The organism is Bacteroidales bacterium, from assembly GCA_035299085.1.
Taxonomy (GTDB): Bacteria; Bacteroidota; Bacteroidia; order Bacteroidales; family UBA10428; genus UBA5072.
This window is the reverse complement of sequence record DATGXG010000058.1, coordinates 1-57671: the sequence shown is the minus strand read 5'-3', so window position 1 is coordinate 57671 and position 57671 is coordinate 1. Positions and strand designations below refer to the sequence as shown.

Annotated in this window: 45 protein-coding genes and 2 pseudogenes (1 of these 47 running past the window's edge); 32 read left to right on the top strand and 15 right to left on the bottom strand. The window is 44.4% G+C overall.

All coding sequences use genetic code 11. The features are described from left to right. Nucleotides 1–2226, top strand: partial view of a transcription-repair coupling factor gene (gene mfd, locus VK179_19880; protein ID HLO61019.1) — the 3' portion only. It extends 1137 nt beyond the left edge of the window; 2226 of the gene's 3363 nt are visible here — the last part of the coding sequence; its start codon lies off the left edge, out of view; its stop codon occupies nt 2224–2226. Between the two features lie 7 nt (nt 2227–2233). On the opposite strand, the gene VK179_19875 is transcribed toward mfd, so the two are convergent. After that, on the bottom strand, nt 2234–2482 hold the full coding sequence (locus VK179_19875; GenBank protein ID HLO61018.1) for a hypothetical protein: 249 nt from the start codon (nt 2480–2482) through the stop codon (nt 2234–2236). A 126-nt stretch (nt 2483–2608) separates the two neighbouring features. On the opposite strand from VK179_19875, the gene VK179_19870 reads away from it, so the two are divergent. Together VK179_19870 and VK179_19865 are read left to right on the top strand one after the other, a co-directional pair. Then, nucleotides 2609–4003 carry an inorganic phosphate transporter gene (locus tag VK179_19870; GenBank protein HLO61017.1) on the top strand — a complete coding sequence of 465 codons (1395 nt, stop codon included), beginning with the start codon at nt 2609–2611 and terminating at the stop codon, nt 4001–4003. 305 nt (nt 4004–4308) lie between these two features. Next, entirely contained in the window at nt 4309–5712 is a 1404-nt protein-coding gene (locus VK179_19865) for an inorganic phosphate transporter (protein ID HLO61016.1), read from the top strand. A 371-nt stretch (nt 5713–6083) separates the two neighbouring features. Here the strand turns inward: VK179_19865 and VK179_19860 are convergent, their stop codons facing one another. From VK179_19860 to VK179_19850, 3 genes are read right to left on the bottom strand one after another with little or no spacing between them, the layout of a single operon-like run. Continuing rightward, on the bottom strand, nt 6084–7406 hold the full coding sequence (locus VK179_19860; protein HLO61015.1) for a TolC family protein: 1323 nt from the start codon (nt 7404–7406) through the stop codon (nt 6084–6086). Beyond that, nucleotides 7396–10431 carry an efflux RND transporter permease subunit gene (locus tag VK179_19855; protein HLO61014.1) on the bottom strand — a complete coding sequence of 1012 codons (3036 nt, stop codon included), beginning with the start codon at nt 10429–10431 and terminating at the stop codon, nt 7396–7398. Before VK179_19855 ends, VK179_19860 begins: the two co-directional genes overlap by 11 nt. A 15-nt stretch (nt 10432–10446) precedes the next feature. Next, the gene (locus VK179_19850) at nt 10447–11553 is read right to left on the bottom strand and encodes an efflux RND transporter periplasmic adaptor subunit (GenBank protein HLO61013.1); all 1107 of its coding nucleotides are present in this window, start codon (nt 11551–11553) and stop codon (nt 10447–10449) included. A gap of 179 nt (nt 11554–11732) precedes the next feature. Between VK179_19850 and VK179_19845 the strand changes: the two genes are divergently transcribed. Further along, nucleotides 11733–12104 (top strand): hypothetical protein, encoded by a 372-nt coding sequence (locus VK179_19845; GenBank protein HLO61012.1) that lies wholly within the window; start codon nt 11733–11735, stop codon nt 12102–12104. 72 nt (nt 12105–12176) lie between these two features. Here VK179_19845 and VK179_19840 read toward each other — a convergent pair whose 3' ends face one another. The 4 genes from VK179_19840 to VK179_19825 all read right to left on the bottom strand — a co-directional run bounded on the left by VK179_19840 (nt 12177) and on the right by VK179_19825 (nt 14738). Further along, entirely contained in the window at nt 12177–12833 is a 657-nt protein-coding gene (locus tag VK179_19840) for a porin family protein (protein HLO61011.1), read from the bottom strand. Nucleotides 12834–12863: 30 nt separating this feature from the next. Beyond that, entirely contained in the window at nt 12864–13532 is a 669-nt protein-coding gene (locus tag VK179_19835; GenBank protein ID HLO61010.1) for an OmpA family protein, read from the bottom strand. Between the two features lie 183 nt (nt 13533–13715). After that, nucleotides 13716–14165 (bottom strand): hypothetical protein, encoded by a 450-nt coding sequence (locus VK179_19830; protein ID HLO61009.1) that lies wholly within the window; start codon nt 14163–14165, stop codon nt 13716–13718. 6 nt (nt 14166–14171) lie between these two features. After that, entirely contained in the window at nt 14172–14738 is a 567-nt protein-coding gene (locus VK179_19825) for an RNA polymerase sigma factor (protein HLO61008.1), read from the bottom strand. 222 nt (nt 14739–14960) lie between these two features. Between VK179_19825 and VK179_19820 the strand changes: the two genes are divergently transcribed. Then, nucleotides 14961–15689 carry an FKBP-type peptidyl-prolyl cis-trans isomerase gene (locus VK179_19820; GenBank protein ID HLO61007.1) on the top strand — a complete coding sequence of 243 codons (729 nt, stop codon included), beginning with the start codon at nt 14961–14963 and terminating at the stop codon, nt 15687–15689. 102 nt (nt 15690–15791) lie between these two features. Here the strand turns inward: VK179_19820 and VK179_19815 are convergent, their stop codons facing one another. Then, nucleotides 15792–16643 carry a 1-acyl-sn-glycerol-3-phosphate acyltransferase gene (locus tag VK179_19815; protein HLO61006.1) on the bottom strand — a complete coding sequence of 284 codons (852 nt, stop codon included), beginning with the start codon at nt 16641–16643 and terminating at the stop codon, nt 15792–15794. A 155-nt stretch (nt 16644–16798) separates the two neighbouring features. Here VK179_19815 and VK179_19810 point away from each other — a divergent pair, with 155 nt between their 5' ends. The 14 genes from VK179_19810 to VK179_19745 all read left to right on the top strand — a co-directional run bounded on the left by VK179_19810 (nt 16799) and on the right by VK179_19745 (nt 32763). Continuing rightward, entirely contained in the window at nt 16799–17287 is a 489-nt protein-coding gene (locus VK179_19810; GenBank protein ID HLO61005.1) for a hypothetical protein, read from the top strand. Continuing rightward, a complete protein-coding gene (rsmH, locus tag VK179_19805) occupies nt 17284–18183 on the top strand; it encodes a 16S rRNA (cytosine(1402)-N(4))-methyltransferase RsmH (protein ID HLO61004.1) in 900 nt (299 codons plus the stop codon). The genes VK179_19810 and rsmH overlap by 4 nt, the downstream gene beginning before the upstream one ends. 2 nt (nt 18184–18185) lie before the next feature. After that, entirely contained in the window at nt 18186–18644 is a 459-nt protein-coding gene (locus VK179_19800) for an FtsL-like putative cell division protein (GenBank protein HLO61003.1), read from the top strand. Nucleotide 18645: 1 nt separating this feature from the next. Then, complete coding sequence (locus tag VK179_19795) at nt 18646–20766, top strand: penicillin-binding protein (protein ID HLO61002.1); 2121 nt, start codon at nt 18646–18648, stop codon at nt 20764–20766. A gap of 3 nt (nt 20767–20769) precedes the next feature. Then, the gene (locus VK179_19790) at nt 20770–22242 is read left to right on the top strand and encodes a UDP-N-acetylmuramoyl-L-alanyl-D-glutamate--2,6-diaminopimelate ligase (protein HLO61001.1); all 1473 of its coding nucleotides are present in this window, start codon (nt 20770–20772) and stop codon (nt 22240–22242) included. A gap of 4 nt (nt 22243–22246) precedes the next feature. Further along, a complete protein-coding gene (gene mraY / locus VK179_19785; protein ID HLO61000.1) occupies nt 22247–23497 on the top strand; it encodes a phospho-N-acetylmuramoyl-pentapeptide-transferase in 1251 nt (416 codons plus the stop codon). A gap of 2 nt (nt 23498–23499) precedes the next feature. Then, nucleotides 23500–24837, top strand: coding sequence for a UDP-N-acetylmuramoyl-L-alanine--D-glutamate ligase (gene murD / locus VK179_19780; protein HLO60999.1), 1338 nt, complete (start codon nt 23500–23502; stop codon nt 24835–24837). Nucleotides 24838–24880: 43 nt separating this feature from the next. Further along, the gene (locus VK179_19775) at nt 24881–26098 is read left to right on the top strand and encodes a putative peptidoglycan glycosyltransferase FtsW (GenBank protein HLO60998.1); all 1218 of its coding nucleotides are present in this window, start codon (nt 24881–24883) and stop codon (nt 26096–26098) included. Further along, on the top strand, nt 26076–27179 hold the full coding sequence (gene murG, locus VK179_19770; GenBank protein HLO60997.1) for an undecaprenyldiphospho-muramoylpentapeptide beta-N-acetylglucosaminyltransferase: 1104 nt from the start codon (nt 26076–26078) through the stop codon (nt 27177–27179). Before VK179_19775 ends, murG begins: the two co-directional genes overlap by 23 nt. After that, nucleotides 27176–28561 (top strand): UDP-N-acetylmuramate--L-alanine ligase, encoded by a 1386-nt coding sequence (murC, locus tag VK179_19765; GenBank protein ID HLO60996.1) that lies wholly within the window; start codon nt 27176–27178, stop codon nt 28559–28561. The genes murG and murC overlap by 4 nt, the downstream gene beginning before the upstream one ends. After that, nucleotides 28558–29355, top strand: coding sequence for a hypothetical protein (locus VK179_19760; protein ID HLO60995.1), 798 nt, complete (start codon nt 28558–28560; stop codon nt 29353–29355). Before murC ends, VK179_19760 begins: the two co-directional genes overlap by 4 nt. 1 nt (nt 29356) lies before the next feature. Further along, nucleotides 29357–30673, top strand: coding sequence for a cell division protein FtsA (gene ftsA / locus VK179_19755; GenBank protein HLO60994.1), 1317 nt, complete (start codon nt 29357–29359; stop codon nt 30671–30673). A 24-nt stretch (nt 30674–30697) separates the two neighbouring features. Beyond that, on the top strand, nt 30698–32149 hold the full coding sequence (gene ftsZ / locus VK179_19750; protein HLO60993.1) for a cell division protein FtsZ: 1452 nt from the start codon (nt 30698–30700) through the stop codon (nt 32147–32149). Nucleotides 32150–32316: 167 nt separating this feature from the next. Further along, entirely contained in the window at nt 32317–32763 is a 447-nt protein-coding gene (locus tag VK179_19745) for a GatB/YqeY domain-containing protein (protein ID HLO60992.1), read from the top strand. Nucleotides 32764–32848: 85 nt separating this feature from the next. Here VK179_19745 and VK179_19740 read toward each other — a convergent pair whose 3' ends face one another. Then, nucleotides 32849–33589, bottom strand: a complete 741-nt coding sequence (locus tag VK179_19740) for a DUF1080 domain-containing protein (protein ID HLO60991.1) — start codon at nt 33587–33589, stop codon at nt 32849–32851. A 269-nt stretch (nt 33590–33858) separates the two neighbouring features. Between VK179_19740 and VK179_19735 the strand changes: the two genes are divergently transcribed. Next, on the top strand, nt 33859–36117 hold the full coding sequence (locus tag VK179_19735; GenBank protein ID HLO60990.1) for a sodium-translocating pyrophosphatase: 2259 nt from the start codon (nt 33859–33861) through the stop codon (nt 36115–36117). A gap of 205 nt (nt 36118–36322) precedes the next feature. Here the strand turns inward: VK179_19735 and nhaD are convergent, their stop codons facing one another. The 5 genes and pseudogenes from nhaD to VK179_19710 form a co-directional block, all read right to left on the bottom strand. Next, a complete protein-coding gene (gene nhaD, locus VK179_19730; GenBank protein ID HLO60989.1) occupies nt 36323–37594 on the bottom strand; it encodes a sodium:proton antiporter NhaD in 1272 nt (423 codons plus the stop codon). Between the two features lie 181 nt (nt 37595–37775). Beyond that, entirely contained in the window at nt 37776–38555 is a 780-nt protein-coding gene (locus VK179_19725; protein ID HLO60988.1) for a UDP-2,3-diacylglucosamine diphosphatase, read from the bottom strand. A gap of 11 nt (nt 38556–38566) precedes the next feature. Continuing rightward, a complete protein-coding gene (locus tag VK179_19720; protein HLO60987.1) occupies nt 38567–39706 on the bottom strand; it encodes a TlpA disulfide reductase family protein in 1140 nt (379 codons plus the stop codon). A gap of 55 nt (nt 39707–39761) precedes the next feature. Continuing rightward, nucleotides 39762–40148 (bottom strand): annotated as a pseudogene (locus VK179_19715) (TlpA disulfide reductase family protein). Between the two features lie 402 nt (nt 40149–40550). After that, nucleotides 40551–40883, bottom strand: a pseudogene (locus VK179_19710) (DUF4369 domain-containing protein). A 169-nt stretch (nt 40884–41052) separates the two neighbouring features. On the opposite strand from VK179_19710, the gene VK179_19705 reads away from it, so the two are divergent. From VK179_19705 to VK179_19650, 12 genes are all read left to right on the top strand, one after another. Beyond that, on the top strand, nt 41053–43008 hold the full coding sequence (locus tag VK179_19705; GenBank protein ID HLO60986.1) for an amylo-alpha-1,6-glucosidase: 1956 nt from the start codon (nt 41053–41055) through the stop codon (nt 43006–43008). Nucleotides 43009–43041: 33 nt separating this feature from the next. Next, nucleotides 43042–44328: a glycosyltransferase family 4 protein gene (locus tag VK179_19700; protein HLO60985.1), complete on the top strand. Its 1287-nt coding sequence runs from the start codon at nt 43042–43044 to the stop codon at nt 44326–44328. A gap of 21 nt (nt 44329–44349) precedes the next feature. Next, nucleotides 44350–45813, top strand: coding sequence for a glycoside hydrolase family 57 protein (locus VK179_19695; GenBank protein ID HLO60984.1), 1464 nt, complete (start codon nt 44350–44352; stop codon nt 45811–45813). A gap of 68 nt (nt 45814–45881) precedes the next feature. Then, the gene (gene glgP, locus VK179_19690) at nt 45882–50117 is read left to right on the top strand and encodes an alpha-glucan family phosphorylase (protein HLO60983.1); all 4236 of its coding nucleotides are present in this window, start codon (nt 45882–45884) and stop codon (nt 50115–50117) included. A gap of 31 nt (nt 50118–50148) precedes the next feature. Beyond that, the gene (gene recJ / locus VK179_19685; GenBank protein ID HLO60982.1) at nt 50149–51864 is read left to right on the top strand and encodes a single-stranded-DNA-specific exonuclease RecJ; all 1716 of its coding nucleotides are present in this window, start codon (nt 50149–50151) and stop codon (nt 51862–51864) included. 2 nt (nt 51865–51866) lie between these two features. Next, on the top strand, nt 51867–52991 hold the full coding sequence (locus tag VK179_19680) for a glycosyltransferase family 1 protein (GenBank protein HLO60981.1): 1125 nt from the start codon (nt 51867–51869) through the stop codon (nt 52989–52991). Then, the gene (locus VK179_19675) at nt 52984–53547 is read left to right on the top strand and encodes an L-threonylcarbamoyladenylate synthase (GenBank protein HLO60980.1); all 564 of its coding nucleotides are present in this window, start codon (nt 52984–52986) and stop codon (nt 53545–53547) included. Before VK179_19680 ends, VK179_19675 begins: the two co-directional genes overlap by 8 nt. 64 nt (nt 53548–53611) lie before the next feature. Beyond that, entirely contained in the window at nt 53612–54640 is a 1029-nt protein-coding gene (locus tag VK179_19670; protein HLO60979.1) for a glycosyltransferase family 9 protein, read from the top strand. Between the two features lie 11 nt (nt 54641–54651). Then, a complete protein-coding gene (locus VK179_19665; GenBank protein HLO60978.1) occupies nt 54652–55950 on the top strand; it encodes a glycosyltransferase N-terminal domain-containing protein in 1299 nt (432 codons plus the stop codon). Then, on the top strand, nt 55934–56779 hold the full coding sequence (locus VK179_19660; GenBank protein ID HLO60977.1) for a radical SAM protein: 846 nt from the start codon (nt 55934–55936) through the stop codon (nt 56777–56779). Before VK179_19665 ends, VK179_19660 begins: the two co-directional genes overlap by 17 nt. 207 nt (nt 56780–56986) lie before the next feature. Next, on the top strand, nt 56987–57424 hold the full coding sequence (locus tag VK179_19655) for an NADH-quinone oxidoreductase subunit A (GenBank protein ID HLO60976.1): 438 nt from the start codon (nt 56987–56989) through the stop codon (nt 57422–57424). Beyond that, nucleotides 57405–57671: hypothetical protein (locus VK179_19650; GenBank protein HLO60975.1), on the top strand; the 267-nt coding region annotated here is incomplete at its 3' end. The genes VK179_19655 and VK179_19650, both read left to right, overlap by 20 nt.

Sequence of the window (57671 nt, the reverse complement as noted above, 5' to 3'; positions counted from 1 at the left end):
ATAAAATTTCATCCACTTCTTAAAACGCTTCACGAAGGATTCATCGATCGCGATCTTAAAGTGAGCTGCTATACCGACCACCAGATTTTTGAGCGCTATCATAAATATACTCTCCATAATTATTTTTCAAACAGGGGCAGCCTGTCGCTTAAAGAGCTGAAAGGCCTTCAACCGGGCGATTATGTGGTGCACATTGACCATGGGATCGGAAAATTCGGAGGACTTGAGAAAATTGATATCAACGGCAAGATCCAGGAATCGATCAGGCTGGTTTACCAGGATAATGATGTGCTGTATGTCAGCATCCACTCGCTTCACCGTATTTCAAAATACAAAGGAAAGGACAATGAGCCTCCCAGGATGTACAAACTGGGAACTGGCGCATGGCAAAAGCTGAAACAGAGCACCAGTAAAAAGATCAAGGATATTGCCCGTGAACTCATTGATTTGTATGCCCGCCGTAAAATGCAGAAAGGATTTGCGTTTTCACCCGATACTTACATGCAGAATGAACTTGAGGCTTCCTTTATTTATGAAGACACACCCGACCAGGTTAAATCAACACTGGCCATAAAGGAGGATATGGAATCGGAAAATCCTATGGACCGGCTTGTCTGCGGTGACGTGGGTTTCGGGAAGACCGAGCTGGCCGTGAGGGCTGCATTTAAAGCTGTGGCTGACAGCAAGCAGGTTGCCATACTGGTACCTACTACGATTCTTGCCCTGCAACATTACAATACATTTAAAGAACGGCTTGCCAGCTTTCCCTGCAATCTTGAATACATTAACCGGTTTAAAAAGGGGACACAACAGACGGATATCATAAAAAGACTGGCCGAAGGAAAGATCGATATAATAATAGGTACACACCGGTTGCTTGGAGCCGATATTCGGTTTAAAGACCTCGGCCTGCTGATCATTGATGAAGAGCAGAAATTTGGTGTTTCGGCAAAAGAAAAGCTGAAAAACTTAAAGGTTAATGTCGACACCCTCACGCTTACAGCAACACCCATTCCGCGAACTCTCCAGTTTTCGCTTATGGGCGCCCGTGATCTTTCAGTTATCAACACACCTCCGCCTAACAGGCATCCGATTATCACCGAACTGCATGTTTTCAATGATGACATCATCCGTGAAGGCATTGAATATGAGTTGTCCCGTGGCGGCCAGGTATTCTTTATAAATAACAGGGTTCAGAACATTTATGAAGTGGAAACCCTGATACGGAAGATCTGCCCGGGTGTTAAAACCTGTGTGGCTCATGGTCAGATGGAAGGGCCGAAACTGGAACAGGTTATGACCGATTTCGTCCGTGCGGATTATGATGTGCTCATTGCCACGACGCTTATAGAATCGGGACTTGATATTCCGAATGCCAATACCATTTTTATCAATAATGCCCATCATTTCGGATTAAGCGATCTTCACCAGCTGAGAGGCCGCGTGGGCCGTTCAAATAAAAAAGCCTTCTGCTACCTGCTGGCACCACCACCCACGGTGCTTACTCCTGAAGCCCGACGCAGGCTTAAGGCAATTGAAGAATTATCTGAACTCGGCAGCGGATTCAACATTGCGTTGCACGATCTTGACATACGGGGTGCGGGGAACATGCTTGGCGGGGAACAGAGCGGATTTATTGCCGATATCGGGTTTGAAACGTACACAAGGATTCTTAATGAAGCCATTGCCGATCTGAAAGAAAATGAATACAAGGAACTTTTTGCACGGAAAGAAACAGCCGAGCAGAAAGAAAACAAAATTTATGTCGAGGATTGCCAGCTCGATACTGACATGGAACTACTATTTCCTGATGATTATGTTTCAAATGTTTCTGAAAGAATGAGCCTTTACAGGGAGCTCGACCAGGTTCAGACGGAGGAAGAACTTGTAGATTATGAATCCGCGCTGAATGACCGGTTTGGCCCATTACCCGATCCAAGTAAAGAATTGCTGCAGGTTGTAAGGTTAAGATGGCTGGCGAACCGGTTGGGTTTTGAAAAACTCGTTATGAAAAATGGAAAAATGATCGGGTATTTTATTTCGAATCAAAAATCGGATTACTATAAAACCAAAACGTTCAGTAATATTTTAAGCTTTGTGCAGAAACAACCATCGCGTTTCAGGATGAAGGAAGGGAATGACAAACTCACTCTCACCTGTGAACCGATACTCTCTGTTGAATCTGCCTGTAATCTTTTAAAATCGCTTTGTGTTAATGAAGCGTAAGACAGGTTTATTTTCTCGATTTCAACATCAGACTGATCAGAACGGCAGTTCCGCTGATGATCAGGGCAAAGGAGAAAAATCCGTAACGGATATTTTTCATGCCATCGCCGATGGCGTCATTCCTGTCGATTACAATAGTAAATGCAACTGTAATAAAAAACAAGCCGAGCAGGGCAAGTAAAAAATTCCTCACGTCACGCATTTTCTTGCGGAGTTTGGATTTGCCATACATCTTCTTTTCCAGTTCTGTATACATGTCGGGGTAATTTAGAATAGTTTAAGCCTTGTAATGCGGGAAAATTAAACCTTTTAACGTAAAATAAACAATTAGTTGCTAAAATAAAATTAACAATTTTAAATTTGTGAGTGAAATTTTCACTTTATGTCAGGTCTTGAACCGTCTGTTGCATTTCTTCTGATTTTTTGTATTGCATCCGCACTTGCCTTCGAGTTTATCAATGGATTTCATGATACAGCCAACGCAGTTGCCACAGTTATTTATACACATTCATTAAAACCTCTGCCTGCGGTTATCTGGTCAGGGATATGGAATTTCATAGGCGTAAATGTCGGAGGAATAGCTGTTGCCATTGGAATTGTGAACCTGCTGCCTGTTGAAGCACTCACTGATGGAAACCTGGCACACAATGTGGCGCTTGTGATGGCGCTTATCATAACAGCAATCATCTGGAATATCGGCACGTGGTACCTCGGAATCCCCTGTTCCAGCTCTCATACGTTAATCGGATCCATAACAGGTGTAAGCATCGGTTATATTCTTTTACCGAATAACCATGGCATAAGCCTCAACTGGCTTAAGGTCCAGGAAGCCGGACTGTCATTGCTCATATCGCCGGTGATCGGATTTTTGCTTGCCATACTGTTAATGATCCTCCTTAAGTTGATTATTAAGAACAAGGCCATTTTTAAAGAGCCTCCTGCCAAGAAAGCGCCTCCATTGTGGATCCGGTCAATACTTATACTTACAAGCACGTTTGTCAGCTTTTCACATGGCTCAAATGACGGTCAAAAAGGAGTGGGTTTACTTATGATCATCCTGATGGCCATTCTTCCCGTGCGCTTTGCACTGGATCACACAAAAAATCCGGTACAATTGGAAAAACAAACAATCAGTATGCAGTCGCTTATTGCTGAAGCCAATGATTCATTGTTTAATGCAAATCAAAAAGTCTGCTACACCGAAATAAAGGCCAATCTCGATTCTCTGAATCACAAGCTTCATGGAATAACACGCTTTGGTGAATTACCGGGTAACCAGGGAGCCGCTGTGAGGAGACACATTCTGATTGTAGCCCGCCGTTCAAACACCCTTTTGGCAGCTAATTCGCTATCTCCGGAATGGAAGAAAAAATATTCAGGACATTTAACTTTTATTAAAACCTACACGGAATACTCACCCTGGTGGGTAATCCTGATGATTTCACTGGCATTGGGACTCGGAACAATGATCGGGTGGAAAAGAATTGTAGTGACACTGGGTGAAAAAATCGGGAAAAGCCGTCTTACCTACGCACAGGGTGCTGCAGCAAACCTCGTTGCAGCCGCAACCATATCAACATCCAGTTTCCTGGGACTACCGGTAAGCACAACCCATGTATTGTCATCGGGGATTGCCGGAACAATGGTATCAGGCAACGGGTTAAAGAATCTGCAGGGTAAAACCCTTGCCTCCATAGGCATTGCCTGGCTTATTACCATCCCGGTGACCATGTTGTTTTCAGGGGTGCTGTTTCTGTTGTTCAGGATGATACTGTGACGGGCTGAACGTCATTGCGAGGAGCGTGATAAATCTTTGATTATAGAATAATTATATGTGACGAAGCAATCTGCCCGAACAGGAAGAGCCTGGCCAAGAGAAATCATTAATGGGATCAAGCTTTTGTCAGGGTGTGCCTGTGCAGGCAGATTGCTTCGTCGCATCAGAATATGGTATAATCAATTATTAGTCCGGCTCCTCGCAATGACGTCTCACCTAATAGTCTAGCAGACTAACAGACTAACAGACTATTTTCACCATTATTTCACGAAACCGATTAAATTTGTATCAGAAAATACCAATCTATGTTTGGACTGGATACCTCTTTGACTATTCTCCTTTTCTTTTGTATAGCTGCTGCACTTTCCTTTGAATTTATCAATGGTTTCCACGATACGGCCAACGCGGTAGCAACGGTAATTTATACGCATTCACTAAAGCCAAGAAATGCCGTGATCTGGTCGGGACTTTGGAATTTCATCGGGGTAAATGTCGGCGGCATTGCCGTAGCTGTGGGAATTATCAACCTTCTTCCTGTTGAAGCCCTTACCGATGCCAGTATTTATCACAATATGGCCATGATTCTGGCTCTTATTTTCACTGCCATATTATGGAACCTCGGAACCTGGTATCTCGGTATTCCGTGTTCCAGTTCTCATACTCTTCTTGGTTCCATTTTCGGTGTGGGCATTGCCTACATGCTTTTACCCGGAAGCCATGATATTCTGCTGAACTGGAAAAAAGTGAAAGATGTGGGGCTGTCCCTGCTTATATCCCCGTTCTTTGGTTTCTTCATGGCTATGGGGTTAATGTACATTCTTGAAAAGGTTGTCCGGAAAAAAGCATTATTCAAGGAACCTCCTGCAAAAAAGGCCCCGCCGATGTGGATACGCTCTATTCTGGTTCTTACATGCACATTTGTTAGTTTTTCGCATGGATCAAACGACGGGCAAAAAGGGGTCGGTCTCATTATGATTATCCTGATCGCAATACTTCCCATGAGGTTTGCCCTTGATCAGAAAAGAGATCCGCAACAGCTTCAAAGCTCGTTGATGTCGATGAAACAGGAATTGAAACAAATTGACCCAAACAAACTCGGTATTGATTCCAAAACTTATTACCATAATATTATTGCCGGCATTGATACAATATCCGGTACTGTTGCCGGAATCCGCAGTTTTTCAGATATGACAAGGGCCAACAGCCTGGAAGCGCGCCGTAATATTTTATTATTGTCGAAACAATCCGATGGTCTTATCAAATCAATGGCCGGTTCAAACAATGTCCAATGGGTGGCACAATACAACGCCCACCTCTCAAATGTAAGGGGATTTACAGAATATGCCCCGTTGTGGGTTATCCTGGCCATTGCCGTATCACTGGGCCTTGGAACCATGATTGGCTGGAAAAGGATAGTGGTTACTATAGGTGAGAAAATCGGGAAAACCCATCTCAACTATGCACAGGGCGCCAGTGCGGAACTGATTGCGGCAAGCACAATAACGGTTTCCAGTATGTTCGGGCTTCCTGTAAGCACCACACATGTGTTGTCATCAGGCATAGCCGGCACCATGGTAGCCGACAGCGGCTTTAAGAATCTTCAAAAGAAAACAGTGGCGGCCATTGGCATTGCATGGCTGATAACCCTTCCCGTCACCATCCTGTTCTCAGGCTTGTTGTTCTTGCTGTTCAGGATGTTGTTTGTGTGAGGCTGCACGTCATTGCGAGGAGCCCCTCATAAATTGATTATGCCGAAATCTCCTGCGACGAAGCAATCTGACGGCACAGGCAGGACTTACCCAAGTGTAAAAACTTCTTTAATAGGTGTCCGGTATTAAAACACAGGAACCTATGTGACCAATGGGACATATGAGTGACCACATCCAGAATCCGGTATCTATCCTTGCAACCGTTTGCCTGTGCGGGCAGATTGCTTCGTCTCTTTACATTCTGGTATAATCATCGATTTGTCTTGCTCCTCGCAATGACGTGGGCTGTGCTTTTTACAGCGGTGTGCCTGTGCGGGCAGATTGCTTCTGACCGTAGGAACCGGTCATCGCAATGACGTTCCTGTCGAATGCTAATTCACATACTCCATAACCCTCCCCGAAATCTGCTGCAGGGAAATTTCAGCAATTTTAGTCTGGTATTGAACGGATATCAGCCGTTCCTCAGCTTCAAGCAGGCTCTGTTGAACTTCGCGTAATTCGAGTCCTGACAAGCTACCCAGTTTATACCTTTCAAGAGCTATCTGAAGATTTTCCTGTGCTGTCGCCAGGTTTTGTTTTTCAAGCGACAACAGCAGCAGGTTATTCTGGTAAGCATAAAAAATGGTTATCAGATCACCTTTTACCTGCTGGTCAACCTGTTTGTAAGCGTATTCCTGGTTATCCATTTCAATGCGGGCATTGGTTTTCTGCCTGTGTTGATTAAAACCGTCAAATACAGTGAATCCCAGTGTAACACCATAGTTCAGACCATCTGTCTGCTGCCTGCGAAGATCACTGTTTTCAAACTGGTTGAATGCATAGGAATAACCTGTTCCCAGGCTGAGATAGGGATAGGTTCGTCCTGCAATGATCTTATAATCATACGAGGAAATCTTCTGTGTTTTCCTGGCAATGAGCAGGCTTGTATTGGATGCATCAGTCATTGCCAGCAGTGAATCATATTGCAATCCCGGGTTGATTTCAATTATTGAATCGGCTGGTATGATATCCTGGCCAAGGTTTTCCATTGCCATTAGCTTATTCAGCCTTACCTGAGATGTACGGAGAACCTCTCTTTGTTTTGAATGCCGTGAACTGTCAGAATTCAGGTAAACCATCGACTGCAACAGGTCAAGCTTTGAAGCTGCCCCAAGCAGGTATCTTTCCCTGTCAATCCGCACCCGTTCTCTTGAAAGAGATACGGCATGTTCGAGGTTTTTATAAAGCTGTATCTGCTGAATATAAAAATAGAATTCGGAAGCGATATCGGCTACCAGGTTTTCAACAGCCATCTGGGTGTTGAGTTCGCCCACCATTTTAAGCTCGTTCAGTTTTTTATAGGTTGTTAGAGCGGTAAAACCCCTGAAAATTGTCCAGTCGAGGTTCACCCCTGCATTGGCTGTAACATTATGAACACCGGATACCGATGTGACGATTCCTGATGTTAACTCCTGCCTTGTGTTATTGACTGTACCTCCATAGCGGCTGCTTATATCAAGAGTGGGAAGTAACCCGGCGTTTCCGGGAGCGTAATTATTCCGTGCAATCTGTTCACGGTTTTTTGCGATAAGGATTGAGAAGTTATTCTCCAATCCCGCGGAAATACAACGGTTCAGATCATACAATTCCTGAGCGTAACCCGAGAATCCATAGAAAACTGAAAACAGTGCAAACAGGATCGCTCTACTTTTCATTTTTTACTTTGTTCGTTTCAGTGGATACCAATAAATAAATCGACGGAACAACATAAAGTGTGAGAAAGGTTGACAGGGTCATACCACCCACAACAGCAATACCCATAGCAATACGGCTTTGTGCTCCTTCGCCAAGGCCCAGAGCAAGCGGAAGAATACCAAAAATGGTTGCCAGACTGGTCATCAGGATTGGCCTAAATCGGGCTGCAGCCGCATACCGGATGGCATCAAGCTTAGACATTCCGGCCTCCTGTCTCTGGTTGGCAAATTCAACGATGAGAATACCATTTTTTGAAACCAGCCCGATAAGCATAATAAGGCCGATCTGACTGAAGATATTCATCGTAATCCCGAAGTACCACATAAATATGAGTGCACCGACAAGAGCAAGCGGGACAGTCATCATGACGATGACAGGATCTTTGAAACTCTCGAATTGCGCGGCAAGTACTAGGAAGATCAGCACAAGCGCCAGCCCGAAAGCAAACAACAGGCTTGATGAACTCTCCTTGAAATCTTTTGATTCACCAGCCAATGCAGTTCTGAATGTATCATCTAGAACTTTATCGGCAATTTTGTCCATTTCTGCAATTCCTTCACTGATTGTCTTTCCTTTTGCAAGTCCCGAAGATATTGTAGCGGCAACAAAACGATTGTAGCGGAACAACTGCGGTGGTGCTGTGCTTTCTTTCAGCGTAACAAGGTTGTCGAACTGGATCATTTCGCCTGTATTGTTCCTCACATAAAGCGATTGCAGGTTCATCGGGGTGTTCCTGTCCTGGCGCGCCAGTTCGCCGAGTATCTGGTATTGTTTCCCGTTCATGAAAAAATATCCGAAACGTTGTCCGCTGAGCGCCAGCTGAAGGGTTTGCCCGATATTCTGGGTGGAGACACCAAGCATGTTGGCCTTATCGCGGTTGATATTGATCTTGATTTCAGGTTTGGTGAATTTCAGGTTGACGTCGGCCATCACAAAAGTAGGGTTGGAATTCACTTCCGCCATAAAGGCAGGCAGCACTTCACGAAGCTTGTCGATGTTCTGAGCCTGTATTACATATTGGATAGGCATTCCGGCACGCCTTCCGCCGAAAGTGGACTGCTGCATAACCATTGACCTTGCTTTTGTCTTTGATCGTACCTGTCCAGTAAGCTGGTCGGCTATCTGTTGCTGTGAGCGTTCTCTGTCTTTGGGTTTTTTGAGGACAATTCTCACAAAGCTGAAATTATTCCTGACCATCATCTGGATTTTATCGGCCTCCGGAACTGTTTTATTAACCATATCAGCAAGGTCTTCTCCGTATGCCAGTCGGTATTCATAAGTGGCACCTTCAGGCGCCACCGTATTTAGATTTATCTGGGAACGGTCCTCGAGCGGGGCCATTTCTGCCGGTATTTTAAACCAAAGGAGAACTATCAGTCCTATTCCGCCAACCACAATCGGAATGGCAATCCATTTCCTTTTAAAGAAACTGTCAAGCGAATTTTTATACCCATCGTTCAACCGGACAAAGAATCCTTCTGTTTTCCTGAACATCCAGCCATGTGTACTGTGCGGCCTGAGCATTTTGGTCGACAGCATAGGGGTAAGCGTAAGGGCCACAAATGCTGAGATGGCTACAGAACCTGCGAGTACAATACTGAATTCGCGAAATAGTCTGCCTGTAATTCCCTGGAGGAAAACAATCGGAAAGAATACGGCAATCAGCGTAATAGTAGTGGCTACAATGGCAAAGAAAATTTCATCCGATCCTTTTAAACCGGCCTCCATGGGATCCATGCCATTTTCAATTTTCACGTAAATATTCTCCATCATAACAATGGCATCGTCAACCACGATACCTATTGCAAGCACAATTGCAAGCAGGGTAAGAACATTGATCGTAAAGCCTGCCAGGTACATGATAAAGAAGGCGCCAATAAGGGATACCGGGATAACGATGATAGGAATCAGTGTTGTACGCCAGTTCCTGAGGAAGAAGAAAATAATAACAACAACAAGGATGAATGCGATCATGATTGTATCCTCAACCTCCTTGATGGAAGACCTTATATATTCTGTATTGTCGAATCCCACTTCAACATTGATATCATCCGGAAGATCCCTTTGCATAAAGGCAAGCCTCTGGTATACTTCATCCGTGATGTCGATATGATTTGCGCCGGGTTGGGGAATTATAACAGTTGCCACCATGGGAACGCCGTTCATTTTAAGGATACCGCGGATATCTTCAGGTCCCAGCTCGGCACGCCCGATATCACTGACCCTGACAACCTGGTCGCCCTGCTGCTTGATGATTAAATTATCAAATTGTGCAGGGGTTGTCATCAATCCCAGGGTTCGAATGGTGAGCTCCGTTGTATTGCCTTCAACACTACCGGACGGTAATTCAACATTCTCACGGCCAATTGCATTGCGAACATCAAGAGGGGTGAGTCCGTAACCGGCCAGTTTAGCAGGATCGAGCCACAACCGCATGGCATATCTTTTCTCACCCCAGATCATCACGGCACTAACGCCCGGTATTGTCTGAAGCTGTTCTTTGAAAGTGAGGTCCGCAATCTCTGAAAGCTCGAGCAGTGACCGCTTGTTGCTCTTGATGGCAAGCATCATAATCGGTTCTGCATCGGCGTCAGCCTTGGCCACTACAGGTGGGTCAACATCCCTCGGTAATAAGCGCTGGGCCTGCGAAACTTTATCCCTCACGTCATTTGCAGCGGTTTCAAGATCCACGCTGAGTTCAAATTCAACGGTTATACTGCTGGATCCCTGGCGGCTGACACTGGTAAGCGTACGGATACCGGGTATGCCGTTAATATTCTGTTCAAGCGGTTCGGTTATCTGGGTTTCAATTACATCGGAGTTTGCACCGGGATATGTAGTGTTAACAGTGATTACCGCCGGGTCAACGCTGGGAAATTCACGTACACCAAGGTAAGTAAGCCCGATAAATCCGAACAATATAATGACAAGCGAAAACACCGTTGTGAGAACGGGCCGCTTGATACTGGTTGACGAAAGACTCATAAACTCTTCTTTTTATTATTCCTTAACTACAACGGTATCCAACTGAACAGGAATACCTTCACGTAACTGCAATATACCGGATGTCAGCAGTGTGTCGCCAAATTTCAATCCGTCGGTTATCTGTATAAGCGCCTCGGTTCTCAGACCTGTTGTAACCTTACGGGTTGAAGCTTTTCCCCCATTAAAGACAAACACTTTTTCGCCCTCCATTTCAGGAATAAGTGCTTCAGTAGGGATTGCAATTGTATTGTCAATCTGGGCAAGCTGCATATTAATACTGGCAAACCGTCCGGGCTTCAGTTCATTTTTTGTATTTGGGTATAACGCCCTTACCACAATTGTCCTTGTGTTAATGTCGATCTTGGGATCAATGGCATATACAGATGCCCTGAAAACATTACTATTTCCTTCGATTGTGAATTCAACGGGGAAACCGGGCTTAATTTCATTTGCATATCTTTCGGGAATGGCAAATTCAATTTTAAGGGGACTGGTTTTAACAAGCCTGACAATCTTGGTTTGCGGAGACGCATAACTACCTTCGCTCAGCAGGCGTAAACCAATAATTCCGTCAAAGGGCGCACGTAATTCCGTTTCAGCTATGCGGGCCTGTATGAGCAGAATGTCAGCCTCAATCGATTGAAGTTCGGTGGCCACCTGATCATAGCTCTCACGACTTATTGCATCTTTTTCAAGAAGGCTTCTCTGACGGAATTCCTTTTCTTCAGCCAGTTTCTTCTGCGATACGAGTTTAAGAAGTTGAGCCTGTAAGGGCTTATCATTTATTTTAGCAAGGAGATCACCCTTTTTTACCCGGGTTCCTTCTTTAAAATTAATGCCCACAATTTTCCCGGATGTTTCAAATGTCAGGTCCACCTCTTCATCAGGCAATATCGTACCTGAACTGAGCTTCATTTCTTTCATCTCCACCGGTTTAATCAGGTAACCGCTGGCCATAAGTGTTTGCTGGCCTCCACCCATGCCACCCATACCCATCATTTTGCCGGGACCGCCTTTGCCCTGACCACTGAAAAGAGGCTTAATCTTGGGATAAAAAATAATAACAGCAATGAAAACAATGATTATTACCGTCAGGATAGTCCTGAATTTCTTATTTTTCATGGAATAGTTTTTAACGCATTTAATTTTATCTCGACCGAAATGAAGCTATCGTCCATCCAAACCAGGACAAAATTAGACAAAGATTTATCTAAATGCGTATAAAATATACAAACGCTTTTAATGTATAGACATATACCGGTTTAGGCAAAATTCACTACCTTTCCATAAAAATATACTCTATGGAAGAATCTCCCATGAAAAAACATGTAACGCTTGTGGCAGCGTTCCAGATTGGTTTCAGTACCATTGGCATAATAGGGGCCATCATCATGTTCTTTGCATTTTCATTCGCACAGGCTGTTGTCGGCGATGTGGATGTAGCCGGACCTGTTCTGCGATTCCTGGGAAGTTTTATTCCGGGAATGACTTTGCTTGTTTCAATCCTTGGATTGATAGGAGGAATAGGACTTCTGAGTTTTCAGAAATGGTCGAGAGTTTTTGTAATGATTATTGCGGCCGTCGGGTGTCTTGTAATTCCGGTAGGTACTATAATAGGAGTTTACTCCCTGTGGGTTTTACTGCAGGATGATACGATTAAATTGTTTAAATAAATGTTTGTAGTTTATTGTTTGAGGTTTGATGTTCGTTAACGTCAAACCTCAAACTTCAAACATCAAACAGTTTTACCTTTTCCCGCCCCCGCCAAAACGGTATCCCACTGAAACACCGAAACCCGTGTTCTTAATTATGGCATCGCTGTTGTCATTGTTAACTTTGGGCATAAGATCAAGCAATCCCAGCTGGGCATTGACCTGTACATAAAAGGGCACCGGGAATTCATATCCGAAAAAAACGTCAGCGCCGGCATCAAGGGGTTTAAGGGTGAAATTCACATCCCCTACAGTCCTGTTCTTTGTATATTCAACGTCTACATCATTACCGTCCAATACCGCACTACCGCCAATTCCATACGCAAGATAAGGCCCTAGGCCTAGTATAAGGCGGCCCGCTCCGAGTTCCGGTTTAAAAACAAAATGCAGAGGTACTTCTACATAAGACAGGTTTACCTTGTCACCGCTTGTACCAAAAATATTCTTCGCACCTTTTGTTGAATAGAGCACTCCCAACTGGAAGAAAAAAGGATCGGCAACAGCTATTTCTACATCGGCGCCGGCATGAAATCCAAGGGCGAGATCATTCTTTAATTTGTCACCTCTCTGATCCTGACCATTGATGTTCTGTAAATTTACACCTGCGCGGATACCTACTGTAACCTGTGAATATGAGATAGCTGTAAAGCATAATAATGCCATAGTGAATGCAAAAAGTTTTTGTTTCATACCAATAAGTGTTTAGTTGTATAATCGGTTCTACTTACCTTCAGATTTTGCGGCCTCAGCTTTCATTTTCTCATTGGCAGTGATGAGAAATTCTACGCGCCTGTTCTGCGCTCTGCCTTCTTCTGTATCATTGGTGTATTTTGGAGCTGTTTCTCCGTAGCCTTTTACATTCAGCCTTGAATTTGGAATGCCTTTGCTGTTCAGATAATCGGTAACGGTTACCGCCCTTCTGACTGAAAGATTCTGGTTATATTCTTCACTGCCCTTGTTATCGGTATGTCCCTGTACCTCGATGTCTGTGTCAGGGTATTTGTTGAAGACCTGAACTATCCTGTCGAGACTCTGACGTGAAGCGGCTGTGAGATCTGCCTTACCAAAGTCAAAAAGCACTTTATCGTTCAATTCAACTATGATCCCTTCCCCTACCCTTTCCACATTGGCATTTGGGACTTCTTTTTTAAGCTCTTCGGCCTGCTTATCCATTTGCCGACCAATAACCGCACCTGATACACCACCTACGGTGGCACCTATAATCGTTCCCAGTGCAGTGTTGCCTGAAGCTCTGCCGATTATCGCACCGGCAGCTGCCCCGCCTGCTGTGCCAATAGCGGCGCCTTTCTGAGTTTTATTCAATGAGGAACATCCCTGGAATATGACTACCGAAAGTACAACGATTGAGAATAAACGAGATTTTCTCATGGCTCCAGAAGTTTATAGTTTATGGTTTGAAGTTTGAGGTTCGAAACCCAAAACGTCAAACGTCAAACATCAAACGGATTTTCGAATCAGAAACACTCTGAAGCCCTTTTTTGTTTTTAAGGTACGTTAATTGTTTGCCTATATATTCTTAAACAGAGTGTTAGCCCACAATTTAAAGGAACATTACGGGAACCGGAGTGAACTGTCGGGCAACCGCAGGCGGAGAATTGAAGAATCGATCAGTGTATCGGCCAGGAATGCCGGTTGAATTGAACGGCTGGTGGAATGATTCATTATAGGGCCTATCCGCATAAACAGGATGAGAGCTATTGTTATGGCAGCCATTTTTATTTCAAAATTCCTAAAGGATACCCATGGCAGAAGAATGTCAGCCAGTGAGCTTCCATGCAGACCGTTAAGAGCCTTGCGGGCCACCCGTTGTTCAAGAACCTGCCTCAGGTCACTTTCAGCCAGGGGTAATGAATTGTCTTCCTTTATTGTTTTTCGTAATAACACGTCAAACGGATCATTCATTTCCCGGCTATTAACCATGCTGACAGATTTACTATCTCTTCCCTGCCTGATAATGATGATCCTGTAGAAGTTCGTTATGAAAAATTTAATTTTTTTCATATGCTGCTAATTTTCTTCAATATTCAATGTTTTCAACAATTTTTTGCGGGTATAGAATAATTTTGATTTCACCGTTCCGTCAGGAATAGAAAGAACTTTGCTGATTTCCTGCACTGAAAAATCCTCCCGGTAATATAGCAGGAACGCCGTCTTTTCAATTTCTCCTAATCCGTCAAGGGCGTTAAATATCTGTTCCGCCGTGATCGAATCATCCCTGAATTCAGGTTCACTGATTTCATGATAATGATGGCTCAGATCCTCTCTGATCGTATTACTCCGGATGCTCATCCGCCTGTATTCATTTTTACACATATTATGAGCAACCGAAAAGATCCAGGTGGAAAATCTCCTCGAAGGATCAAACAACTCGGACCGTTCAATGATTTTAATAAAAATGTCCTGTAAAAAATCCTGCGCTTTTTCGGTCGAATTTCCAAGCATCCGGTAGAAATAATAGAGCAGCCTCCGGTTATATCTTTCGTATAATTCATTGAAAGCAGAGGTGTCGCCCTGGTGAATTGAAATCATCAGTTGCTCATCTTTTAGTTTTATTTCCGCGGCTGTCTTTTGCATCAAATAAAATTATACAATTGTCCGCTTGTATTTCTGTCCAAACCTCCGGATTTTCATTCTTTTAATATTTTTTCACAATTCAGTACACCCCTGATGAACAACCGGTTCAACCAAAAATCGAAAAAATTGCGAAAGAATATACAATGAGGGCAGGTTGGATTTGTTAATGCATAATGGTACTTTTGGAAACCAAATATTCAAACATTTAATCAACAACATAATATGAAATCATTGCTAATCCTATTATTATCGGCGATTCTGGTAACTCCTGCATTTTCCCAGGATAATCCTAAAAAGTCAAAGAAACAGAAGAAAAAGGCAGAAGTGACCCAACCGGCGGTTCAGACAAATGCACTGACAAACCAGCTTGATACAATATCATACGGTCTTGGAATAGTGCTGGGAACCACTATTAAGAATGCCGGCATTAATGCTCTTCATGATGAGGTGTTTGTGAAGGCGGTTGAAGATGCTATTCATTCAAATACCCCTCTGATCAGTGTTGAAGAGGCCAATAGTTTTCTTGATGCATATGTTCAGCATCTCTCCGAATTACAGGCGCAGGAAACCCTAAAGAAAGGCGAAGAATTTCTGCTGAATAATTCAAAAAAAGACAGTATAATTACAACCCAGTCAGGACTACAGTATAAAATAATAAAGGAAGGTTCAGGCAATCCGCCGGCCGATACGAGTGTGGTAACCGTGCATTATACGGGAAAACTGATCGACGGAACGGTGTTTGACAGTTCAAGGGAACGCGGAGAACCTGCACAGTTTCCTGTGAACCGTGTAATTCCGGGCTGGACTGAGGCTTTGAAAATGATGAAACCTGGCGCCGTTTGGGTGTTGTACCTCCCTCCCACGCTAGCCTATGGTGATAAACCCATGCGCACAATCCCTGCAAACAGCGTGCTGATTTTTGATGTGGAGTTGCTGAAGGTGGGGGAATAGAAGACAACTTCGATATTCGTAAATCGGTGTTCCTTGTTCGATATTCATTTTACATGAATAACATCGAACATCGAACACCGATTTATGATTTAAGAAGATTTTCTAAACCGGCACATCCGTAATCCCCGCCAGTCCATACGCCTGTTCTTTTACATACTTCGCCCATTGTGCGGGAGTGCGTGAACGGTCAAAGATTGTATAAGGAATCGGCCTGCCAAACGTGACAACCACATGCTCACCGGTGTGCCTGAAGGTTTCGTCGACCAGGTAAAGCATTTCAATATTGGCCTTGATTCCCAGCTTTTTCCTGAGGTTAGCCAGGTTATAAAAGAAATTTGAATTTCTTCCGGTGCAGTGAACCGGCACAATGTCCCGTTGATATTGAACCGCTTTCGAAATAAAATTCTTCTTCCATTCAAGGTCCATCACCCTGCCGTGAATTTTCCTGGAAACCAGTCCGGCCGGAAAAGTAATGATTTGCATGTCAGAAAGGTACGACTGGTGCAACATATCGGCAGATTCAGTTGCCTGTTTTCCATGCTTATTGATGGGAATGAACAGCGGGATGAGATTCTTAATATTCATCAGGATGTCATTGGCAAGAATCCTTGCCTCTTTGTACCGGTTATTCAGAATATCCATCAGTAACACGCCGTCGAATCCGCCAAGCGGATGATTTGAAGCAAAAATATACCGTTTGTCATCGGCCAGGTTTTCCAATCCTTTTACTTCTACAGTTACCTTAAACGCGCTGATTATGGCTTTTGCAAATTCATGACCGTACTTATGCCCGCTTTCTGCCAGGAACCGGTTGATACCATCCTGGTGAATGACCCTTTCGAGGTAACTGTAAAGGAACCCGGGCAACATGCCGGCAAGCCTGGCATTTTTATCGTGAAAAACCTTCCTCACATTCACTGCATGGACTGGAGTAGTAGCCTTATCTGCTTCCATATCAAACTGAAATAATACAGTTTCAAAAATATAAAAAAGAGGCGCAATAAACATCAGAGCTAAAAAGTTATTAACAAAGTGGGAAAAAATGGGTTATAGTGGAATAAAGTGGGAATAAATATATTATTTTTACAATCCAAACACAAAAGCCAGTCATGGTAACCTTCATAGGCGATTACACCTGCAAACTCGACGATAAAGGCCGGGTATTGCTGCCATCTGCTTTTATAAAGCAGATGGCCGGCAGCATGCAGGAAAGATTCGTCGTTAAGAAGGATATTTTTGAATCCTGCCTTGTCCTGTTTCCCATGAATGAGTGGGAACGCCAGAATGAGATCTTACGCCAGAATACTAATCCCTACAACAGGGAACACAATACATTCCTTCGTGGTTTTTTCAAAGGTACAGCCGAAGTGGTTCTGGATGCCAGTAACCGCCTGCTGATCCCCAAACGCCTGCTGGATGAAATTGGAGCAGGCAAAGATATTGTGCTGGCCGGACAATTGGGAAAAATTGAAATATGGCCTGCTGACGGCTATGAATCGGTTCAGGGCGGAGATGAGGATTTTGCAAAACTGGCTGAAAAGATTATGGGAAACATCAGGAAGGACGAACCCTCTCCAAAAAACAACCCGGGTGAATGAATGGATATCACATACCGGTTCTGTTAAAAGAAAGTGTTGACGGTCTGAACATCAGCCCGTCGGGCACCTATGTAGACGTCACTTTTGGTGGCGGAGGACACTCGTCTGAAATACTAAAAAAACTCGATACAGGCAGATTATTTGCTTTTGACCAGGATGAAGATGCGGCCGGTAATATTCCAACGCATGCCGGATTCACTTTCATTCAGGGAAACTTCAGGTTCATCCGTAATTACATGAGGTATTACGGTGTGGAACATATCGACGGATTACTCGCTGATCTGGGTGTTTCGTCTCATCATTTCAATTCGGCTGAAAGAGGCTTTACTTATCGGAGTGATGCTTCGCTCGATATGAGGATGAACCGGAACAGCAGGCTTACGGCAGAAATTGTGATAAATGAGTATGAGGAATCTGCTCTTGTTTCGATTTTCCGTGAATTCGGAGAATTGTTCCAGGCACGGAAAATTGCATCCATGCTTGTGCATGCAAGAGCAAAGCAACGAATCATGTCTGTAAACCAGCTCATTGATGTGATTAGTCCTGTAATTCCCCGGCAAACCGAGAACCAGTTCCTGTCGAAACTTTTCCAGGCTATCCGTATTGAGGTAAACCAGGAGCTTCAAAGCCTTGAGGAAATGCTCAGCGGTGCTGCAGAATTACTAAACCCAAAAGGCCGGCTTGTTGTTATCAGTTATCATTCTCTTGAAGACCGGCTGGTAAAGAATTTCATGAGGTGGGGAAATACAAAAGAAGAGCCTGAAAAAGATTTATTCGGAAATAAGTCAGAGCCATTTACGGCTGTTACCCGGAAACCTGTTGTACCCACTGAAGCTGAGATACTAAGCAATTCAAGGGCAAGAAGCGCCCGGTTAAGGATTGCTGAAAAGAAATGAGTATGAAAAGGAACAATAACGATATTGAATTAACCTACGAATCGGATTTTCTGCCTGAGCCGAATGAAACAGAAGGTTCCCAGGATGAATTCACTTCGACGGCCCCGGCTGATAAAGCGGAAAAAGAAGCTCCGCCCGAACCGAAAAGAAAAAAGGTAAGGGTTAAAGAAATCATTGACGGGACATTCCTTGTGCGCGAAAACATGATCAGGCAATTGCCTTACGTGCTTTTCCTAACATTCCTGGGCATACTGTATATAGCCAACCGGTTTCATGCCGAACGGATGGTGAGACAGATTGATGAACTCAAAGTGGAAGTGGATAATTTGCGTTCGGAACAAATTACAACCACTTCTGAATTAATGAATATAAGCCGTCCTTCACAGGTGTCGGCACTGGTGCAGTCGAAGGGACTGGGTTTAAAAGAATCGATGGAACCTCCCAAAAAGCTGAAGAGATAATATGTCGGTTAAGAAAGAAATATTGTTGAGAGTGGCAATCGTGTATCTGCTTTTCCTGATCGCAGGCCTTGTTATAATAGGACGCGTTCTGTACCTGCAGTTCTTTCAAAAGGATATGTGGATGGGAAAGGCAAACGACTTTGCACTTAAAACAATGAATATTGAAGCTGACCGTGGAAGCATATATGCTTCCGACGGCCGGTTGCTGGCATGCTCTGTACCGTATTACGAAGTGCGCTTTGATGCGGGTTGTGAGAATCTGACTGACAGGTATTTCTATAAAAACGTGGATTCGCTGGCGCTTTGCCTTTCAAAACTATTCGGCGATAAGCCAAAGTCGGAATACAAAAGAGCGCTCATCAATGCCCGTCAGCAGAAAAAGCGCTATTACCTCATAAAAAGCAGTGTCAATTATATTCAGTTAAAACAGATAAAGAATTTTCCTGTTTTCAGGCTTGGAAGATATAAGGGAGGTCTTGTTTATATGCAGGAGAACCGGCGGATAAGACCTCATCAGAACCTGGCTGCACGACTGATCGGTTATACTTCAAAAGATATAAACGGCAATGTAGTGGGTATTGAAGGAGCTTACAACGATCAGTTAGCAGGCACACAGGGTGTGAGGCTGATGCAGCGGCTTGCGGGTAATGTGTGGATGCCGATGAACGACAGGAATGAGATTGAACCTAAGGATGGACGCGATATCATTACAACTATCGATGTGAACCTTCAGGATGTGGCCCAAAATGCCCTCCTTGAGCAGCTTATGGCACAGGGAGCCCGTTATGGAACTGCAGTTGTAATGGAGGTGAAAACCGGTGAAATTAAAGCCATGGTAAACCTGGGCCTCAATGAAGACGGTTACTATGGAGAAGTTCAGAATTATGCTATAAGCGAAAGTGTGGATCCGGGTTCCACTTTCAAACTGCCTGCCCTGATCGCAGCCCTTGAAGACGGCGTTGTAAGTCTTGAAGACACCATTGACACCGGTGATGGTACGTTCAAATATTATGATAAAATCATCCGTGACGATAATCACGAGAATGGCGGGTATGGCAAAATTTCAGTGGAACAGGTATTCGAGAAGAGCTCAAACGTGGGTATGGCTAAGATCATTACAGGAGCCTATAAGCAGAACCCGGGCAAATTTATTGACAGGCTCTATGCCATGCGACTGAATGAAAAGCTGGGAATTGAAATCAAAGGTGAAGGACAGCCGCAGATCCGTTACCCGGGCGACAAGCTCTGGTCGGGCATTTCACTTGCAATGATCGCTCACGGTTACGAACTCAGGATTACACCTCTGCAAACGCTTACATTCTATAATGCCATTGCCAATAACGGTAAAATGGTAAAACCGAAATTTGTGAAGGAAATCCGTTACCATGGCAAACTTGTAAGACGTTTCGACACAGAGGTACTTGAATCATCCGTTTGTTCGAGATCGACACTTAAGAAAGTCAAAAAAGTTCTCGAAGGTGTAGTGGAATCAGGTACGGCCAAAAACCTTAAAAACCCGCAGATAAAAATCGCAGGAAAAACTGGGACAAACCAGATTTATAATAAAAAATACGGTTATAAATCAAGTTCTGAGGTGAGTTACCAGGCTTCGTTTGTGGGCTATTTTCCGGCAGATGATCCGATGTACTCATGCATTGTTGTTGTGAATTCGCCCTCAAAAAACGTCTACTACGGCAATATGGTTGCCGGGCCGGTGTTTCTTGAAATCGCGAAGAAAGTGTATGCAACTTCTGTTGCGATGCATCCGATGGTTGCCAGCGCTGACTCCTTAGATGTTCCCTATACAAAAACAGGAAACAGGAAAGAATTGCGTTCGGTAGTTCGTGAACTTGACATTCCGGTTGAAAACGACAGGATAAAGACCGATTGGGTAAATACGGAGAAAAAGCCCGAGTCGGTCGTATTTACAAGACACAGCGTGATAGATGGATTGGTTCCCAATGTGGTTTCGATGGGAGCCAAAGATGCTGTTTACCTGCTTGAAAATGCAGGATTACATGTTCGTCTGCTTGGTCGCGGAAGCGTAAGAAGTCAGTCGATTTCCCCCGGAACACGCATCATCAAAGGGGAACAAATTGTATTGGAAATGACAAGAATCTGAACAATGAATAAGAACCTGGGCATCCTTTTGAATAACATTGATGTACTTCGCTTTTTTGGTGAAACGGATATCACTGTTTCCGGGATTACATTTGATTCCAGGAAAACAGAAAGGGATACCCTTTTTGTTGCTGTTAAGGGAAGCCAGACTGACGGTCATGATTACATAGAAAAGGCCATTGAATCAGGTGCCAGGGCGATCATCTGTGAGCAACTGCCCGCCAAACTTAATCCGGAGATCACCTTTATCCAGGTTCCGGATTCTGCAAAAGCTCTTTCGGTGGCAGCGTCTTCATTTTACGATAATCCCTCATGCAAGCTTAAGCTGGTGGGAATTACAGGTACCAACGGCAAAACTACCACCATCACATTGCTTCACAGGCTATTCACCTTGTTGGGTTATAAAACAGGATGCTTCACAACAATCCGGAATTACATAGGCGACAGAACGGTTGAAGCCACTCACACCACTCCGGATCCCGTGCAACTGAACCGCATAATGAACGACATGGTTGAAGAAGGCTGTCAATACGCATTTATGGAGGTAAGCTCACATTCGCTCCATCAGAAGCGGGTGGCCGGCCTTACATACACCGGAGGCATATTCTCAAACATAACACATGATCATCTCGATTATCATAAAACCTTTGATGAGTATATAAAGGCCAAAAAGATATTTTTCGATACCATGCCTGCCGGTAGTTTTTCGCTGATTAACGCCGACGATAAGAATGGCCGGGTTATGGTACAGAACACAAAATCGTCGGTGTACTATTATGCGCTGCGTTCAATGGCCGATTATAAAGCCAGGATCATTGAAAGTCATTTCAATGGTACGCTGCTGCAGATTGATAATACGGAACTCTGGACCAAATTCCTTGGCGAATTCAATGCTTATAATCTTCTGGCTGTGTATGCCTGCGCCATGTTACTTGGCCAGAACAAGGAAGAGGTACTCCGCTTACTGAGCAATATGGATACCGTGGAAGGCCGGTTTCAATATCTGCGGTCAGAAGAAGGCATCACCGCAGTGATTGATTATGCTCACACCCCCGACGCCATTGTGAATGTTTTGAGGACCATTTCACAGATCAGGAAGAAGGAAGAAAAGGTGATCACGGTTGTGGGTGCAGGCGGAAACCGCGACAAAACCAAACGACCGGTTATGGCAAAGGTTGCCGCTGAAATGAGTGATAAAGTGATTCTCACTTCTGATAATCCCAGGAACGAAGAACCGCTGGATATCCTCAATGATATGAAAGCAGGCCTCGACAAAGAGATGCTTTCAAAAACTGTTATCCAACCCGATCGCAGGGAAGCCATAAAAATGGCTGTAATGCTTGCGCATCCGGGCGACATAATACTTATTGCGGGCAAGGGCCATGAAACTTACCAGGAAATCAAAGGAGTGAAACATCATTTCAGCGATTTTGAGGAGGTAGAATCAATTTTCGGATTAAAAACAAAACAAGAGTAAGGCCATGTTATACTACCTGTTCAGCTATCTTGAAAGACTCGATGTGCCGGGTGCAGGACTGTTCAATTACATTTCCTTCAGGTCGGCCATGGCTATAATCACATCGCTGATCATATCGACAATCTATGGCAAAAAAATAATCGGAAAACTGCAGAAAGCCCAGATCGGAGAAACAATTCGTGATCTGGGCCTGGAAGGACAGATGCAGAAGAAAGGCACACCTACAATGGGAGGATTGATTATACTGCTTTCCACCGTTGTACCGGTTCTGCTGTTTGCAAATCTTAAAAATGTGTACATCCTTCTCATGCTTTTCATTACTATTTGGCTCGGATTTGTGGGATTTGTAGATGATTACATCAAAGTATTCAAGAAAAACAAGCAGGGTTTGCGTGGCTGGTTCAAAGTGTTTGCGCAGATAATCGCAGGTATCATTGTAGGACTTACCCTGCATTTCAGCGATGCCATTGTTGCCAGGGAAAGAGTGCTGGATACTGCAGGACATCCCATAACCCGCATTGAAAATGGCGCTGACTTCGAGAAAGGAGTGATCACTTACGAAACCAGGGAAGTAAAATCGACTAAAGTTAACGTTCCGTTTTTCAAGAATAATGAATTTGATTATGCCATGCTGATCTGGTTCATGAAGGATAAAGCACCAAAATATGCATGGATAGTGGTTATCCTGGCGGTCATCTTCATCATAACCTTTGTTTCAAACGGTACAAATCTTACCGACGGGCTTGACGGGCTTGCGGCGGGAACCTCGGCAATTATAGGCGTCACCCTGGGATTGCTGGCCTACGTGTCCGGCAACATCATCATGTCGGATTACCTGAATATTATGTATCTGCCCCGCACCGGCGAGCTGGTTGTGTATATCGCCGCCTTCATCGGGGCGCTTGTAGGCTTTCTTTGGTATAATTCATACCCGGCACAGGTATTCATGGGCGATACCGGAAGCCTTGCCATCGGGGGTATCATTGCTGTATACGCAATCCTTATCCGCAAGGAACTGCTTATTCCTGTTCTTTGCGGGGTTTTTGTTGCCGAAAGCCTTTCGGTTGTGATCCAGGTATCCTGGTTTAAGTTTACCCGGAAGCGTTTTGGCGAAGGAAGGCGCATCCTGAGAATGTCACCTCTGCATCATCATTTCCAGAAACTCAATTATCCAGAGCCCAAGATAGTCACCCGGTTCTGGATCATTGGAATTTTTCTGGCCATCATAACAGTTGTTACCCTTAAAATCCGATAAATATGGATCGACGCATTGTAATACTTGGAGCAGGAGAAAGTGGAACCGGAGCTGCCGTCCTTGCAAAAAAACAGGGATTTGACGTATTCGTTACCGATTCCGGAAAAATCAAAGATGTTTACAAGGAAATCCTTTACAATTATGAGATCGAGTGGGAAGAGGGGAAACATACCGAAAGGCATATCCTCAATGCCGATGAAGTGATCAAAAGCCCCGGGATCTCCGAAAAATCAGATATTGTTCTTGCCATCCGCAAAAAAAATATACGGATCATTTCTGAGATTGAATTCGCCGGACGGTACACACAGGCAAAAAAGATATGCATCACCGGCAGCAATGGCAAAACAACTACCACAACCCTTATTCATCACATGCTCAGGAAAGCAGGACTGAATGCGGGACTGGCAGGCAACGTGGGCAAAAGTTTTGCCATGCAGGTGGCCACAGAGAACTATGATTATTATGTGATTGAACTGAGCAGTTTTCAGCTCGACGGGATGTTTGATTTCAAGGCCGATATAGCCATCCTGCTCAATATTACCCCTGACCATCTCGACAGGTACGACTACAACCTGCAGAATTATGTGGATTCGAAATTCAGGATCAGCAGGAATCTTTCGGAAGACGATTTCTTTGTGTACTGTTCTGATGACGAAATCACAATCCGTGAGCTTGAGAGAATTGTTACAAAGGCAAGGCAGTTGGGATTCACACTTAAGGAAACCAGGCAGCAGGGTGCTTACATCGAAGGGGATACAATGAAAATCGAGGTGGAAGACGACGTATTTGAAATGTCGCTTGCAGAACTCGCCCTTAAAGGCAAGCATAACACCTATAATTCAATGGCGGCCGGGATAGCCGGAAGCGTGCTCAAGATCAGAAAGCCGATCATAAGGGAAAGCCTTATGGATTTTGCCGGCGTTGAACACAGGCTTGAGCGGTTCATCAAGGTGCATGGAATAGAATTCATCAATGATTCGAAAGCCACCAATGTGAATTCAACCTGGTATGCTCTTGAAAGCATGACAACCCCGGTTGTGTGGATTGCAGGCGGTACCGATAAAGGAAATGACTATTCGGAAATTCTTGATCTTGTAAAAGAAAAAGTAAAGGCTCTTGTTTGCCTGGGAGTGGATAATACAAAGCTGCACAAGGTATTCGACGGCATCATCCCTGAAATTACGGATACTGCTTCGATGAAAGATGCTGTGCAGGCTGCGTACAGGATGGGAAAGACCGGTGACACCGTACTGCTTTCACCCTGCTGCGCAAGTTTCGACCTGTTCGAAAATTATGAAGACAGGGGCAGGCAGTTTAAAAAGTATGTGAGGGAATTATGAAAAAGTAACTGGTGACTGGTGACTGGAAACAAATAAGTAAAAAATGGCTGTTGCTCTTAAGAAATATTTCAAAGGTGATCCCGTAATCTGGGCTGTAATCCTGCTGCTCTCGATTTTCTCACTGCTTGCAGTTTACAGTTCTACAGGATCGCTGGCTTATAAGTACCAGGGCGGGAATACAAGCTATTATATCCTGAAGCATGCCACCATTCTGCTCATGGGACTTGTCATCACTTATGTAACCCATCTTATACCTTACAAATATTTCTCGAGGATCTCGCAAATGCTGCTTTACATTTCCATCCCGCTGCTCCTCGTAACCTTATTATACGGTGTAACCCGGAACCAGGCAGCACGGTGGCTTCAGTTGCCGGGAATCGGTCTCACGGTTCAGACTTCGGATATAGCCAAGCTGGCGATAGTAATGTATACGGCACGGATCCTTTCAAAAAAGCAGGACAATATAAAAGATTTCAAAGGGGCGTTCAGGCCCGTAATAACCCCGCTGTTGCTGGTTTGTGCGCTTGTAATGCCTGCCAACCTTTCTACATCGATGCTCATTTTTGCCACTGTATTTATTCTTATGTTTATCGGCAGGGTAAGAATATCCTATCTTTTAGGAGTGGTCGGAATAATTGTATTGCTGGTGGGATCTTTAATCGCCGTTGCCCTGTCAAACGACTGGGGCGGACGTGTCGGCACCTGGAAGAACCGCATTGAAAACTACATAAATCCCGATCCTGAGGCAAGCGATAACTACCAGGTTACCCAGTCGAAGATTGCCCTTGTGAGCGGTGGACTGGTTAAGCTGCGCCCGGGGAAAAGCATACAGCGAAATTTTCTTCCTCATCCCTATTCCGATTTTATTTATGCCATTATCATTGAGGAATACGGGCTTCTGGGCGGACTATTCGTACTTATATTGTATTTATACCTCCTTTTCAGGGCGGCAGTGCTGGCCCGAAAGAGCCCAAGAACATTCCCGGCCTTTCTTGCCATAGGCCTGGCTGTAATGATTACATTCCAGGCCCTGATCAATATGGGGGTTGTGGTTAACCTGCTACCGGTAACGGGGCAGCCGCTGCCCATGATCAGCATGGGAGGGTCATCGCTGTTGTTCACCTGCATAGCGCTCGGTATCATCCAGAGTGTAAGCAGGGGAATTAAAAACCAGCAGGAAGAAGGAGAAAAACTGGCCCGGGAACAGGAAACTCAGAAGGAAACAAAACAGGAACAGTATGAACCGGAGATTTATAATTAGCGGCGGAGGCACAGGGGGCCATATATTCCCTGCCCTGGCTATTGCCGGTGAGATCAAAAAAAGAGATCCCGGTGCATCCATACTTTTCGTAGGCGCACTCGGAAGAATGGAAATGGAAAGAGTGCCTGCAGCCGGTTACCCGATTATCGGCCTTCCGGTTGAAGGGTTCAAAAGAAAAATCACCCTGAAGAATATTGCTGTTCTGTATAAAGCTGTTGTCAGCGTTTTTAAGGCATCGGGAATCATAAAATCATTTAAGCCGGATGCAGTGATCGGGGTAGGCGGATATGCAAGCGGACCTATGCTTAGGGCTGCCGCCCGCAAGGGAATACCCACAGTTATACAGGAGCAGAACTCATATGCCGGTGTTACCAACAGGCTGCTGGCTAAAAAAGCAAGAAAAATTTGTGTTGCCTATCTAGGAATGGAAAAATATTTTCCTGCCGAAAAAATCATCCTTACAGGGAATCCGATAAGAGAAGAAATTGTATCCGGAAAAGCAGACAGGAAAACATCCTGTGAAAGTTTCGGGATATCTGACTCTGCCCCTGTTGTGCTTATTCTTGGGGGAAGCCTGGGAGCCAGAACTATTAACGAAAGCATTCTGGAAGGAATTGATGCCCTTGAAAAGGAAAATGTACAGGTTCTCTGGCAAACCGGCAAACTGTATATCGAGGGAATCAGAAGTACCTTGAGAAATAAGGAAATGCAAAACATACAGTACTTTGATTTCATAAGCCGGATGGATTATGCCTATACGGCGGCTGACATTATCATTTCAAGAGCAGGCGCGGCAACCATTTCAGAATTATGCCTGCTTGGAAAACCAGCTATATTGGTGCCTTCGCCAAACGTTGCTGAAGATCACCAGACAAAAAATGCCATGGCCCTGGTAAGCAATAATGCGGCTTTGATGGTAAAGGACCAGGAATCAAAAGAAAAGCTTGTACCGGCTATTATCGATTTATTGCATAATCCGGGCATGCAGCAGCAACTGGGACAGAATTGCAAAAAGATGGGCCTTTCAGGCTCATCAGCAAGGATTGTGGATGAAATTTTCAAACAGATTGATAAGCAGTGAAAGACCTGACAACCATATCGAATATTTATTTCCTGGGAATCGGCGGAATTGGCATGAGTGCCCTGGCACGGTATTTCAGGCAAACCGGAAAAAATGTGGCAGGATATGACCGGACACCCACTCCTCTCACCCGCCAACTTTCGGATGAAGGGATTCTGATTCACTATGAAGATTCCGTTGAACTTATTCCAAAGGGTTTTGGTGATCCGAAGAATACTCTTGTCATACTTACACCTGCAATACCCCGGGATCATTCAGAATACAATTACCTGAAAGATCATGGGTTTGAAATTATCAAACGTTCACAGATGCTTGGCCTGATCACATCGGGTCACAAAACTGTGGCTGTTGCAGGAACCCACGGTAAAACGACGGTTTCCACCATGATTGCCTGGATCATGTCGAACAGCAAAGCCGGTTGCAGCGCGTTTCTGGGTGGAATTTCAAAAAACTTCAACGGGAACCTTGTCACCCGTGAAAAAAGCGAATGGATGGTAACCGAGGCCGATGAATTCGACAGGTCGTTTCTTCAGCTTCATCCGTATGCAGGTGTTATCACGGCGATGGATCCTGACCATCTTGATATTTACGGCAATGCCGAATCGATGTTTGAAGCATTTAACAGCTATGCCGGCCAGATCGACAGGAATGGAATCCTGCTGATGAAAGAAGGCCTGCCGCTTGATGAAAAGGTAAAGCCTGCCAAATCATATACCTATTCTCTTTCAGGAGAAAGTGACTTTCATGCAACAAATATCCGGCTTGAGAACCGCCGGTACACCTTTGATCTGAAGGGCCCATCGGCAAGCATTACGGATATTTCACTTGAACATCCGGGTGTAGTGAATGTGGAGAATGCAGTGGCTGCATCAGCAGTATGCACATTGCTCGGCGTGGATGACAATACAATCCGTGAATCGCTGGCCCGTTTTTCAGGCATACTCCGTCGTTTCGATTACCAGGTTAAAACGGAAGACGTTGTTTATATTGACGATTATGCCCATCATCCCCGCGAAATTGAAGCCACGCTGGTTTCACTGAAGGAACTTTATCCTGATAAAAAAATTACAGGAATCTTTCAGCCTCATCTTTACACGAGGACCCGCGATTTTGCCGAAGGATTTGCCGCAAGTCTCAGCCTGCTTGACCGGCTGATATTGCTTGACATTTATCCTGCACGCGAATTGCCGATTGAAGGAGTTCAGTCGGAAATGATCTTTAAGGATGTCACTATAAAGGATAAGGTATTGTGCAAAAAGGAGGATGTCATTTCCCTGCTGGAGCGCTCGGAGATTGAAGTGCTGATTACGCTTGGAGCAGGAGATATCGATAAACTTGTGGATCCGATCAGGCAGCTGCTCTTAAAAAGGATAAACGCATGAAGAAGGCAAAAAACATAGTGTTTCTTGCGTTACTGACTGCATATGTTGTGGTCGTCAGCGGCTTTATTACTGAAAAGGAAAGAGGCAGGCATATTAGTGCACTGAAAATTAATATTACTGACAGCACTGAAAACCAGTTCATTCACACGAAAGACATTTTGCATATTCTGGAAGCATCGAAGTTTTATCCCGTTGGAAAGGAATTAAAGGATGTCGATCTTGAAAAAGCGGAAAAAAGCCTGCAGGGAAGGCAGATCATCGGCAAAGCGGAAGTATTCATAACCGAACCGGGAATTGTGAATGTTGAAATCACTCAGAAAACGCCTTTTGTAAGGGTGTTCGACAGGTACGGCAACAGTTTTTACCTCGACAGGGAAGGAAATGTTATTCCACGTGGCAACGGGTTCAGTCCTTTTGTACTGGTGGCCAACGGCTTCATCGACGAACCTTTCGCCTTAAGCCGGACAATTAACATTATGGATGCAAAGCACGATTCAATCACCCGTTCCCTGCATACCATTTACGATGTATACAGGCTTGCCATGTACATAACAGAGGATGATTTCTGGAATGCCCAGATTGAACAGATCTATGTGACAAGCAACTATGAGTTTGAACTGATCCCAAGAGTGGGATCCCAGGTTATTGAGCTTGGAAGGGTCGAAAATCTGGATGAAAAGTTCGGAAACCTGAAAATCCTTTATGAAAAGGGATTCAATAATCTGGGCTGGAATCAGTATGAAAAAATATGCTTAAAATATAAAAACCAGGTAGTGTGTACTAAAACCCAATAAAATGAGTCAGACCAACAATATTTTAGCGGCCATCGATATCGGGACCACCAAAATTGTTACGATAGCAGGCCGGATGATCGATAATAAACTTGAAATCCTAGGCATGAGCAAAACTCCCTCAAAGGGAGTGAAGCGCGGTGTGGTGCTCAACATAGAAGAAGCTGTGAGTGCAATAAAATACACGGTGGATGAAGTTCAGAAACAGATGGGCTTCAAAATACGGGAAGCGTACGTGGGAATCGCCGGCCAGCACATCAACAGTCTCCAGAACCGCGGCTATATCCTTCGTGATTCTTACGAAGAAGAAATTAAAAAGGAAGACACTGACAAGCTGCTTTCGGAAATGTATAAAATCTCGATACAGCCCGGTGAAGAAATCATCCATGTGATTCCGCAAAGCTATGTGGTGGACAATGAAACAGGGGTAAAAAATCCTATAGGCATGTTTGGCAAGCGCCTTGAAGGCAATTACCACATTGTTATAGGCCAGACCACATCGGCCCGTACGATCGAAAGATGCGTGAACAGGGTGGGGATCAACGTGAAACAGATGATCCTTGAACCTTTGGCCTCGGCAGTTGCAGTGCTCACTGAAGATGAAATTGAAGCAGGCGTGGCACTGGTGGATATCGGTGGTGGTACAACGGATATTGCCGTTTATTACGATGATATAATAAAGCACACGGCGGTAATCCCGTTTGGCGGAAATGTAATCACAAGGGACATCACCGAAGGCTGCTCCATCCTGAACAAGCATGCCGAACTTCTTAAAATCCAGTATGGATCAGCCCTCGGAGACCTGGCTGAAGAGGCAAAGGTTGTTGCTGTTCCGGGTATCAGCGGAAGAGAGCCCAAGGAGGTTTCGATAAAAAGCCTTGCCTATATTATCCAGAGCCGTATGGAAGAAATTATTGATGCAATCGTCTTCCAGCTCGAAAGTTCAGACTGCATGGAGAAACTCACCGCAGGCATTGTGATTACAGGAGGAGGATCGCAGCTTCGTCACCTGCCACAGCTCATCAAATACAAGACCGGTCTGGATGTAAGGATCGGTATGCCCAATGTAAACGTGAATAACGCGGGACTGAAGGAAGTGAATCATCCGATGTATTCAACAAGCGTGGGTTTGCTTTATAAGGGTTTTGAAAACAAGGCACCCGTAACCGTTAAGGAACAGGTTGAAAAAGAACCCGAGCCTGAAGTTGCTGCCATCAAGGAAGAACCGGTAGTTGCAACCAGGCATACCAGCCGGCTCAGCAATATTATTGGCTCGTTTAAGAATACGATTGAGAACATATTCGATGATGACACTGAATAAGGACGTTAATTAAAAACCTAAGCCATGGACGAACTCATGCATTTTGAATTGCCCGTAAATAAATCCTCCATCATTAAGGTGCTGGGGGTAGGCGGCGGAGGCAGCAATGCGGTGAACCATATGTTTAAGCAGGGAATCAAGGATGTTGATTTTATTGTATGCAACACCGATGCGCAGGCACTGGCAAATACTCCTGTGCCGGTGAAAATTCAGCTTGGTGCCTCACTCACCGAGGGACGTGGTGCAGGGAATAAACCGGCCATCGGCAGGCAGGCGGCTATCGAAAGTATTGATAACCTGAATGAAATTCTTAGCATCAACACCCGCATGCTGTTTATAACGGCAGGGATGGGCGGCGGTACCGGAACAGGTGCTGCCCCGGTGATCGCTAAAGCGGCCAGGGAGCTGGGTATATTAACCGTTGCAATAGTAACGATACCGTTTAAAAATGAGGGACCCAGACGGGTGAACCAGGCTCTTGAGGGAATTGCCGAACTTGAAAAGCATGTGGATTCGCTGCTCGTCATCAATAATGAAAAAATCCGGCAGATATACGGCGATCTGAGGGTATCAGAAGCTTTTTCAAGGGCTGATGATGTGCTGGCCGTTGCAGCCAAAGGGATAGCAGAGATCATAACTGTTCATGGTTTTATAAACGTCGACTTCGCCGATGTTCAGACTGTAATGACAAACAGCGGTGTGTCGATACTGGGCACCGGTACGGCATCCGGTGAAGGAAGGGCAATTAATGCCATTAAACAGGCATTGAACTCTCCATTGCTTAATGATACGGATATCAAAGGGGCAAAAAATATCCTGCTCAACATCATTTCAGGCGATGAAGAAGTCACAATGGATGAAATCGGCCAGATCATTGATTATGTAAAAGATTGCTCAGGAATTAACTCCGACCTGATTTGGGGTAACGGAAATGATCCGGAGCTGGGCGACAGGATAAGCGTAACAGTGATTGCTACAGGGTTCAACGCAAACAGCATTCCCGAACTGTATATGCATAAAAAGGAAATCGACAGGATTCCCCTTTCCGACATTACAGTACATGACCATGAGGAAGAAAGTATTTTTGTTGTAAAGGATGCGCCCACGCAAAAAAGTGGGTTGGTTCAGCCTTCCCAGCGTACCATCGAGTTTGATATGAACACGGTAGACGATGAGATCCTCAGGAACCTGAGCAGGGTTCGGAGGCCAATCGACGCAAGGAAAGCGAGTGACAGGGTAAATACAATCAAAAGAGCCCATGAAGAGCTCAAGGAACTGAAGCATGGAAACAGGCAAAGCGACAGGGAAATTGAAGAACTTGAAAATACTCCGGCATTTAAAAGAAAACAGATCCAGATCAATCCCCAGAAGTATTCAGAGGAAAGCAAGCTTTCTAATTACAGTCTTTCCGATGATGAAAATTCCCAGGTAAAGCTCAGCAAGGAAAACCCGTTTCTGCACGGGGCGGTGGATTGAGAGATCACGTCATTGCGAGGAGCGTGATTGATCACTGATTATAGTGATTAATGATGCGACGAAGCAATCTGCCCGAACAGGCAATGCGTTGCAAAGGGAGAATGGCACTAACACCGAACACCGAACACTGATTTACGAATTAAGAAGTTTTTCTGACAAACTACCACATGAATCTTTTCGACAAAATCTCCGAAGACCTGAAAGCCGCCATGCTGGCGAAGCAAAAAGACAGGCTGGAATCACTGAGAGCAATAAAGACGGCTTTGTTGCTTGCAAAGACTGAATCAGGATCACACGAAGTGACACCGGACCAGGAAATGAAAATCCTTCAGAAAATGGTAAAACAGCGTCGTGAATCGGCTGAAATATTCAAAACTCAAAACCGGCCTGAACTGGCTGAGAATGAAATTAAAGAAGCCAATATCATCGAAGAATACCTGCCAAAACAGATGACCGAAGCAGAACTGATTCCTGTCTTAAAGGCAATTATTGCCCGGGTCGGAGCTACATCTGCAAAAGATCTTGGCAAGGTAATGGGTACTGCTACAAAAGAACTAGCCGGTAAAGCCGACGGTAAGATGATTGCGGATAAGGTGAGGGAGCTTTTGGGATAATGTGCTAATGTGCTAATGTGCTAATGTGCTAATGTGCCAATAGGATTTTATTAGCACATTAACACATTGGCAAATTAGCACATTATTAAAGTTCCCTTATCCAGATATTCCTGTACGAAACCGGGTTCCCGTGATCCTGCAGCTGAAGAGGTTCTTTCATACCATGAACCACAGGTCTGGGGGCGCCTATATATTCTGTTGTTCCCCTGATTTCAAAGTTGTTGAGAATTAATACACCATTCTGCAAAACAGTGATCCGGCCCGGTATGACTACCCTTCCATTTTCATTAAACCGGGGGGCCTGGAAAATAATATCATAAGCCTGCCATTCACCGGGTTTTCTGCATGCATTTACAAGCGGAATTGCCTGTTTGTAAATCGAACCGGCCTGTCCGTTAACATAGGTTTTATTATCATAACTGTCGAGAACCTGTAACTCATACAAACCCTGCAGGAAAATACCGCTATTTCCGCGTCCCTGTCCATCACCTTTTACTTCTGCAGGTGTTCTCCATTCGATATGCAATTGGCAGTCGCCAAAACCTCGTTTTGTTTTAATTATGCCGGCTCCTGCTTTAACGGTCATTGCACCGTCGCCCACTGTCCATCCGGCTGCCTGACCGCTCGCATTGGTCCATTCATCCAGGTTGGTACCGTCGAAAAGGACTATCGCATCTGACGGGGCGGAATTTCCTGTACCGGGAGTTACAACCGGCGGGACCGGTTCCCACAATTCTGTACTTTCAGGGGTCTTTTGTCCCTGGCCGAAAAGGTTAATTGAAGCCATAATGCTTAATAAACTTAAAAAACCAGTTAATTTCTTCATTTGTTCACGTTTTGATTACGTAAACAAATTTAAATAAACGGGTTGTATTTACGCCTGAAAAAAAGGGAATTCTGCGAACCTTAAACGCAAGGCCTGATTTGTCATACTAATGCCGTAATTGTTAACCGAATAACTCACAAATATTAGACATCAGGAATATCAACATGTATTTAAATCATTATCTTTATCATATTGATATTATAATTTGATAGACAAATTAGTATATCTCTTTTCTCACTAATCCATTATTAACCTTAAGTTCTTTGCCTATGTTAAATAATCTTTTCTGGCTAGTGCCGTGCGGATCTGCTTTGGCTCTTGGATTTGCTTATTATTTCTTTAAGCAGATGATGAAGGAGGATGAAGGGACCGACACTATGAAAAAAATTGCGCAGTATGTGCGCGAAGGGGCTATGGCCTATCTTAAACAGCAGTATAAGGTAGTGTCCCTGATTTTTGTAATTCTTACCCTGATTTTTGCTGTACTTGCCTATGTTCTGCATATTCAGAACCCCTGGGTGCCTTTTGCATTTCTGACCGGCGGCTTTTTCAGCGGTTTATCGGGTTTCATCGGAATGCGTACGGCTACTTATGCCTCAGCCCGCGCTGCCAATGCTGCCCAACATTCATTGAATCACGGTCTCAGGGTGGCATTCCGTTCAGGTGCAGTAATGGGTCTTGTAGTTGTAGGCCTTGGTCTGCTCGACATTTCAATCTGGTTTTATGCATTGAACTTCATTATCGGTGCACTTGACAACACTACCAACACACTAATTGCAAGTGATCCGTCGATGAAACTTATCATCATTACTACAACAACACTTACATTCGGTATGGGTGCTTCCACACAGGCATTGTTTGCCCGTGTTGGCGGTGGTATTTACACAAAGGCTGCCGATGTCGGCGCTGACCTTGTTGGTAAGGTTGAAGCAGGCATTCCTGAGGACGACCCCCGGAATCCCGCAACTATTGCAGATAACGTAGGTGACAATGTAGGTGACGTGGCCGGTATGGGCGCTGACCTTTATGAATCATATTGCGGTTCAATCCTTTCAACAGCTGCCCTTGGCGCATCTGGCTTCACCGCAGCAGGTCTGGCTGCAGCCGGTATTGCTGTAACCGATGCAACACAAATTCAGTTTAACGCAGTTATTGCTCCTATGCTTGTAGCTGCTGTTGGAATTGTGCTTTCAATCCTCGGTATTTTTGTTGTTCGTACAAAAGAAGGCGCATCTCAAAAAGAACTTCTGGCTTCACTGGGTCGCGGGGTGAATATAAGTTCGGTATTCATAGCAATATTTTCTCTTGGTATCCTTTACATTCTCGATATTCCCAATTATTTTGGCGTTTGGGGTGCCATGCTGGTTGGTCTTGTTTCAGGTATAGGAATTGGAAAAACTACAGAATACTATACCTCTGCAGGCTTTAAACCCACACAGGCAATTGCAGGTGCTTCAAAAACCGGACCCGCAACCGTTATAATCAATGGTATTGGTACAGGTATGATTTCAACCGCATTCCCGGTGTTAATCGTTTCTGTAGCCATTATCCTGGCTTATCTTTTTGCAGCAAACTTTACTTTCACCAATATAAGCTTCGGCTTGTATGGAATTGGTATTGCAGCTGTAGGTATGCTTTCAACCCTGGGTATCACCCTTGCAACCGATGCTTATGGACCTATCGCCGATAATGCCGGTGGAAATGCCGAAATGAGCCACCTGGGACCAGAAGTACGTAAACGTACTGATGCGCTTGATTCACTTGGAAACACTACCGCTGCAACAGGCAAAGGTTTTGCTATCGGCTCAGCCGCTCTTACTGCCCTTGCATTGCTTGCTTCCTATGTTGAGGAAATCAAAGTGGGAATTTCCAGGTTACCAGCCAAAGCTGAAGCGTTTACTGCTACCACCGGTCTTGATATTCACAAAGCCGGCATACACGATATCATGTCGTATTTCAATATCGATTTGATGAATCCGCGTGTTCTTGTAGGTGCATTTCTCGGTTCCATGGCTGCATTCCTCTTCTGTGGTCTTTCGATGACTGCTGTAGGACGTGCCGCTCAGGCCATGGTGGATGAAGTACGCCGCCAATTCCGTGAAATTCCGGGTATTCTTGAAGGAAAATCAACTCCTGATTATGCCCGTTGTGTGGCTATTTCAACCCGTGGTGCACAACGCGAAATGCTGTTGCCGTCACTTCTTGCCATCATTATACCTGTAGTCACCGGTATTGTTTTCGGAGTAGCCGGAGTTATGGGCCTTTTGATCGGCAGTACAGCCACAGGCTTTATTCTTGCTATTTTCATGGCTAATGCCGGCGGTGCCTGGGATAATGCCAAGAAATTCATCGAGGAAGGCAATTTCGGAGGTAAGGGAAGTGATTCCCACAAAGCCGCTGTTGTTGGTGACACGGTCGGAGATCCATTCAAAGACACCTCCGGTCCTTCGCTTAACATCCTCATCAAACTTATGAGCATGGTATCCATTGTTGTGGTGGGGGTAACACTGGCTACGTCGCTGATTTAGGAGACTATTAGGCTTTTAGACTAGTAGCAAAAGAAGAGAGGTTATGGTTGATCTTGTCAAACCATAGCCTCTCTTTTTTACCCCTGCACCAAAGCCTGACACGAATGTAGGTATAACAGTCACATTCGTCTCATTCGTCTCATTCGTCCCATAAAACCGAAGACTGAACACCGAACACCGATTTTTGATTTAAGAAATTTTCAGCTTAAAAAACCATCTGCTGAAGCATATAGGCTCCCAAACCAGCGAAGAAGCCAAGCAAAGCAAGCCAGCTGATATTTTTCAAATACCAGAAAAAATTAATTTTTTCAATTCCCATTACGGCAACTCCTGCTGCGGATCCGATTATAATGGCGCTGCCGCCCGTTCCGGCCGAAAGAGCCAGGAACTCCCAGAAAGCATGATCAGTTGGGAATACATCAAGGCTATACATGCCCTGGGCCGCGGCAACTAAAGGAACATTGTCGATAATTGCCGACATAAGTCCTAAAATGGTTCCAGTAGTATATATATTGCTCACATAGCGGTTAATATATTCTGCCAATCCAGTCAGCGCTCCTATAGCCTGTAATGCGGATACGGCAAGCAAAATGCCGAGAAAAAACAGAATGCTTGAAGTATCAATTTTATGCAACGCATTAGCCACTGAAAATTTATGCCTTAAATCCGGATTCTTGTTGATATGAACTAAACTACTTATAACCCAAATTATTCCCAGGGCGATCAGCATCCCCATAAAAGGAGGCATATGAGTTAAGGTTTTGAAAACCGGAACAAAGATCAGCAGGCCTATACCACTGAAGAGTATAATATTGCTATCTGAAACACTGTTCTTTTGACTGTCGGAATTAACCCGTTGAATTTTTTGCCCTCTGAACCTGAAAAGCATAATGGCAAGTGGAACCACAACTACCACAAGGCTTGGAATAAAGGTTTTGATAATAATATTGCCGGCTGTGATTTGTCCCTTTATCCAAAGCATGGTTGTTGTCACATCGCCTATCGGTGACCAGGCCCCGCCGGCATTGGCCGCAATGATTACCATGGATGCAAACCATAGCCTCTCTTCCTTTTCATGAATCAGCTTTTTGCATAAGGATGTCATTACGATCGAAGTGGTGAGATTATCAAGAATAGCTGATAGAAAGAAGGTAATAGCAGATATCAGGATAAGGATTGTAGTTTTTGAACGGGTACGCACAAGGTTGGTGATCAGGGAAAAACCATCATGGGAATCCACCACCTCAACTATTGTCATAGCCCCCATAAGGAAGAACAGTATGCCTGCAATTTCACCGAGGTGTTCGGTTAACCGGAGTTCGGTTTCGGATGAATGATGCTGATTCATATAATAAAGAAGCCAGCAAAGCACTCCGGTGATGAGGGCACTGGCAGCCTTATCAATTTTAATTTTGTGCTCAATTGCAATAAACACATATCCTGCAATGAATACAAGACTTATGAGCGTTAGTTCCATGGATTATTGTGTCATAGGTAGTTATAACACACTAACAATACCCTGCAGGAAAAAGTTGACTGGTGACTGGTGACTGGTGACTGGTAAATGGTGACTGGTGACTGGTGACTGGTAACTGGTAATTGGTGACTGGTGACTGCAAACTCAGGCCTAAAATCCTTATTACTTAATAGCTAAAGTGCTACTTCCTCAAAATCCTCTGCTCGTTCTCCGGAAAAACGGATTTAAGCGTAACATCGGTACCATCCCAAACTGCATAGGTGAAATTCGTGATCCAGTCGCCGAGATTGATCACACGGCTGTTTTCCGCGATCCTGATATCATAGGGAATATGGCGGTGGCCAAATACAAAATAATCATAATGGTCCCTGGCAATGGCAGACCGGGCGAACATAATCTGGTATTCCTTGTCCTCACCCTTAAAATCTTCAGCAATTATTCCCTTTGCATACCGGCTGCTTTTTGACCACCTTTTTCCGAACGCCATGGATGCATTGGGATGTATCCTTGCAAAAAACCACTGAAGCAACCGGTTTGTAAATGCCCATTTCATCAGTTTATAACCGGTTTCCCACGGGCCAACCCCATCACCATGAGAAAGGAAAAACCGCTTTCCGTTGATAGTACGTGTAATGCTTTCTCTGTATACTTTTAAACCCAATTCGGCAGGAAGGTAATCATAAACCCAGATATCGTGGTTTCCGGTAAAAAAATGAAGTTGGACTCCCGAATCGGAAAGCTCTGCCAGTTTACCAAGGAACCTTACAAATCCTCGTGGCACCACATGCCTGTATTCATGCCAAAAGTCGAAAATATCGCCGAGCATGTACAGTTCTGATGCATCGTTTTTAATGCTGTCGAGCCAGTCGACAAGAATTCGCTCCCGTTTGGTGCTTCTTTCCGGAGGATAAAGTCCAAGATGAAGATCAGAAATAAAATATATATTTTTCCCTGCTGCCACCCTGTAAAGAGTTAGTTCATCTGCTGCAGTTTTGCCTGCAGCTGGTCAGGCGTAAGATTTTTAGCCAGAATAGAAACATTATCCCTGTCGATCAGGTAATTGGCAGGCAAGGCGGTAACATTGTAGTTTCCTGCCAGTACTGAATTATTTCCTGATTCAATCACACTAACCCAGGGAAGTTCGTCAAACCTGACGGCTTTTTGCCATGCTTCAACTGAATTGTCGAATGAAACCTGGAATATCTCAAATCCGCGGCTCCTGAATTTTTGGTAAATTTTCTTCAGTTCAAGGTTATTGTTTACGCAATCGTTGCTACCCGAAACCCAAAACGTAAGCAACACCAGTTTGCCCTTCAGCGAGGCAAGAGAAACGGTGTCACCGGCAAAATCCGGTAACTCAATTTCAGGCAACTGATTTACTTTTACTCCGGGCATTCCCATTAGCATCTGGGTTTTAAGTTCATTCAGCCGCCTGTTTGAAAATGACTTCAGTGCAGCAACATGTGGTGATTTCGGATGATATTTGGTAAGCGAATCGGTCAATATCTTGAAATACTGAAGATCCGTGGTTTTGTAGAAAACATAATTGTTCGGGGCATACTGCTGGTAAATGGCGTACAGGCTCGACAACGAGTTGTAATGAGTAAGCAGGTAAGCGATGGATGCCCGCCTGTGCTTTTCAAGGATACTGTTATACTTCTTTTTCAGGACCTCTTTTGCCGTATCACCTTCAGTTTTATCATATATTACAGCAACTGAATCAAGCCTTACCCTGGTTTCATTCAGCATTTTTATAAGCTTCGATATTTGCTCGGTATCATGCGAACCACTAACTTCAACCGATGAAACCACATCTTTTGCGTCGGCAGTTATTTTAATCTTCTCGCCCGGGTTCGGAAAAAATACGATAATCTTATCCTTTGGTATTCGGAGCTGGTAAAAGCCTGACATCTTTTCATTGTAATGAAAGCTGAAACGGCCGTTTTTACTGAGCTTAACCGAGTCAACCTTTACAGTGTTATATACGCCGACCTCTTCGAGATACAACATACTGTCAGCAGCGTTTGTAATTTTACCTGAAACTGAAACACGTTCTTTTGAACAGGCTGTAAAAGCTGCCGCGCAGCATAGAAAGATTAGTAAATTTCTCATCTGTATTTATGTCAGTGTAAAAGTATTTTATGTTCTTTCTCTAGCAGAATAATTCTCACTTAATCAGTTCGGGCAGCAAATTGATGTCAAAATCCTTTGAGACTATTTTCCCATTCTCATCCAGGAGATACAATACAGGAAGTTTCTGTATATGATATGTATCAACTACGGGAGAATCCCAGTATTTAAGATCGGAAACATGAATGCCCGACGATTTTACAATGTTCACTCTGCTTAACCATGATTCCCTTGTTTTATCAAGAGAAACCTGGTATAATTCAACCTTGCCGGAAGATTTTTTTGTAAGCGTTGCCAGTTGCTGTAACAAATCCACACTCCGGCTTGACCAGGAAGCCCAGAATACAAGAAGTACTTTTTTGCCCCTGAGCGATGATAATTTTCTGGATGCTCCTGTTGAGTCAGGCAGTGAAAGATCAGGTGCCGGAGAACCGGGTTCAAATTTCACCACATCACGCAACTCATGAACCTTGCGATCAAGGTCAATTACAGCCTGTGAATTCGGGTATACCTTTGAAAGATTTGAATCAACGGTTTCATACCATGAGAGATCCTTTTTAAAATCGAATACGGGAGTATTACGCCCGAGTTGCTGATATAGGGCCATTAGAGTAGCCAGTGATTCCGGGTTTTCGCGGATTACCTGGATTGAAAATTGTTTATGTTCATTGAAAATCCTTTCATAGGTGCTGTCAACCTCAGTTCTTATCTTCTGGAAATCAGGCGAACCCTGTGCTTTTTCAAACTGGTCACTAATTTCGGTGATTTTCTCAAGAGTACGGCGCTGCATGTTCACCATTTTCTGAATGAGCCTTGAATCTTTAGAACCTTCGATCAGGTAATTCAAATCAAATTCTGCGGCGCTTGTAAGTACTTTGAAATCATCACCCGGGTGAATGATCAGGTTAATGTAATTTCGGGGGATGTGATACAGTACATAAAAATCAGGTTGTTGTGTATAACCTTTGACAACATATTTGCCTGATTTATCCGGTACGGCTGAATCAACAACAACCGTTCCTGTCAACGTGCGTTGTGCCAGGTAAATCATTTCGTTTCCTGCGCCGTCCACCCTGATTTCTACCGTAAAATTCTTTTTTTCACGTGAACAGGAAAACAGAACAATGGCAAGGATGCTGAGAAGGACAAGTTTCCGCATATGGCATGAAAATCACGTTTCAAATTTATATTATTCCCTGACATTATTGCAACTTCGATCAACAATTTAGACCTTCCCTTGTTTTGATAATGAAAAAATTAACTTTTCCGTCGTGTTTTACTATCTCAATAATTTTTAATACCTTTTCCTCCTTAAAATCCCTATTGTAATGGCTTACCTAAAGTTCGACAAGACGCAGCTTATCAACCTTGAATATTCGCTTACCAAGGAATTTATACGAAGCAATCGTGCAGGATCATACAGCTCCACTACAATAGTTTATTGCAATACAAGAAAGTATCACGGCCTGCTCGTAGCTCCGGTGGAAAATCTCGATGGCGACCGCCATGTGCTGCTCTCTTCTTTTGATGAAACCATAATTGAAAGAGAGAATGAATTCAACCTGGGGATACATAAGTACCAGGGTGATATTTACAGTCCGAGGGGACACAAGTATGTACGCGACTTTATGGCTGATCCCACTCCCACCATCGTTTACCGTGTGGGTGGCGTGGTAATGGTTAAGGAAAGTCTTCTTGTTGAAAAGGAAGAACAGGTGCTTATTCGTTACACGATCAAGGAATCGGATGTGCAGATCAAATTGCGGTTCAGGCCTTTTCTTGCTTTCAGAAACATGCATCAGCTTAGCAAAGCAAATTTATATGCCAACACAAAGGCTGTTCTCATTCCCAACGGGGCCAAAATAAGGCTTTACGACGGATATCCTTTCCTCCACATGCAGTTTTCAAAACATGCGGATTTTGTTCCGGTTCCCGACTGGTATTATGGAATCGAGTACAACAAGGAATTGAGGCGCGGGTATGATTTTAAGGAAGATCTGTTTGTCCCGGGTTATTTTGAACTTGATGCACGCAAAGGTGATGTGATCATATTCTCGGCGGGCACTGTAAAAGCCAACCCCGAGCAGCTGAAAAGAAAATATACCCTTGAACAGTCGAAAAGAACTCCACGCGACAGTTTCAAGCATTGCCTCATCAATTCGGCACAACAATTTTTTGTTAAGAAGAATAAATCCGCCGAAATAATCGCGGGTTTTCCATGGTTTGGTACCTGGGGTCGCGATACATTCATTTCGCTTCCCGGCCTGACCCTGGCTATAGGCGATACGGCTACCTGCAAGGATGTTATCGATACTCAGGTTGGCAAACTCCATAACGGGCTATTTCCCAATATCGGCAGTGAGGAAAATGCAGCCTTCAATTCGGTTGACGCACCGCTCTGGTTTTTCTGGGCTATTCAGCAATATACAAAGGTGGTTAAAACCTATACCACGATCTGGAGGAATTACGGGAAAGCCATGAAATCGGTTCTCGAAGCATTCCGTAACGGAACTTCGTTTAATATAAAAATGCATGACAACGGGCTCATCTTTGCCGGTGAACCGGGAAAGGCACTGACCTGGATGGATGCCATAGTGAACGGGAAACCGGTTACACCGCGCATAGGGTTTCCGGTAGAGATCAATGCATTGTGGTATAACGCCATCATGTTCAGTCTTGACCTTGCGAAGAGGGCAAAAGATGAGGAGTTTGTGAAAGAATGGGAAGTAATACCGCAGAAGGCACATGAATCGTTTCTTGCCATGTTCTGGGATCCGAAAAAAGGCTATCTCGCCGATGTGGTTGATTACAAGTCGAAGGACTGGTCGATCAGGCCCAACCAGGTGATTGCCGTTTCGATGGAACATTCCATGCTGACTCCTGAAATGAAGAAATCGGTTCTGGACCTGATAGAACGGGATCTGCTCACCCCGAGAGGATTAAGGACACTTTCCCCGACGAATGAAAATTATAAAGGCATATATAAAGGTACACAGGAACAGCGTGACCTGGCTTATCACCAGGGAACCGTTTGGCCCTGGCTGCTTGAGCATTTCTGCGAAGCGTATATGAACCTTCATAAGGAAAGCGGACTTGGATTCCTTGAAAACCTGATCAACGGCTTTGAACCGGTTATGACCGAACTGGGAATCGGAACCATTCCGGAGATTTTTGACGGCGATCCGCCTCACCGGGCTAGGGGTGCCATATCGCAGGCCTGGAGTGTGGCCGCGCTGTTAAGAATTATTGAAAGGTATGAATCGATGACTCAGAATAAAAAGTAAATTCAATTATAAATCCTAACCACTGATCTGACTATGCGCGTATTGATGTTTGGCTGGGAGTTCCCGCCCCATATTTCCGGGGGCCTTGGAACTGCATGCTATGGTTTGACGAAAGGATTATACAGTGTGGGTGTTGATGACATACTGTTCGTTGTTCCAAAAGCTTATGGTGATGAAGATACAAGTAAAGTCAGCATTATCAATGCCGGTGATGTGGTTGTAAGCGACAGGCTGATTGATTATTCCACCTTCTTCAAAAAGATGCGTTTCATTGAAGTTGGCTCATCGCTGCGTGCTTATTCAACTCCCGAAGAATATGAGAAGCTCACCGAAGAAGCCACGGCCGAATCGAGATACCTGATCAAGTCATCCTTCTCGGGGAAGCTGAGTTTCAGCGGGGGATACGGCAAGAATCTGTTCCAGGAAATTGCCAATTATGCCGTTGTAGCTTCAGTAATTGCGTACAAAAATAAATTCGACATCATCCACGCCCATGACTGGCTTACCTATCCGGCCGGTATCGCTGCCAAGGTTATATCGGGTAAGCCTCTTGTAGTTCATGTTCACGCCACCGATTTCGACAGGAGCGGGGGCAGTGTAAACCCCGGGGTGTATGATATTGAAAAGGCCGGCATGGAAATGGCCGACAGGGTAATAGCCGTAAGCAATCTTACAAGGAACATAATTATTGAAAAATACGGCATCAATCCCGATAAGGTTTTCACCGTTCACAATGCCGTTGAGCCCCTTGAAGACCGTGAGCTTCAGAAAATGAGAAGAAGCATTGACGATAAGATCGTGACCTTCCTGGGCCGTGTTACACTTCAGAAAGGTCCCGAGTATTTTATCGAAGCCGCACACCTGGTTCTCCAGAAAATGAAGAATGTGCGGTTTGTTATGGCAGGAAGCGGTGATATGCTCAATCGTATGATCTGGCGTGTAGCCACGCTAAAAATAGGCGACAGGTTCCACTTTACCGGGTTCCTTAAAGGCGATGATGTTCATAATATGTTTTCACTCAGCGATGTGTATGTCATGCCTTCCATCTCCGAGCCCTTCGGAATTTCGCCTCTTGAGGCCATGCAATCCAATGTACCTGTGATCATTTCAAGGCAATCAGGAGTGTCTGAAATCCTCCAGTATGCCATTAAAGTTGATTTCTGGGATATCCATGCAATGGCCGATGCTATCTACGGGATACTCAAATATGACGGTTTGCCCGATATGTTTAAGAAACATGCCCGCAACGAGGTGGATAACCTCAAATGGGAATATGCCGCTCAGAAGGTAAAGGATGTTTACCTGACAGTGCTGAATTAACCGAACTTTATAATATTGAGCATGAGAACGATTTGCCTGTACTTCCAGATCCATCAACCATTCAGGTTGAAAAGATACCGTTTTTTCAATATAGGAAATGACCATTACTACTACGATGATTACCTGAATGAATCGATCATTTCAAGGATAGCAGAAAGGAGCTTTTTGCAGGCCAATAAGGTAATCGGTCAAATCATTAAAGAATTCGGGTCACAATTCAAGGTAGCTTTTTCCATATCTGGAGTAGCCCTTGACCAGCTTGAACTTTATGCTCCTGAAGTGATCGAGAGCTTCGCAAAACTGGCGAAAACAGGCTCGGTTGAATTTCTTTCAGAAACTTACTCTCATTCGCTTGTTGCCCTTAAAAACAAGGAAGAATTCAAAAAGCAGGTAAATGAACACCGTGAAAAAATAAAAAATTTATTCGGCGTGGAACCCAAAGTGTTCCGCAACACCGAGCTTGTATATTCCGACCGTATAGGAGCCGATGTGGCCGAAATGGGTTTCAGTGCCATGCTCACCGAAGGTGCAAAGCATGTGCTGGGCTGGAAAAGCCCGAATTACCTGTATTGCAATTCAATCAATCCCCGGCTTAAAATACTCCTGCGCAATTTCAGGATGAGTGATGACATTGCCTTCCGTTTTTCAAACAAGGGATGGTCGGAATACCCGCTGACAGCGGAGAAATTTGCTGACTGGTTAAAGAAACTTGATAAAAAAGAGGAAACGGTAAACCTGTTCCTCGACTATGAAACCTTTGGAGAACACCAGTGGATGGAATCGGGAATTTTTGAGTTCCTGAAAGCACTTCCCAAGGTGGTTTATAAACTGACTAACTTTAGTTTCAGCACACCGTCGGAAATTGCTGAAAAACTGTTGCCAGTTTCAACAATCAGCGTTCCCTACCCGATCAGCTGGGCAGATGAAGAACGCGACCTTACTGCATGGCTCGGAAACGAACTACAGGTCGATGCGTTTAACCGTCTTTATTCAATAACGGATAAGGTAAATCGCTGCCAGGATGAGAAATTGAAAAAAGACTGGCGTTATCTCCAGTCGAGCGACCATTTCTACTTCATGTCGACCAAATTCTTCACCGCAGGTGCCACCCAGGCCTATTACAATCCTTATGAAACACCGTACGATGCCTATATCAACTATATGAACGTACTGAGTGATTTTATCCTTAGAGTGAACGCCGCAGCGCCTGAAAGCAGAACCGACCAGGATATCGCCAGTTTGACACAGGTGATCAACGAGAAAGATGAACTGATTCAGAAGTATGAATCGGAACTCAAGCGGCTGAAGTCGACTAAATCAAAAATTTCGGCAGTGGCAAAAGAGGCAGGTACACCTGCAAAAAATAAAAAACCCGCTGCAACAACTGTTAAAAAAACGACCAAAACAGCCGCAAAACCCGCGAAAGCGCCAAAAGCATCCGGTAAAAAGCCAAAAACAAAATCGGCGAAAACAGTGAAAAAGTAAATACTAATTGTATTTTAGCTCCCGATTTTTTGGTTCTAACCCTGACCCACGTTTCTTAAAATTAATGTATGAGTAAAGATTTATTGACTCCCGACTATCTGTTTGAAGTAAGCTGGGAAGTATGCAATAAAGTTGGAGGAATTCACACAGTTATTGCCACCAAAGCGCTTACAATGATCAACGAGCTTCAGAATAATCTTATTCTGATAGGTCCTGATCTGATAAAGGATGAATCAGACGCTAATCCTGAATTCATTGAAGATCCTCAACTTTTCAGTGCCTGGAAAAAACAGGCTGAATCAGAAGGCCTCTATGTAAAAATAGGAAGATGGAATATTAACCGGTATCCTATTGCCATAGTGCTGAATTTTTCGAATTACTTTGCTGAAAAGGATAAGATCTTTTTTGAATTATGGGAAAAATATAAACTTGATTCGCTTCCCGGACAATGGGATTATGTAGAGCCTGCGCTGTTTGGTTATGCAGCCGGCAAAGTAATTGAAAGCTTCATCAAGTTCAACCTGAATACCTATGACCGGATCATAGCCCAGTTCCATGAGTGGATGACCGGTACAGGGATACTCTATTTAAAAGACAGGCTTCCCCAGGTGGGAACCGTGTTTACCACCCACGCCACCGCTCTCGGAAGAGCACTTGCAGGCAATAACAGGCCTCTTTACAAAAACCTGCAAAGCTATAATGCCGAAGAAGTAGCCAGGGAATTCAACATCATATCCAAACAGTCGGCTGAAAAGCTGTCAGCGCAGAACGCCGATGCATTTACAACGGTAAGTGAAATTACGGCACAGGAATGTACACAGTTTCTTCAAAAAGAGGTAACGCTTGTAACTCCCAATGGTTTTGAGGACAGCTTTGTGCCGGTTGGCGCCGAATTCGATATCCTCAGGAAAAAAGGAAGGGAAAAACTGCTGAATACGGCAGAGATCATGCTCGAGAGAAAATTTGACGAGAACGTATTCATGATTGCCACAAGCGGTCGTTATGAGTTTAAAAACAAAGGGATTGACCTGTTCATTGATTCCCTGGGCGTACTCAACAAATCGGAAAAACTTAACCGTGATATCATAGCCTACCTGTTTATCCCGGCTAACCACTATGGAGCAAGGAAAGATTTGCTGAGTGGCAAACTCACGGATGACGGGGCCATTGGCTCGAAATACCTCACACATAACCTTCATGACGCTGAATGGGATCCGATTCTAAAAAGGATCAGGGAGGCCGGATTAACCAACGGACCAAATGATAAGGTAAAAGTCATATTTGTACCTTCATACCTGAATGGCTATGACGGTGTATTCAATATTCCCTATTACAGCCTGCTGATAGGTTTTGACCTCACAGTTTTCCCGTCATATTACGAGCCCTGGGGGTATACTCCTCTCGAAAGCATTGCCTTTTCGGTTCCCACCATCACTACCACCCTTGCAGGTTTTGGCAGCTGGATAAATGAAATGCTGCCCGATGCCAAAGAAAGCGTGGACGTAATCCCCCGAACCGACGATAACGATCATGAAGTGGTGACCAACATCGTTTCTGCAGTTCTCAAAAAATGCGGACTCGACGAAAACCTGATGAGTTCGGCCCGTGCCAATGCACTTGACACTTCAAAACAGGTTTTATGGAACAGCCTCATTCAGTATTATAAAAAGGCCTATAACCATGCCTTGCAGGAGGTAGCTAAGCGGATTGACCGTTTTGTAAAAATTGAAGAACGACCCAGTGAAATTCAGCCTGAGTTTGTTCCTCCGGCCGAAATCAAACCATCGTGGAAAAAAATAATCGTTAAATCGAAATTACCTGACGAACTGGTTAAACTCGGCAAGCTAACCGAAAACCTCTGGTGGTCGTGGGACGATGAAGCACAGGAATTGTTTGAATCCATTGATCCAGAGATCTGGCAGAAATGCGATCAGAATCCCGCGATACTTTTTGAACAGGTTAAATATGGTCAGCTTGTTGAAATGAGTAAAAACCCGGAATTCACCGAAAAACTTGACCGTGTTTACAACCGTTTCCAGGAATATATGTCCGATGAATTGGATAAAACCGGGCCACGTATTGCATACTTCAGTATGGAATACGGATTCCATAACTCACTCAAGATCTATTCAGGCGGACTTGGTATACTGGCAGGCGATTACCTGAAAGAGGCAAGCGACAGGCGGGTGAATATAACAGGTATAGGCCTGCTTTACCGGTACGGCTATTTCGCCCAGATGATCACAACCCGTGGTGAACAACAAGCCAATTACGATTACCAGCATTTTTCAAAACTTCCGGTAAGACCGCTGAAAGATGACAACGGTAATTTTATAACCATATCCATTGTTTTGCCAGGACGGCATATGCTTGCCCGTATCTGGAAGCTGATGGTCGGACGTGTAACGCTATACCTTCTTGATACCGACTTTAAAGGGAATACCGATGAAGATCGCAGTGTAACACATAACCTGTATGGCGGAAATAACGAAAACAGGCTTAAACAGGAGCTCCTGCTGGGTATTGGCGGAATAAGAGCCCTTGATGCCATCGGCGTGAATTTCGACCTGTATCACAGTAACGAAGGTCACAGTGCTTTCATTGCACTTGAACGCATGCGCAAATATATACAGCAAAATAACCTGTCATTTGCCGAAGCCAAAGAGATTGTCAGGAGTTCAACCCTGTTCACAACACACACACCTGTTCCAGCAGGTCATGACGAATTCGATGAAAACCTGTTACGGCAGTATATCGGTCATTATCCCGACAGGCTGAAAATAAGCTGGAATGAACTGATGAGCCTTGGACGCTCGAACATCAATGCATGGGGCGAGAAGTTCAATATGAGCTACCTGGCTGCCAACCTGTCGCAGCAGATGAACGGCGTGAGCATGATACACGGAACAGTAACACAGCAGATGTTTTCAAAACTCTGGCCGGGCTATTTACCCGAAGAGCTTCACATCAGCTATGTGACCAATGGAATCCATTATGCCACCTGGACGGCTAAGAGCCTTAAGAAATTATACCGTGAATCGTTCGGTGAAGGATTCGAAAACAATCTTTCCGATACCGATTACTGGGAAAAGATTTATGCGGTTCCTGATGCCCGGTTGTGGGAAATAAAGCAGAAACTGAGATCAAAACTCATCAACACCATAAAGGACCGGTTCAAGGAAAACTGGGTTAAAAGGCATGAGGATCCAAGAAGGATTGTAGCCATAAACCGCCAGTTATCCGATAAAGCCCTCACTATCTGCTTTGCCAGGAGATTTGCCACCTATAAAAGGGCGTACCTGTTGTTCAGAAACACGGAAAGACTGGCCCAGATTCTGAATATTCCCGGAAAGCCTGTTCAGCTCATCTTTGCAGGAAAAGCACATCCCAATGATAAAGCAGGACAGGACCTGATCAGGATGATCATTGATATTTCGAAGAGACCTGAATTCCTCGGAAAGATCGTGTTCCTTCAGAATTACGATATCAACCTGGCTAAAACCCTTGTCCAGGGCGCCGACGTTTGGCTTAACACGCCTACGAGGCCTCTTGAGGCATCCGGAACCAGCGGTGAAAAGGCTGTTGTGAATGGAACATTGCACTTCAGCGTGCTCGACGGATGGTGGGTTGAAGGCTATCAGCCTGATGCCGGATGGGCCCTCACCAATGAAACCACATATGAAGATTCCGGTCTCCAGGACGACCTGGACGCTGAAATCATTTATTCATTGCTCGAACAGGAAGTAATCCCTGCATTTTTCGACAGGAATAAATCCGATGTTCCCGAGAACTGGGTGAGAATGATGAAGAATACCATTGCTTCCATAGCCCCTCACTTTGTGACCAGCAGGATGCTGCATGATTACAACCAGCGCTTCTACAGTAAGCTCTTTGAAAGATCACAACTGATGGAGAAAGATGATTTTGCAAGGGTGAAACGCTTTTCGTCATGGAAGAAAAGAATCAAGAGGGCATGGAAGAACATCAATGTGGTTGAATGTTCCATGTTTGAGAACGGTGCCGAATTGTATGAAATGGATCGTACCTATTCCGGGAAGGTAATACTTGATCTCAATGAGATATCCGCGTCGGATATAGGAGTGGAACTTGTAATTACCGAAAACGGTGAAAGACTGATCCAGAAGCACGAATTCAAACTGGACCGTTCCGATGCAGATAAAGCGCAATATTCTCTTAAAGTCACTATAAATCAGGCGGGTACCTTTAGCTACGGTATCCGGATTTTTCCCAGAAATGAAAATCTGGCGCACAGGCAGGATATCAATCTGATACGGTGGATTTAGGAAGAAGTATTGTTAATACCTGCATATCAAAATGACGAACCGGGCGTGGAAAATTAAGGAGAACGGTTATGCAAGTGAAATCAAAAAACTGGCAGATGAACTTACTGTTGATCCGGTAATTTCCACGCTGCTTGTTCAGCGGGGCATTAAAACCTTTGACCAGGCAAAAGCCTTCTTCAGGCCCGATCTGGCTTCGCTGCATGATCCTTTCCTTATGAAAGATATGGATAAGGCGGTTGGGCGACTTGAACTGGCCCTGAAAAACGACGAAAAGATACTGGTATATGGTGATTATGACGTAGATGGTACCACTTCGGTGGCCATGATGATTTCGTTCCTCCGGAATTTTACTGATAAAACCGATTATTACATCCCCGACCGTTATACCGAAGGTTACGGAGTATCATTCAAAGGTGTGGATTATGCCATCAGTCATGGAATGAGCCTTATCATTGCGCTCGACTGCGGCATCAAGGCTGTTGAAAAGGTTGCTTATGCCAGGGATCATGGCATCGATTTCATTATCTGCGATCATCACAACCCGGGTCCCAGCCTCCCCGATGCTATAGCCGTACTGGATCCTGAAAGACCTGATGAAACCTACCCATTCCATCACCTGTCGGGTTGCGGCGTAGGCTTTAAGCTTTTACAGGCTTTTACAATTAAAAATAACATACCATTCGGTGAGGTTGCCCAGTTTCTTGACCTGCTGGCTGTAAGTATTGCATCGGATATCGTTCCGGTTACAGGTGAAAACAGGATACTTGCCTTTCACGGGCTTAAGAAGCTCAATGAAAATCCTTGCGTCGGATTGAAATCGATTATATGCATTGCAGGTCTGACCGATAAGAATATTGCAATTGACGACATTGTATTTAAAATTGGCCCAAGGATTAATGCAGCCGGTCGTATTGAATCGGGTAAACAGGCTGTTGAACTGCTTGTGTCGGAAAAGGCTGATGAGGCCGCACTGCATTGCGAAAAAGTTAATTCGCATAACCTTACCCGCCGTAATATAGATAAAACAATTACCGAGGAGGCACTGATCGAAATAGCGCGGATGGATAAGTATAAATTTTCGACTGTGCTGTTCAACCCCGGGTGGCATAAGGGAGTGGTGGGAATTGTTGCTTCAAGGCTCATTGAAAGCTATTTCAGGCCGACTATCATTCTTACCGAATCAAACGGACATGCAACCGGTTCGGCAAGGTCAATTCCGGGATTCGATCTGTATTCGGCCATCAACGAATGTTCCGACTTGCTCGAGAGTTTTGGCGGACATATGTATGCAGCCGGCATTACGCTTAAGACAGATAACCTTCAAAAATTCCGTGACCGTTTTGAAGAAGTGGTTAGGAATACGGTTACGCCTGAGCTGCTGATACCACAGGTTGAAATTGATGCCGAACTTAATTTTAAAGATATAACTCCCAAACTGCTCAGAATTCTGAAACAGTTTGAACCATTCGGTCCTGAGAATACATCCCCTGTTTTTTTTGCTGAAAATGTTTCGGACAATGGCTATGCCAGGCTTGTAGGGGCCGACACTGAACACCTGCAGCTTGGATTGATCCAGGAGGAAAACCCGTTTACAGTTTATCGCGCTATCGCATTCAACCAGGCCAGCCATCTTTCACGAATTAAAAAAGGCACTTCTTTTGATATAGCATATACCCTGTTTGAGAACAATTTCAGGGGAAATACAACAATCCAGTTGAATATCAAAGATATAAAGATAGAAAATTAAGTATGCGAATAGGTTTTGACGCAAAAAGAGCGTTTTTCAACAAAAGCGGCCTTGGAAGTTACAGCCGCAACCTGATTCAGGGACTTACAGAATTTTACCCTGATAATGAATATGTACTTTATTCTCCCGGTCTCAACGAGGAATTATTTGATCCCCATGATCCGTCGATCCGTATTGAGACGCCCAAAAAACTGACACACCGCATCTTTCGTTCGTACTGGAGATCCTTCGCCATGTCAAAACAATTGCCCGACGACAGGATCCAGATTTTTCACGGGCTAAGCCACGAACTCCCCTATAATTTCCCTAAAAAGCAGGTTCTGTCGGTTGTAACCATCCATGATCTTATCTTCCTGCGATTGCCTCACATGTATAAGCTCATTGACAGGACCATTTACGAGCGCAAATTCAAATATGCGTGCGACATTTCTGACCGGATCATTGCAGTAAGTCAGCAGACAGCAGAAGATGTGGTTGAATTCTTCCACATTTCGCCCGAAAAAATCGACGTGGTTTACCAGGGGTGCAACCCGGTTTTCAATAATGAAGTTCCCCTTATTGAAAAAGAAATTTTGCGGATGAAGTACCTCCTGCCTAAGTCCTTTATTCTGTATGTGGGAACCATTGAAGAAAGAAAGAACCTGCTGACTCTTATCAAAGCCCTGCACTATGGTAAGATCGATATTCCGCTCGTCGTGATCGGAAAGCCTACGCCATATCTGAACAAGATCATTGAATTCATTGAAAGGCACAGCCTCATCAACATCATCTTCTGCGATGTGGTGCAGAACCAGGATCTCCCGGGCATTTACCAGCTTGCCGACCTGTTTGTGTATCCTTCGATATTTGAAGGATTCGGCATTCCGGTACTTGAGGCCCTTTATTCGAAAATACCGGTTATCACATCAAAAGCCAGTTCAATGACAGAGGTCGGTGGTGAATTCACACTGTATGTTGACCCCAACAATGTGGAGGAAATGGCAGCTGCCATTAAAAAAGTATTGTACGACAGTGATCTTCAGCAAAAGATGATTGTTGAAGGATATCGTCAGGCCAGAAATTTTGATTCGGATAAGGTAACCACCAACATCATGCAGGTTTATAAAAAAGTATTGCAGAATGGATGAAGAAATCAAAACAGCTGTTGATTTTCTGAAGAAAGGAGGCGTCATACTCTATCCTACCGACACCATCTGGGGATTGGGTTGCGATGCCACAAACGAAGAAGCTGTTCGCAAGATCTATGCGATCAAGCAACGAACTGATGAAAAGAGCATGCTTGTAATCCTTGATTCTCCTGATAAACTACCTGAATATGTAGAACAGGTGCCTGATATTGCCTGGAATATTATTGAAGTCACTGACAAACCCCTCACCATTATTTATCCCGGGGCTCAACAACTGGCCAAAAACCTTCTGGCGGAAGACGGTTCCATAGGAATCCGGATCACACATGATGAATTTTGCCGGAAGCTTGTGCGTTCATTGAAAAGACCCGTTGTATCCACCTCTGCAAATATCAGCGGAAAGCCTTGGCCGGCGGATTTTTCAAAGATCGGCCCTGAGATTGTGAGTCAGGTTGATTATGTTGTAAAGCACAGGCAAGATGATAAGAAACAGGGCAAGCCTTCTGGTATTATTAAACTGGGAGTCAACGGTGAAGTAAAAGTAATTCGCGAATAAAACGTGATTCATTGCCGGTGTTCTGAAAATTTATACTTTTGCCTCTCTTCTTGAAATTACACTCTTGGCAGAATTTGGTAAAATACTTGTTGTAAGGCTTAGTTCTATTGGTGATATCATTCTCACCACGCCACTTCTCAGATCGCTGAAAACCGCCTTCCCGAATTCCCATGTTACGTTTATAATAAAGAAGCAGTATGAAGAGCTGTTAACCCAGAGTCCATACATTGATGAACTGATCACCTTCAGTAAGAAAGACGGGGTCAAAGGATTAAAGGATATCAAATCGCTTCTGAAAAGCAGGAAATTTGATTTATATATTGACATTCATAAGAACTGGAGATCAAGATACTTACGGATGGGTTCAGGAGTCCGGAGGATATCGTCGTACAGGAAACTGATCTTCAAAAGAACCCTGCTGATATGGTTCAAAATTAACTTGTACGCCAGGATTAAACCCGTATATGAACGGTATTTTGATTCGGTAAAGCCATTCGGAGTCGCTTATGACGGAAAAGGCACCGAGATCAGCGTAGATCCGGCAAAAATTGAAACCGTCAGGAACAGGCTTGTTTCAGCAGGTTTTGATTTTAAAAGGCCTCTTGTAATTATTTGTCCTAGCGCTACCTATTTTAACAAGAAATGGAAGCCCGAAGGCTTCATTGAAACAGCCCGGTACCTGGCTGATAATAAGAAAGCCTTTGTAATTGTGCATGGCGGGCCCGAAGACAAGGAGCTTTGTGAAAGAATTGCCATCTCGGCAGGACACGATGTTGTAAATATGGCAGGGACCATGTCACTTTCAGAATCCGCCGCCCTGCTCGGGTTGAGTAACCTGGTGATTGCAAATGACAGTGGTCTGTTGCACCTTGCTCAATCGCAGAAGATACCGGTTGTAGGAATTTACGGCCCTACAACCCGGGAACTGGGTTATTTCCCGGTACCTGAAAAAAGCACCGTAATTGAAACGGAAGTTTCATGCAGGCCTTGCACGCATAACGGATTAGATCATTGCCCCAGGGGGCATTTCAGATGCATGAATGATATTCCTTCTGAAAGAGTGATTAATGCTGCTTTGAATTATTTAACTTAAACTTGCAGACTATGTCATTGATCTGGTTGGTATTGTATAACTTGATTGTGGTTCCCCTTATTTACATCGGGTTTTGGATCGGATCACTTTTCAATGCCAAAATCAAAGAAGGACTTAAGGCTCGCAGAAACCAGTTCCGCAAGCTTGCAATGGATATCACAAGGGCCGGGAACCGCAAAAGAATACTGTTCCACTGTACATCGGCAGGTGAATGGCTTCAGGCGCTTCCCATCATTGAGAAGATGAAAGCGGAAAATCCGCAGCTGTTTATTATGGTGTCTTTCTATTCCCCATCGGGTTATAAATTCGCCAAAAATCCGCCCCAGGTGGATCTTAAGTTTTACCTTCCGCTTGATTCAGTATTTGCAGCGAGGCGCCTTTTCAAAATGCTGAAACCCGAACTCTGGATCATTTCAAAATTTGATATATGGCCGAATCACGTGATGATCGCTTCACTGCTCAAAATTCCCATGGTGGTTTCATCAGCCACACTTTCGGCTGATTCGGGACGGGACAAGGGAATATCAAAAGGATTTAACAGGCTTGTTTACAATCGCATATCACACATTTTTCCGATATCAGAGGATGATAAACGGCGTTTCCAGGTTATGGTGCCTGATGAATCGAAATACACGATCGCGGGAGATACAAGGTATGACCACGTGTACAACCGGGGCGTGAAAGCTGAAAATGAAGGAGATGTTCCGGTTTTCAGGGATCGACAGGATGTAATATTCATTGCAGGAAGCACATGGCCTGCTGATGAAAAACATGTACTGCCTGCGCTTGTAAGGCTTTGCGAGCGGTTTACAACCCTGCAGGTGATCATTGTACCCCATGAACTCCAGGAAAACCATCTTCGCGATATTGAATCCGTTTTTGAAGAAGCCGGAATAACCACAGAGCGGTATACATCTTTTTACGCCAGCGGCAAAACTGACGCCCGGGTTGTCATTTTCAACACAATCGGAATGCTGGCCCGGCTTTACAGGCAAACGAGCATAGCCTATATTGGCGGCAGTTTCGGCAAGGGTATACATAATGTGATGGAACCTGCTGTGTTCGAACAGCCTGTCATATTTGGCCCCAACTATCTCAATTCATATGAAGCCGGTGAATTGCTTAGGATCGGCGCTGCGTTTACCATTGATAACGAACAGGAATTTTACGATAAGGCATTATTGCTTATACAGGACCGGTTATTGCGTAACTCCATGGGAGAAAAGGCTAAAAACCTCATTTACAACAACATCGGCGCGACCGATATTATAATGAACACATTAAAAAAATTATATGGTACCCTTTCCTAAATATATTCAGATCGAAACTTCAGTGGTATGTAACAGCAATTGCGTTTTCTGTCCTCATAAAGAAATGGAACGCGGACCTGATTACATGGAAGATCATATCTGGAAGAAAATTATTGATGAATCACGCAGCAGAGCGGTGATTTACAGGCCTTTCATGATTAATGAACCCTTCGTTGACCTCAGGATCCCCGAAGTGATCCGGTATATTAAGAAAGACGAAACGGCGAAAATTGAGTTTAATTCAAACGGCAATTTTCATCCCAAGTTTGACATATCTGCAGCCCTTCAGGCAGGTATCGACTGGGTGCGGTTCAGCATTGACGGTTTCACCGAGGAGACGTTCAAAAAGAGCGGCCGGGGAGGCAAGTTCACCAAAATAGTGAGCAACGTCCAGGAGTTCATCAAAGAAAGGAACCGCCTGGGCAGCAAATGCCATGTTGAGGTAAGAATGATCGACCTGGATATTACCAAAAGCGAGCAGGAAGATTTTGTGAATTTCTGGAAACAATTTGCTGACGAGGCCACCATTACACAGTTGTACGACTGGCCATGGAGCGGGCAGACGGATTGTTTCAGGGCGCCATGTCCGAAGATTAAAAATGAAATGTTTTTCATGGTTGACGGCAGGGCAGTTCTTTGCTGCTGGGATGCCTTTGCCAGGGGAATTGTAGGGGATGTGAATCACCAGACCGTTGAAGAAATATGGCTTGGCAACCCCAACCAGAAATTCAGGCAACTGCTTGATAAGGGGGAACGCGACAAAATCCTCCTCTGCTCACGCTGTGATGCCTTTAAGAAGTACGACTTCAGCAAGTGGACGGGATATTAATGTAATTTGCTAATGTGCTAATGTGATAATGTGCTAATGTGATAATGTGCTAATGTGCTAATGAATTGACCAGGACTTCAGTTCGGTTCGCACATTGCTACATTGGCACATTGCCACATTAGCATATTAGCACATTCTTTTTTAACCTTTTTATTATTGGGGTGTTACTGAAACAACCGGCATCTAAAACACCGGTTGCCTGAAACCATGCCATCATCCCAACCCGTTATATTTCAACCTTTTCTTGTTTATGCGGGGATTGTTTTCCTTATAGTTTTCATTATGATCGGCCTTTCATGGTTGCTGGGCGAAAAACACAAGGAAAAACAGACATTTGAACCCTACGAATCCGGCATTCCGCCAACAGGAAATGCACGGCTCCGTTTCTCATCGCATTTCTATCTCATCGCTATATTTTTCGTCATTTTTGATCTCGACGCAGTGTTCATTCTTGCGTGGGCTGTTTCATTCAGGGAGCTCGGTCTTGCCGGCTACCTTGGAATTCTTGTGTTTATTGGCATTCTGATTGCGGTACTCATTTATGAAATCGGTATCGGATCACTGGATTTTGGCCCGCAGGGCAAAAAAATTCTCAGGCACATGAAAATGAAAACCAGGACCGCAAATGAACTACACATTAAGTGATTCCTATCAGGTAAATAAATCAAACGAAGAAGCTGTTAACCGGTCTGTTTTTCTCACCCGGCTCGAAGATATGATTGGCTGGGGCCGGAAAAATTCAATATGGCCCTTCAATTTTGGATTATCCTGTTGCTTTGTTGAAATGGCAACATCCATCACAAGCCGCTATGACCTGGCACGCTTCGGAGGTGAAGTCATCCGTGGTACACCCCGTGAAGCGGATATGATGGTAATAGCCGGGACAGTCTTT

Coding starts and splice junctions, on each gene's coding strand:
- VK179_19875 (HLO61018.1), bottom strand. CDS start 2,482: ATGTATACAGAACTGGAAAAGAAGATGTATGGCAAATCCAAACTCCGC.
- VK179_19870 (HLO61017.1), top strand. CDS start 2,609: ATGTCAGGTCTTGAACCGTCTGTTGCATTTCTTCTGATTTTTTGTATT.
- VK179_19865 (HLO61016.1), top strand. CDS start 4,309: ATGTTTGGACTGGATACCTCTTTGACTATTCTCCTTTTCTTTTGTATA.
- VK179_19860 (HLO61015.1), bottom strand. CDS start 7,406: ATGAAAAGTAGAGCGATCCTGTTTGCACTGTTTTCAGTTTTCTATGGA.
- VK179_19855 (HLO61014.1), bottom strand. CDS start 10,431: ATGAGTCTTTCGTCAACCAGTATCAAGCGGCCCGTTCTCACAACGGTG.
- VK179_19850 (HLO61013.1), bottom strand. CDS start 11,553: ATGAAAAATAAGAAATTCAGGACTATCCTGACGGTAATAATCATTGTT.
- VK179_19845 (HLO61012.1), top strand. CDS start 11,733: ATGGAAGAATCTCCCATGAAAAAACATGTAACGCTTGTGGCAGCGTTC.
- VK179_19840 (HLO61011.1), bottom strand. CDS start 12,833: ATGAAACAAAAACTTTTTGCATTCACTATGGCATTATTATGCTTTACA.
- VK179_19835 (HLO61010.1), bottom strand. CDS start 13,532: ATGAGAAAATCTCGTTTATTCTCAATCGTTGTACTTTCGGTAGTCATA.
- VK179_19830 (HLO61009.1), bottom strand. CDS start 14,165: ATGAAAAAAATTAAATTTTTCATAACGAACTTCTACAGGATCATCATT.
- VK179_19825 (HLO61008.1), bottom strand. CDS start 14,738: ATGCAAAAGACAGCCGCGGAAATAAAACTAAAAGATGAGCAACTGATG.
- VK179_19820 (HLO61007.1), top strand. CDS start 14,961: ATGAAATCATTGCTAATCCTATTATTATCGGCGATTCTGGTAACTCCT.
- VK179_19815 (HLO61006.1), bottom strand. CDS start 16,643: ATGGAAGCAGATAAGGCTACTACTCCAGTCCATGCAGTGAATGTGAGG.
- VK179_19810 (HLO61005.1), top strand. CDS start 16,799: ATGGTAACCTTCATAGGCGATTACACCTGCAAACTCGACGATAAAGGC.
- rsmH (HLO61004.1), top strand. CDS start 17,284: ATGAATGGATATCACATACCGGTTCTGTTAAAAGAAAGTGTTGACGGT.
- VK179_19800 (HLO61003.1), top strand. CDS start 18,186: ATGAAAAGGAACAATAACGATATTGAATTAACCTACGAATCGGATTTT.
- VK179_19795 (HLO61002.1), top strand. CDS start 18,646: ATGTCGGTTAAGAAAGAAATATTGTTGAGAGTGGCAATCGTGTATCTG.
- VK179_19790 (HLO61001.1), top strand. CDS start 20,770: ATGAATAAGAACCTGGGCATCCTTTTGAATAACATTGATGTACTTCGC.
- mraY (HLO61000.1), top strand. CDS start 22,247: ATGTTATACTACCTGTTCAGCTATCTTGAAAGACTCGATGTGCCGGGT.
- murD (HLO60999.1), top strand. CDS start 23,500: ATGGATCGACGCATTGTAATACTTGGAGCAGGAGAAAGTGGAACCGGA.
- VK179_19775 (HLO60998.1), top strand. CDS start 24,881: ATGGCTGTTGCTCTTAAGAAATATTTCAAAGGTGATCCCGTAATCTGG.
- murG (HLO60997.1), top strand. CDS start 26,076: ATGAACCGGAGATTTATAATTAGCGGCGGAGGCACAGGGGGCCATATA.
- VK179_19760 (HLO60995.1), top strand. CDS start 28,558: ATGAAGAAGGCAAAAAACATAGTGTTTCTTGCGTTACTGACTGCATAT.
- ftsA (HLO60994.1), top strand. CDS start 29,357: ATGAGTCAGACCAACAATATTTTAGCGGCCATCGATATCGGGACCACC.
- ftsZ (HLO60993.1), top strand. CDS start 30,698: ATGGACGAACTCATGCATTTTGAATTGCCCGTAAATAAATCCTCCATC.
- VK179_19745 (HLO60992.1), top strand. CDS start 32,317: ATGAATCTTTTCGACAAAATCTCCGAAGACCTGAAAGCCGCCATGCTG.
- VK179_19740 (HLO60991.1), bottom strand. CDS start 33,589: ATGAAGAAATTAACTGGTTTTTTAAGTTTATTAAGCATTATGGCTTCA.
- VK179_19735 (HLO60990.1), top strand. CDS start 33,859: ATGTTAAATAATCTTTTCTGGCTAGTGCCGTGCGGATCTGCTTTGGCT.
- nhaD (HLO60989.1), bottom strand. CDS start 37,594: ATGGAACTAACGCTCATAAGTCTTGTATTCATTGCAGGATATGTGTTT.
- VK179_19720 (HLO60987.1), bottom strand. CDS start 39,706: ATGAGAAATTTACTAATCTTTCTATGCTGCGCGGCAGCTTTTACAGCC.
- VK179_19705 (HLO60986.1), top strand. CDS start 41,053: ATGGCTTACCTAAAGTTCGACAAGACGCAGCTTATCAACCTTGAATAT.
- VK179_19700 (HLO60985.1), top strand. CDS start 43,042: ATGCGCGTATTGATGTTTGGCTGGGAGTTCCCGCCCCATATTTCCGGG.
- VK179_19695 (HLO60984.1), top strand. CDS start 44,350: ATGAGAACGATTTGCCTGTACTTCCAGATCCATCAACCATTCAGGTTG.
- glgP (HLO60983.1), top strand. CDS start 45,882: ATGAGTAAAGATTTATTGACTCCCGACTATCTGTTTGAAGTAAGCTGG.
- recJ (HLO60982.1), top strand. CDS start 50,149: ATGACGAACCGGGCGTGGAAAATTAAGGAGAACGGTTATGCAAGTGAA.
- VK179_19680 (HLO60981.1), top strand. CDS start 51,867: ATGCGAATAGGTTTTGACGCAAAAAGAGCGTTTTTCAACAAAAGCGGC.
- VK179_19675 (HLO60980.1), top strand. CDS start 52,984: ATGGATGAAGAAATCAAAACAGCTGTTGATTTTCTGAAGAAAGGAGGC.
- VK179_19665 (HLO60978.1), top strand. CDS start 54,652: ATGTCATTGATCTGGTTGGTATTGTATAACTTGATTGTGGTTCCCCTT.
- VK179_19660 (HLO60977.1), top strand. CDS start 55,934: ATGGTACCCTTTCCTAAATATATTCAGATCGAAACTTCAGTGGTATGT.
- VK179_19655 (HLO60976.1), top strand. CDS start 56,987: ATGCCATCATCCCAACCCGTTATATTTCAACCTTTTCTTGTTTATGCG.